At 49.5% G+C, this 56,521-nt stretch carries 59 protein-coding genes, 1 pseudogene, 2 riboswitches and 1 other annotated feature (1 of these 63 cut by a window edge); of the genes and pseudogenes, 40 read left to right on the top strand and 20 right to left on the bottom strand.

What is annotated here, in order from left to right; genetic code table 11:
- Positions 1-5: 5 nt before the first annotated feature.
- The gene (gene ylbJ / locus BJP58_RS15220; protein WP_194544556.1) at positions 6-1,235 is read right to left on the bottom strand and encodes a sporulation integral membrane protein YlbJ; all 1,230 of its coding nucleotides are present in this window, start codon (positions 1,233-1,235) and stop codon (positions 6-8) included.
- A gap of 409 nt (positions 1,236-1,644) precedes the next feature.
- Between ylbJ and BJP58_RS15215 the strand changes: the two genes are divergently transcribed.
- A complete protein-coding gene (locus BJP58_RS15215; protein WP_071222368.1) occupies positions 1,645-2,022 on the top strand; it encodes a globin domain-containing protein in 378 nt (125 codons plus the stop codon).
- 57 nt (positions 2,023-2,079) lie between these two features.
- Positions 2,080-2,775, top strand: a complete 696-nt coding sequence (locus BJP58_RS15210; protein WP_233355083.1) for a DUF2225 domain-containing protein — start codon at positions 2,080-2,082, stop codon at positions 2,773-2,775.
- A 78-nt stretch (positions 2,776-2,853) separates the two neighbouring features.
- Here the strand turns inward: BJP58_RS15210 and BJP58_RS15205 are convergent, their stop codons facing one another.
- Positions 2,854-3,084, bottom strand: a complete 231-nt coding sequence (locus BJP58_RS15205) for a hypothetical protein (protein ID WP_071222370.1) — start codon at positions 3,082-3,084, stop codon at positions 2,854-2,856.
- Complete coding sequence (locus BJP58_RS15200) at positions 3,081-3,266, bottom strand: YycC family protein (protein WP_071222371.1); 186 nt, start codon at positions 3,264-3,266, stop codon at positions 3,081-3,083. Before BJP58_RS15200 ends, BJP58_RS15205 begins: the two co-directional genes overlap by 4 nt.
- 145 nt (positions 3,267-3,411) lie before the next feature.
- On the opposite strand from BJP58_RS15200, the gene BJP58_RS15195 reads away from it, so the two are divergent.
- Positions 3,412-5,205, top strand: coding sequence for a M3 family oligoendopeptidase (locus BJP58_RS15195; protein ID WP_194544555.1), 1,794 nt, complete (start codon positions 3,412-3,414; stop codon positions 5,203-5,205).
- A 287-nt stretch (positions 5,206-5,492) separates the two neighbouring features.
- On the top strand, positions 5,493-5,897 hold the full coding sequence (locus BJP58_RS15190) for an O-methyltransferase (protein WP_194544554.1): 405 nt from the start codon (positions 5,493-5,495) through the stop codon (positions 5,895-5,897).
- A gap of 93 nt (positions 5,898-5,990) precedes the next feature.
- Here the strand turns inward: BJP58_RS15190 and BJP58_RS15185 are convergent, their stop codons facing one another.
- Positions 5,991-6,212, bottom strand: coding sequence for an alpha/beta-type small acid-soluble spore protein (locus tag BJP58_RS15185; RefSeq protein ID WP_007131961.1), 222 nt, complete (start codon positions 6,210-6,212; stop codon positions 5,991-5,993).
- 207 nt (positions 6,213-6,419) lie between these two features.
- Positions 6,420-7,411 (bottom strand): annotated as a pseudogene (locus BJP58_RS15180) (aldose 1-epimerase).
- Between the two features lie 176 nt (positions 7,412-7,587).
- Positions 7,588-7,831, top strand: a binding site (T-box leader).
- A 90-nt stretch (positions 7,832-7,921) separates the two neighbouring features.
- Here BJP58_RS15180 and trpS point away from each other — a divergent pair.
- Positions 7,922-8,908, top strand: a complete 987-nt coding sequence (gene trpS, locus BJP58_RS15175) for a tryptophan--tRNA ligase (protein WP_071222375.1) — start codon at positions 7,922-7,924, stop codon at positions 8,906-8,908.
- 6 nt (positions 8,909-8,914) lie between these two features.
- Here trpS and BJP58_RS15170 read toward each other — a convergent pair whose 3' ends face one another.
- Positions 8,915-9,082, bottom strand: a complete 168-nt coding sequence (locus tag BJP58_RS15170; protein WP_194544553.1) for a hypothetical protein — start codon at positions 9,080-9,082, stop codon at positions 8,915-8,917.
- A 121-nt stretch (positions 9,083-9,203) separates the two neighbouring features.
- Between BJP58_RS15170 and BJP58_RS15165 the strand changes: the two genes are divergently transcribed.
- From BJP58_RS15165 to BJP58_RS15155, 3 genes are all read left to right on the top strand, one after another.
- Complete coding sequence (locus tag BJP58_RS15165; protein ID WP_015737431.1) at positions 9,204-9,422, top strand: alpha/beta-type small acid-soluble spore protein; 219 nt, start codon at positions 9,204-9,206, stop codon at positions 9,420-9,422.
- Positions 9,423-9,707: 285 nt separating this feature from the next.
- Complete coding sequence (gene cyoE / locus BJP58_RS15160; RefSeq protein ID WP_071222376.1) at positions 9,708-10,646, top strand: heme o synthase; 939 nt, start codon at positions 9,708-9,710, stop codon at positions 10,644-10,646.
- Between the two features lie 79 nt (positions 10,647-10,725).
- Entirely contained in the window at positions 10,726-11,343 is a 618-nt protein-coding gene (locus BJP58_RS15155; RefSeq protein WP_194544552.1) for an SCO family protein, read from the top strand.
- Positions 11,344-11,418: 75 nt separating this feature from the next.
- On the opposite strand, the gene BJP58_RS15150 is transcribed toward BJP58_RS15155, so the two are convergent.
- Positions 11,419-11,766 carry a toprim domain-containing protein gene (locus BJP58_RS15150; protein WP_071222378.1) on the bottom strand — a complete coding sequence of 116 codons (348 nt, stop codon included), beginning with the start codon at positions 11,764-11,766 and terminating at the stop codon, positions 11,419-11,421.
- A 433-nt stretch (positions 11,767-12,199) separates the two neighbouring features.
- Positions 12,200-13,372 carry an MFS transporter gene (locus tag BJP58_RS15145; protein WP_194544551.1) on the bottom strand — a complete coding sequence of 391 codons (1,173 nt, stop codon included), beginning with the start codon at positions 13,370-13,372 and terminating at the stop codon, positions 12,200-12,202.
- A 182-nt stretch (positions 13,373-13,554) separates the two neighbouring features.
- On the opposite strand from BJP58_RS15145, the gene BJP58_RS15140 reads away from it, so the two are divergent.
- The 3 genes from BJP58_RS15140 (at position 13,555) to BJP58_RS15130 (ending at position 17,453) form a co-directional block, all read left to right on the top strand.
- Entirely contained in the window at positions 13,555-14,001 is a 447-nt protein-coding gene (locus BJP58_RS15140; protein WP_194544550.1) for a hypothetical protein, read from the top strand.
- A gap of 109 nt (positions 14,002-14,110) precedes the next feature.
- Positions 14,111-15,259: a transglutaminase domain-containing protein gene (locus BJP58_RS15135; RefSeq protein WP_194544549.1), complete on the top strand. Its 1,149-nt coding sequence runs from the start codon at positions 14,111-14,113 to the stop codon at positions 15,257-15,259.
- Between the two features lie 142 nt (positions 15,260-15,401).
- Complete coding sequence (locus tag BJP58_RS15130; RefSeq protein ID WP_194544548.1) at positions 15,402-17,453, top strand: peptidoglycan D,D-transpeptidase FtsI family protein; 2,052 nt, start codon at positions 15,402-15,404, stop codon at positions 17,451-17,453.
- Between the two features lie 63 nt (positions 17,454-17,516).
- Here BJP58_RS15130 and BJP58_RS15125 read toward each other — a convergent pair whose 3' ends face one another.
- The gene (locus tag BJP58_RS15125; RefSeq protein ID WP_194544547.1) at positions 17,517-17,978 is read right to left on the bottom strand and encodes an SRPBCC family protein; all 462 of its coding nucleotides are present in this window, start codon (positions 17,976-17,978) and stop codon (positions 17,517-17,519) included.
- 257 nt (positions 17,979-18,235) lie between these two features.
- Between BJP58_RS15125 and BJP58_RS15120 the strand changes: the two genes are divergently transcribed.
- From BJP58_RS15120 to BJP58_RS15110, 3 genes are read left to right on the top strand one after another with little or no spacing between them, the layout of a single operon-like run.
- A complete protein-coding gene (locus BJP58_RS15120; protein WP_071222384.1) occupies positions 18,236-18,982 on the top strand; it encodes a Cof-type HAD-IIB family hydrolase in 747 nt (248 codons plus the stop codon).
- A 7-nt stretch (positions 18,983-18,989) separates the two neighbouring features.
- On the top strand, positions 18,990-19,469 hold the full coding sequence (locus BJP58_RS15115) for a DUF456 domain-containing protein (RefSeq protein ID WP_071222385.1): 480 nt from the start codon (positions 18,990-18,992) through the stop codon (positions 19,467-19,469).
- Between the two features lie 56 nt (positions 19,470-19,525).
- Positions 19,526-21,151: a putative polysaccharide biosynthesis protein gene (locus BJP58_RS15110; RefSeq protein ID WP_194544546.1), complete on the top strand. Its 1,626-nt coding sequence runs from the start codon at positions 19,526-19,528 to the stop codon at positions 21,149-21,151.
- Between the two features lie 383 nt (positions 21,152-21,534).
- Here BJP58_RS15110 and BJP58_RS15105 read toward each other — a convergent pair whose 3' ends face one another.
- Positions 21,535-22,926, bottom strand: a complete 1,392-nt coding sequence (locus BJP58_RS15105; RefSeq protein WP_194544545.1) for a DUF2515 family protein — start codon at positions 22,924-22,926, stop codon at positions 21,535-21,537.
- Positions 22,927-23,064: 138 nt separating this feature from the next.
- Between BJP58_RS15105 and BJP58_RS15100 the strand changes: the two genes are divergently transcribed.
- The 8 genes from BJP58_RS15100 (at position 23,065) to BJP58_RS15065 (ending at position 29,636) form a co-directional block, all read left to right on the top strand.
- Positions 23,065-23,409, top strand: coding sequence for a thioredoxin family protein (locus BJP58_RS15100; RefSeq protein ID WP_071222388.1), 345 nt, complete (start codon positions 23,065-23,067; stop codon positions 23,407-23,409).
- A gap of 244 nt (positions 23,410-23,653) precedes the next feature.
- Positions 23,654-24,628 carry a COX15/CtaA family protein gene (locus tag BJP58_RS15095; protein WP_194544544.1) on the top strand — a complete coding sequence of 325 codons (975 nt, stop codon included), beginning with the start codon at positions 23,654-23,656 and terminating at the stop codon, positions 24,626-24,628.
- Between the two features lie 98 nt (positions 24,629-24,726).
- The gene (locus tag BJP58_RS15090; RefSeq protein WP_194545161.1) at positions 24,727-24,921 is read left to right on the top strand and encodes a hypothetical protein; all 195 of its coding nucleotides are present in this window, start codon (positions 24,727-24,729) and stop codon (positions 24,919-24,921) included.
- A gap of 46 nt (positions 24,922-24,967) precedes the next feature.
- Positions 24,968-25,687: a Cthe_2314 family HEPN domain-containing protein gene (locus BJP58_RS15085; protein WP_071222391.1), complete on the top strand. Its 720-nt coding sequence runs from the start codon at positions 24,968-24,970 to the stop codon at positions 25,685-25,687.
- Positions 25,688-25,808: 121 nt separating this feature from the next.
- A riboswitch (SAM riboswitch) is annotated at positions 25,809-25,955 on the top strand.
- Positions 25,956-26,062: 107 nt separating this feature from the next.
- Positions 26,063-27,079 (top strand): methionine ABC transporter ATP-binding protein, encoded by a 1,017-nt coding sequence (locus tag BJP58_RS15080; RefSeq protein WP_194544543.1) that lies wholly within the window; start codon positions 26,063-26,065, stop codon positions 27,077-27,079.
- On the top strand, positions 27,079-27,747 hold the full coding sequence (locus tag BJP58_RS15075) for a methionine ABC transporter permease (RefSeq protein ID WP_194544542.1): 669 nt from the start codon (positions 27,079-27,081) through the stop codon (positions 27,745-27,747). The genes BJP58_RS15080 and BJP58_RS15075 overlap by 1 nt, the downstream gene beginning before the upstream one ends.
- A gap of 69 nt (positions 27,748-27,816) precedes the next feature.
- Entirely contained in the window at positions 27,817-28,659 is an 843-nt protein-coding gene (locus tag BJP58_RS15070; protein ID WP_194544541.1) for a MetQ/NlpA family ABC transporter substrate-binding protein, read from the top strand.
- Positions 28,660-28,862: 203 nt separating this feature from the next.
- A complete protein-coding gene (locus BJP58_RS15065; RefSeq protein WP_071222395.1) occupies positions 28,863-29,636 on the top strand; it encodes an SDR family oxidoreductase in 774 nt (257 codons plus the stop codon).
- Positions 29,637-29,833: 197 nt separating this feature from the next.
- Here the strand turns inward: BJP58_RS15065 and BJP58_RS15060 are convergent, their stop codons facing one another.
- Entirely contained in the window at positions 29,834-30,079 is a 246-nt protein-coding gene (locus BJP58_RS15060; RefSeq protein WP_006212609.1) for a NifU family protein, read from the bottom strand.
- A gap of 82 nt (positions 30,080-30,161) precedes the next feature.
- Between BJP58_RS15060 and BJP58_RS15055 the strand changes: the two genes are divergently transcribed.
- A complete protein-coding gene (locus BJP58_RS15055; RefSeq protein WP_194544540.1) occupies positions 30,162-30,410 on the top strand; it encodes a YuzB family protein in 249 nt (82 codons plus the stop codon).
- 58 nt (positions 30,411-30,468) lie between these two features.
- On the opposite strand, the gene BJP58_RS15050 is transcribed toward BJP58_RS15055, so the two are convergent.
- Positions 30,469-31,527, bottom strand: a complete 1,059-nt coding sequence (locus BJP58_RS15050; protein ID WP_194544539.1) for an NAD(P)/FAD-dependent oxidoreductase — start codon at positions 31,525-31,527, stop codon at positions 30,469-30,471.
- 156 nt (positions 31,528-31,683) lie between these two features.
- On the bottom strand, positions 31,684-32,790 hold the full coding sequence (mqnE, locus tag BJP58_RS15045) for an aminofutalosine synthase MqnE (protein ID WP_194544538.1): 1,107 nt from the start codon (positions 32,788-32,790) through the stop codon (positions 31,684-31,686).
- 392 nt (positions 32,791-33,182) lie between these two features.
- Here mqnE and BJP58_RS15040 point away from each other — a divergent pair, with 392 nt between their 5' ends.
- A complete protein-coding gene (locus BJP58_RS15040; protein WP_071222399.1) occupies positions 33,183-33,542 on the top strand; it encodes a HesB/IscA family protein in 360 nt (119 codons plus the stop codon).
- A 175-nt stretch (positions 33,543-33,717) separates the two neighbouring features.
- Here the strand turns inward: BJP58_RS15040 and BJP58_RS15035 are convergent, their stop codons facing one another.
- Entirely contained in the window at positions 33,718-33,927 is a 210-nt protein-coding gene (locus BJP58_RS15035) for a hypothetical protein (protein WP_071222401.1), read from the bottom strand.
- 221 nt (positions 33,928-34,148) lie between these two features.
- Here BJP58_RS15035 and BJP58_RS15030 point away from each other — a divergent pair, with 221 nt between their 5' ends.
- Entirely contained in the window at positions 34,149-34,811 is a 663-nt protein-coding gene (locus BJP58_RS15030; protein ID WP_194544537.1) for a YheC/YheD family protein, read from the top strand.
- Positions 34,812-35,110: 299 nt separating this feature from the next.
- Entirely contained in the window at positions 35,111-35,254 is a 144-nt protein-coding gene (locus tag BJP58_RS15025) for a sporulation histidine kinase inhibitor Sda (RefSeq protein WP_006212600.1), read from the top strand.
- A gap of 199 nt (positions 35,255-35,453) precedes the next feature.
- On the opposite strand, the gene BJP58_RS15020 is transcribed toward BJP58_RS15025, so the two are convergent.
- Positions 35,454-36,455, bottom strand: coding sequence for an NAD(P)/FAD-dependent oxidoreductase (locus tag BJP58_RS15020; RefSeq protein WP_127593487.1), 1,002 nt, complete (start codon positions 36,453-36,455; stop codon positions 35,454-35,456).
- A gap of 478 nt (positions 36,456-36,933) precedes the next feature.
- On the opposite strand from BJP58_RS15020, the gene BJP58_RS15015 reads away from it, so the two are divergent.
- A complete protein-coding gene (locus BJP58_RS15015) occupies positions 36,934-38,127 on the top strand; it encodes an NAD(P)/FAD-dependent oxidoreductase (RefSeq protein ID WP_194544536.1) in 1,194 nt (397 codons plus the stop codon).
- A complete protein-coding gene (locus BJP58_RS15010) occupies positions 38,128-38,391 on the top strand; it encodes a hypothetical protein (RefSeq protein ID WP_071222405.1) in 264 nt (87 codons plus the stop codon).
- A 147-nt stretch (positions 38,392-38,538) separates the two neighbouring features.
- On the opposite strand, the gene hemQ is transcribed toward BJP58_RS15010, so the two are convergent.
- The gene (hemQ, locus tag BJP58_RS15005; protein ID WP_071222406.1) at positions 38,539-39,288 is read right to left on the bottom strand and encodes a hydrogen peroxide-dependent heme synthase; all 750 of its coding nucleotides are present in this window, start codon (positions 39,286-39,288) and stop codon (positions 38,539-38,541) included.
- Between the two features lie 250 nt (positions 39,289-39,538).
- Between hemQ and BJP58_RS15000 the strand changes: the two genes are divergently transcribed.
- The 3 genes from BJP58_RS15000 (at position 39,539) to dnaI (ending at position 42,529) form a co-directional block, all read left to right on the top strand.
- Complete coding sequence (locus BJP58_RS15000; protein ID WP_015737411.1) at positions 39,539-39,838, top strand: YuiB family protein; 300 nt, start codon at positions 39,539-39,541, stop codon at positions 39,836-39,838.
- Between the two features lie 199 nt (positions 39,839-40,037).
- Positions 40,038-41,543 carry a replication initiation and membrane attachment family protein gene (locus BJP58_RS14995; protein ID WP_071222407.1) on the top strand — a complete coding sequence of 502 codons (1,506 nt, stop codon included), beginning with the start codon at positions 40,038-40,040 and terminating at the stop codon, positions 41,541-41,543.
- A 32-nt stretch (positions 41,544-41,575) separates the two neighbouring features.
- The gene (gene dnaI, locus BJP58_RS14990) at positions 41,576-42,529 is read left to right on the top strand and encodes a primosomal protein DnaI (RefSeq protein WP_194544535.1); all 954 of its coding nucleotides are present in this window, start codon (positions 41,576-41,578) and stop codon (positions 42,527-42,529) included.
- 119 nt (positions 42,530-42,648) lie between these two features.
- Here the strand turns inward: dnaI and BJP58_RS14985 are convergent, their stop codons facing one another.
- Positions 42,649-42,804, bottom strand: a complete 156-nt coding sequence (locus tag BJP58_RS14985; protein WP_006212594.1) for a hypothetical protein — start codon at positions 42,802-42,804, stop codon at positions 42,649-42,651.
- Between the two features lie 253 nt (positions 42,805-43,057).
- Between BJP58_RS14985 and trxA the strand changes: the two genes are divergently transcribed.
- Positions 43,058-43,375 (top strand): thioredoxin, encoded by a 318-nt coding sequence (trxA, locus tag BJP58_RS14980; RefSeq protein WP_009592891.1) that lies wholly within the window; start codon positions 43,058-43,060, stop codon positions 43,373-43,375.
- A 135-nt stretch (positions 43,376-43,510) separates the two neighbouring features.
- Complete coding sequence (gene uvrC / locus BJP58_RS14975) at positions 43,511-45,514, top strand: excinuclease ABC subunit UvrC (RefSeq protein WP_194544534.1); 2,004 nt, start codon at positions 43,511-43,513, stop codon at positions 45,512-45,514.
- On the opposite strand, the gene BJP58_RS14970 is transcribed toward uvrC, so the two are convergent.
- Complete coding sequence (locus BJP58_RS14970) at positions 45,486-47,177, bottom strand: CPBP family intramembrane glutamic endopeptidase (protein WP_194544533.1); 1,692 nt, start codon at positions 47,175-47,177, stop codon at positions 45,486-45,488. The two genes, uvrC and BJP58_RS14970, sit on opposite strands and share 29 nt — an antisense overlap.
- A 291-nt stretch (positions 47,178-47,468) precedes the next feature.
- Positions 47,469-47,613, top strand: a riboswitch (cyclic di-AMP (ydaO/yuaA leader).
- Positions 47,614-47,677: 64 nt separating this feature from the next.
- Between BJP58_RS14970 and BJP58_RS14965 the strand changes: the two genes are divergently transcribed.
- Entirely contained in the window at positions 47,678-49,018 is a 1,341-nt protein-coding gene (locus BJP58_RS14965; protein WP_194544532.1) for a TrkH family potassium uptake protein, read from the top strand.
- A 16-nt stretch (positions 49,019-49,034) separates the two neighbouring features.
- Entirely contained in the window at positions 49,035-49,709 is a 675-nt protein-coding gene (locus BJP58_RS14960; protein ID WP_009592874.1) for a potassium channel family protein, read from the top strand.
- A 36-nt stretch (positions 49,710-49,745) separates the two neighbouring features.
- Here BJP58_RS14960 and BJP58_RS14955 read toward each other — a convergent pair whose 3' ends face one another.
- Entirely contained in the window at positions 49,746-50,663 is a 918-nt protein-coding gene (locus tag BJP58_RS14955; RefSeq protein ID WP_194544531.1) for a LysR family transcriptional regulator, read from the bottom strand.
- Positions 50,664-51,016: 353 nt separating this feature from the next.
- On the opposite strand from BJP58_RS14955, the gene BJP58_RS14950 reads away from it, so the two are divergent.
- The 5 genes from BJP58_RS14950 (at position 51,017) to BJP58_RS14930 (ending at position 56,051) form a co-directional block, all read left to right on the top strand.
- The gene (locus tag BJP58_RS14950) at positions 51,017-51,685 is read left to right on the top strand and encodes a succinate dehydrogenase cytochrome b558 subunit (RefSeq protein ID WP_071222413.1); all 669 of its coding nucleotides are present in this window, start codon (positions 51,017-51,019) and stop codon (positions 51,683-51,685) included.
- Positions 51,686-51,701: 16 nt separating this feature from the next.
- Positions 51,702-53,444, top strand: coding sequence for a succinate dehydrogenase flavoprotein subunit (gene sdhA, locus BJP58_RS14945; protein WP_071222414.1), 1,743 nt, complete (start codon positions 51,702-51,704; stop codon positions 53,442-53,444).
- A gap of 19 nt (positions 53,445-53,463) precedes the next feature.
- A complete protein-coding gene (sdhB, locus tag BJP58_RS14940) occupies positions 53,464-54,228 on the top strand; it encodes a succinate dehydrogenase iron-sulfur subunit (protein ID WP_194544530.1) in 765 nt (254 codons plus the stop codon).
- Positions 54,229-54,343: 115 nt separating this feature from the next.
- Positions 54,344-55,144, top strand: a complete 801-nt coding sequence (locus BJP58_RS14935) for an AAC(3) family N-acetyltransferase (protein ID WP_194544529.1) — start codon at positions 54,344-54,346, stop codon at positions 55,142-55,144.
- Between the two features lie 220 nt (positions 55,145-55,364).
- Positions 55,365-56,051 carry a potassium channel family protein gene (locus tag BJP58_RS14930; protein ID WP_194544528.1) on the top strand — a complete coding sequence of 229 codons (687 nt, stop codon included), beginning with the start codon at positions 55,365-55,367 and terminating at the stop codon, positions 56,049-56,051.
- A 70-nt stretch (positions 56,052-56,121) separates the two neighbouring features.
- Here the strand turns inward: BJP58_RS14930 and BJP58_RS14925 are convergent, their stop codons facing one another.
- On the bottom strand, positions 56,122-56,521 hold the final stretch of the coding sequence (locus tag BJP58_RS14925) for an aldehyde dehydrogenase (protein ID WP_194544527.1). The gene runs 980 nt beyond the window's last position; only the last 400 of its 1,380 coding nucleotides appear in the window; the start codon falls outside the window, past its right edge; its stop codon occupies positions 56,122-56,124.

Here is a 56,521-nt window from a genome sequence, read left to right as displayed (position 1 = left end):
AATGTTCACCTTGGGAATTTGCGGATTTTCTGCTGCAGTCCTCGAATGATCTGAATAAACAACGCAACCGCAATCAGGAAACCGAGCAGGATACAGAAAGCCGCCATAATATGGGTATACCCGTTTAGGGCGGAATCCGAAACAGCCGGAAGGGCCATGGTCGGTATCGAAGATCCCATGACACTTCTCCACAACAGCAATACAGCGACCGCGGCAATCACACCATGAATCAGTCTTGCAATGACAAAAGGGAAATACCTGAGGTTGGTAGAGTTCAGGATGCTAATGATCTGGGCATGAACGGACAAACCGCCCCATGACAATATAAAGGCAGCCGCGGCCGCTTTGTATGGCAATGGAATTGCAGCCCCTGCTTCCCCGGCATATCGGGCACCAAGTGTGACCTCAAACAATCCGCCTACGATGGCAGTGGATAAGGATTCAGGCATCCCAACCAGAGATAACAGCAAACTGATGGCTTCAGTTAGCGCAGGCATAACGCCGGCGCGGGTCCAGAGTTCAAGAAACACGGAGAAGAAAACCACAAGTCCGCCGACGACGATAATGAGCTGAAGCGATGATTGTATCGCTTGTCTTAACAGGGTGCCGAGGTCCCGGCCATCCTGCTCACGCGCCGCATGCATGGCATGGAGGGCGGACTTGAGTCTGCTTGTGTTAGCCTGCGACAGGCGGAGTGAATCGGTTGCTGTTTTGGATTCATGCCTGCCATGAAATCTCATAATCAACCCCACAAGGAAACCTCCGCCATAATGGGACAAGGCAAGGATCAAACCGATCTTGGGGTCATGAAAGAAACCGATGGAGACGGCACCAATTAGAAATATAGGGTCAGAAGAGGTGGTGAAAGCGACAAGTCGCTCACCTTCCTCCCGATTTACCATTTTTTGTTCCCATAGCTTGGCGGTTAATTTGGCACCGACCGGGTATCCTGAAACATATCCCATTGCTGCAACGAATCCTCCGGCCCCCGGAATACGAAATAACGGTCTCATCATAGGGTCCAGGAGCGTGCCAATCAGGTGGACTACGCCGAACCCCAGCAGCACCTCGGAAATAACAAAGAACGGGAACAGGGAAGGGAACAGCACGTCCCACCATATCGACAGGCCACGGAGTGCGGATTGAAGCGCCGCTTCGGGAAATAAAGCCATTAGGACAATTACGCTGAGCAGTGCCGTCACGAGCAAGAGCCAGCCCATTTTTTTCATGGTCATAATAAGAAATACGCCCCCTGGCATCGATGTGAATGATGGAAATATAGGTCCGTTGTTAAAAATCTATGCAAGATATAGGACAAACAGTATAAAAAACATGAGAAAGCGGTTACAATTGTGCTTTATTTTCGGGGATCTTGTGCTATAATAAAAAACATCAAAGCACATCTTTCGTATTATGTTTGGATGGAGTGATGATCATGAGCATAGTCGCAGGTATCCTAGTATGCGCCTTCGTTTATGTTATACGTGCTTCTCTCGTCCAGAGTGAAGAGGACTGGCGCAGTTATTAATAAGTTCTAAAAGGTGCTAACCATTGCTTAGCGCCTTTTTTTGTCGTTTTTTTGGTATAATGGATAGGTACATCCAATCGAAAGCGTAACATAAAACAGATGGGAGATTAGCGGATATGAATCCGAACTTAAGCATCTATGATAACCTCGGGGGTGCCGAGGGTGTACGTTCGCTCGTCGAAGCTTTTTATCCGAGAGTGCAGCAAAATGAGCTGCTTTCGCCATTGTTTCCGGAAGATATTATGCCGGTGATGGAGAAGCAATATATGTTCTTGAGCCAGTTTTTTGGAGGGCCAGCCTTGTTCTCGGAAGCATTCGGACATCCGATGATGCGGGCCAGGCACATGAAATTCCCGATTACGGATCGCCATGCCGAAGAATGGCTTGGCTGCATGGCAGGAGCCCTAATCGAAATTGGCGTGGAGGATGAATTACGTGATTTTGTGCTGCAGCGTCTGTCCGGCCCCGCCCACCATTTCGTGAACACTCCTTAGTTCCAAAGACCTATTTCGAAACAGGAATTAGACACGAATGAAGGGATGGCGAATGGCGTGAAATTGGAACCCTTGTATTCCATCAAGGTGGTTTGCGCGCACTGTGAGCATGAATATGAAACATCCAGGGTAAGACCCAGCTTTAAAAAGGCATACCGTACAGATACGGATTTTTGCGCTTATTATAAATCGGAGAATCCCGATTTTTACGTGGTGCGGATCTGTCCTGAATGCGGTTTTGCCTCCACGGAAAACTCGACCCTGAAATTGAACGAACGGCAGAAGGCGCTCTTTCACGAGCAAGTCGGATGCCGCTGGGAGAAGAGGGATATGGGCGGCTCGCGCAATCTGGAGGATGCTCTGGAGTCGTACAAGCTGGCTCTCCTCTGCGCCCAAGTCATCGGGGAGCGGGATCGCATTGTGGCCAGCCTGCTGCATCATATCGCTTGGCTGTACCGGTATCAGGGCAACGAGGATCAAGAGAAGCGGTTCTTGAGTTATAGCCTGGAATCCTATGTTCGAGTGTTCGAGCTGGAAGGGGTAGGGGCGAATGATGCTAGGCTGCTGTATCTGATCGGAGAGATCCACCGCAGGCTGGGACAGTTTCAGGAGGCGGTTCAATGGTTCTCCAGAGTGGTCCAGGATGACAAGATTATGGACGCCGCGATGATACGCGCATCCAGAGAGCAATGGAAGCTGATATCCGAGCAGATACGGGAGCAGAAGAACGAGGCACTTAAGGCAGAGTCATAATGCAAATAGCCCGCTGAAGGGTGGGTCAGCAGGCTGTTGGACTAACACGAATAGCTAAACTCATGCTCTGCGGCAAAATCAGCGTAATCGCTGATCCGTGAGCAAGTAGTCGATATCGCTGTCCAGCACGGTTACTTTGTTGTGGCAGCAGGGGAAGATCAGCAGCTTCTTTTTCCCTTCCCTTACGCTTATCAGCTCTTTGGGTTTCATCGGCAGCAATACATTGTCGGTTCCGCAGAATGGGCAGCTGTGTACATATACGTCGTTTCCAACGACATCATAGGGCCAAGTATTGGAAAAAGGAATCATGAGTTCTCCGATGATGGTGACTCATCGTCTTTTTTCGTTGCTTTCGCTTCTTCATTCTTGGCAAGCTCGGCAATTTTCTGCATTAATATATGCTGAGGCATGTGCATCAGCTGTTCCAGCGGAACGCCCAGCTGCTTGGACAGTGTAACCGCCGTCTCCGGTGATATTTGCAAAGGTCTCATGGCTTCTAGCTCCTCCAGCAGTAAATTGGTTGTAACAGTGATAAACTTAAATTGAGTTATATATAGTTATACACTTTTCCCTAAGTCCACACAAATGGTATTCCGCTTGAAATCATATTTTATTTCGAAAGGTGATGAATGTTCAATGGCACTTCAACAAACTTGGGATTTGGAATCGATATTTCCCGGAGGCTCTTCCTCACCGCAGCTCATGAGCTTTCTTGAGGCACTTGAGCAGGATGTACATAATCTTCAGCAAGCCGTTAAAGCATTGACCGTTCCGGAAACCATGGAGGGCGCATCCAGCCTTGAGCGCTTCCTTGAGCAGTTTCAGAATGCCTATGCCCGCATCCGTGAAGTCTCCGCATTCGTGGGCTGCCTGACCGCGCAGAATGTGAATGACAAGAAGGCGGTTCAATTATCCGGACGGGTAACGTCGTTGTCCGCGACCCTGCAATCGGTTAAGAACCAATTCGATAACGTTCTCCGTGGTATGGATGACGAACTCTGGACGGCTTGGACCGGTACGGATAAGGTGTCCGAGCTTGATTTCGTATTGAACGAAAGCCGTAATCTCGCCAAAGACAAGATGAGTCCCGAGTTAGAGAGCCTGGCTCTATCGCTTGGCGTAGACGGTTATCATGGATGGGGAGAGTTCTACGATACCATCGTTAAGAAAATCCAAATCCCCTATGAGGAAGACGGTAAGACGGTCATGTTGTCCGCAGGACAGGCATTCAATAAAATGCATGATCCTCGCCGGGAAGTACGTCAATCCATGTTTGAAAAGTGGGAGCAGGCATGGGGAGACTCCGCTGATTACTGTGCGGATACCCTTAACCATTTATCCGGCTACCGCCTGAAGCTGTACGAGAACCGCGGCTGGGAGGATGTATTGAAGGAGCCGCTCGCGATTGGCCGGATGAGCCGTCAGACCCTGGATACCATGTGGGCGGTCATCCAAGACACGAAGTCGGTGCTTGTGGAATACCTGAACCGCAAAGCCAAGCTGCTTGGTCTGGAAGGTTTGTCTTGGACTGATGTAGATGCCCCGCTGCGCACTTCCGCAACCAAAATCTCATATGACGATGCAGCTGTTAACATTGTGGAGCAATTCCGCAAGTTCAGCCCGAGATTGGCGGATTTCTCGCAAATGGCGTTCGACAAGAGCTGGATTGAGGTGGAGGATCGTCCCGGCAAGCGCCCTGGCGGTTTCTGTACCTCCTTCCCGGCAAGCGGCCAGACCCGAATCTTCATGACGTTTGGCGGAACGGCCTCGAACGTTTCGACCCTAGCTCATGAGCTCGGCCATGCCTACCATCAGCATCTGATGGGCGGAATTCCGGTGCTTAACCAAAAATATGCAATGAATGTTGCCGAGACGGCATCTACATTTGCCGAAATGATTGTTTTTGATGCGATGGTGAAGGGAGCCGGCAGCGAAGAAGAAAAGCTGGCCCTGCTGGAAGAGAAAATTCAGAACAGCGTAGCCTTCTTTATGAATATTCATGCACGCTTCTTGTTCGAAACCCGCTTCTATGACAAGCGGAAAAGCGGTCTGCTCAGCAGCGAGGAAATATCGGAATTGATGGTGGAAGCGCAGAAGGAAGCCTATTGTGATGCTCTGACATCATACCATCCGCATTTCTGGGCATCCAAGCTTCATTTCTATATTACCGGGACGCCGTTCTATAATTTCCCGTACACCTTCGGTTATATGTTCAGCACGGGCCTCTATGTTCGGGCATTGGAAGAAGGTCCGAGCTTTGCGGACAAATATGATGCACTTCTTCGCGACACCGGCGTGATGTCCGTGGAGGATCTGGCGAAGAAACACCTGAATGTGGATCTGAACCAGCGCGATTTCTGGCAAAGTGCAGCAGATTCCTGCGTATCCGACATTAAACAATTCCTGCAAATGACGGAGCATATGGCGTGATTTGTTGATTATCATCGGAATAACAGATAAGAATTTCCTTGGAGGACGTTTTCCTCTCAATACATGCAATTTCCAACCTATGGAGGAGCCCGATTCGGGCTTCTTTTTTTGTCGTAAAAGAATGAAAGTTGACGCAAAAAAGGAGCCGAAACCTAAATTATTTGTGCAATTTTAGTAATAAATACCCAAATGTGTTGAATATTGTTGATACATTGATTCCTTTACCCTATAATGAGTCATAAGCCCTAATAATAGGGAGGATTTACTAATAAAGGAGGGGAGAAGAGATGGTAAAACTAGATCAATTATCACTGGCTAGACAATTGGACATCGTTTTTAAAGAGCTGGAAGAAGAGTTGGGAGGTCTTAGTTCAGGGACAGTATTTGTACAAATACGAAATAATGTAATTGGTAAATTTGGCATACGGCACAATCCATTGGCTGGGCGTAACGGAGTCATAGCTCCACTTGAGGAGGGGCTAAGTGAAGCTCAACAATTCTCTTTTCGTACGATGGCACTTGAAAGTCTGAAACATAAACGTCACTGGACACACGGCGAAATCAGTTATGAATTTATGGTACGACAAGGCATTGTAATTGTAGATGCTGTCCTTGAATCCAACTATAACATGGCAAACTTGATGATTCGGTACCCTCGGAATACATATGCCGAAGCTGCTTCGGAATCCTGAAATCATTTATCATATAGAACATATAACGAAAGAGGCGATCTTTGGGGAGAAGATCGCCTCTTTCTAATTACGGCTGGAGGGAAGAGATGCGAATTACAGGTTCGAACGACCCGATAATTGCTGCTCAGCCAATTGAACCAGACGTTTGGTGATGTAACCTCCCAAAGAACCTGTTTCACGGGAAGTATAGTTACCCATGTAACCGTCTTGTGGAAGCGTCACACCCAGTTCTTGAGCAGCTTCTACTTTCAATTGTTGAAGAGCTGCAGTTGCTTGAGGTACGACAAGATTGTTAGAAGAACGACCTTGAGCCATGTCATGTCACCTCCTTTGATGTTGTATGTGGATATTATGACTGAATCCTAGGAATCTCATTCGTGCTGGAGGCAGATCATTGGCTGGTAAAATTATCCGAATGAAATTGTCGTGTATCTAGACAAACAAGAGCAGCCCTTTGAAACAAAGGGCTGCTCTTGTTGAAACATTAAGTATATGAAGATCTAATGGTTCACCGGGGATTTGCTATTCCCCTTGCTCCGCCTCCGGTGTTGTTTTTTGGATGCTGATCTGGGTATTCAGGTTCACGGTCTGCCCCGGTTCCAGATGAATCAGACCGGTTTCTTCATTCGGCAGATTTAAATTGGGCGCGTTCGGAAGCCAGGTATACGGCTCGATGCAAAGGAAGTCCTCTGCGACGCCTTTCGTATAGAGCACCCAGTGCTTGAAAAAGGCGCGGTCAGCCGAATAATGAATTTGATAACCATCATCCCGTTGAAGCATGGCTTCAGCCGGTTTGCCCTCTGGAATTTTTAATATCGTATCCAGGTCGGCTTCCTTCAGGTTTAGTCCAGAATTCAGTTGTTCCAGATGGCCAAGCGGTGAAAAATCTCCGGTTGGGATCAGTTCATTATTCAAGGTATAAATACCCTCTACAGGCAGATCCAGCGTCCAGCGATGCGGCTCGCCATCAAGCAGGAACCACGTATGGTAACCCATGCCGAACGGGACAGGGCTGGAACCCAGATTCGTTACACGAAGACTCTGCGATAAGCGGGCCCCTGAAGACGGAAGGTCATTTCCAGCTTCAGCGGTACTGGGAATTGGGCGATCCATTTCGGATCATCCGATGATATGAACTCTGTCGAAACGGCGCACCCATCATCATCTTCCTCTATGTCGCTGACACACCAAGCCTGTGATCGGTGGAGACCGTGGATATGATTGTCGTTCGCGGTATTTTGATCAAATTGATACGATGTTCCGCCGTACTCAAACTGGCCTTTGGAAATCCGGCCTGGCGGAATGAGCATCGGGATGCCGAAGTGATAGGGCTTCTGAAGATAGAAGGCAAGCTCACTTTCATCTGGTTTTCGAAGGATTTCGCGTGAATTTTCAAGGTCTTTAATTCCAATGACATTGTTACCTAGACGAGGAAGGAGAGTCACTTCAAGACGGCCGCTGTTTAAAATATAGGTGTCGTAACCATTCCACTGGCCTTTGGTCACTTGATTCATATCGATGCTCCTTTACTAACAGAAATCATGGTCTGGACGATTAACCACATCATAACAGATTTTTACGGAAAGGGTAAAAGAAATGCTTCAAAACATCGGACGACTTGATTCCAAAATGGAATTGACAAGGGAGAGCAAGAGTTTTATCATTGCATGTAATAGTGATCCAAAATGATTGAAACACGATGACAAGGACAAGTAAGCAGGTGCGGCCCATCCTTCAGAAAGCCGGTGGTTGATGTGAACCGGTGGATCCGCTTTGCTGAATGGACCTTTGAGTGCCAGGCTGAACAGGGATTATACTGATATTCCTTAATATGCCGGCCGGGTATTCTCCGTTACAAGAATGGAAGGCTGCAGCTTAAGTATTAGAGTTTAATGCAGCGAATTAGGGTGGCACCACGGTCTCACGTCCCTTGCGGATGTGAGGCCTTTTTGCGTTCATATATAATTCCTTGAGCGGGGCAGACTTTGGATTAAAGAATATTGTAAATAAATGGAGGGCTAGTCATGAAAACTGTATTATCGGGAATTCAGCCGAGTGGCAATTTGACACTGGGCAACTACATCGGAGCCATTAAAAATTTCGTTAAGCTCCAAGATGAGCATGATTGTTACTTTATGGTCGTCGATCTGCATGCCATTACGGTACCGCAGGAGCCAAGTTCGCTTAGAGATCGCTCCGAATCGGTTGCGGCACTGTACGTTGCAGCCGGAATCGACCCGAATCGTGCTAATATTTTTCTTCAATCCCATGTTCCTCAGCATGCCGAGCTGGGATGGATCATGACAACGATGGTCAATATGGGCGAATTGGAACGAATGACACAATTTAAGGACAAATCGGAGGGTAAAGATTCCGTAGGAGCCGGTTTGTTTGTCTATCCAGCGCTCATGGCTGCAGACATATTGCTGTATAATGCCAATCTGGTACCGGTAGGGGATGACCAGAAGCAGCATTTGGAAATCACGCGCGATTTAGCTGCACGGTTCAACCATCGGTTTGGTTCCTACTTCAATATGCCGGAACCGTTCATTCCAGAGGTAGGCGCACGAATTATGTCGCTGGACGATGCTTCTAAAAAGATGAGCAAAAGTAATCCGGTTGAGGGCAGTTATATTGCGATGCTGGACACGCCGGATCAAATACGCAAGAAAATCAGCCGGGCTACAACCGACTCCGGGGCCGAAGTGGTCTATGATCCGTCCGCTAAACCAGAGGTTAGCAATCTGATGAGCATTTATTCCGAGTGCGCTGGAGTATCCCTGCAGGAAGTACAGGCGCGTTTTGAAGGAAAGATGTACGGGGCATTCAAGAAGGAGCTTGGCGAAGTTGTAGTAGCCGCTCTGGAACCACTTCAAAACAGATACTACGAAATTCGCCAAACCGGTGAGATCCATGACATTCTGGCCAAGGGAGCAGAGCAGGCACAGAAGACTGCGGCTCAAATACTGGATGGCGTCAAGGACAAGATGGGCTTTCTGGCTCGTAAATAAGCTTCCTTAAGAAGGCTTGCGTTTGGATTTGATGATGAATCCCCAGCCTATATTGAGAATGGAGAGTAGAGCGAGACCGCCGGCCAGAAATCCGTTGTAGCTGATGGAGATGGCAGAAGCGGTCAGCAGGACGATCGAAGAGACCGCAAACCACAGGGATAAGCCTTTACTCATATGAAAAAAACCTCCAAAGATAAAAATTCAAAAAATACGTATAACGTTGCAAGAAGGAGCCATAATAAGTTTGCAAGCTTGCACTGGAATAACAGACATTCAGTGAAGGGAGATATTTAATATGGCACGCCGCAGCAACAATTTGGTTGTACCTCAAGCTACTGCAGCATTACAACGTTTGAAACTCGAGGCTGCTCAAGAACTAGGCGTAACGATTCCTCAGGACGGTTACTATGGTAACTATACTTCCCGTGAAACAGGATCCCTGGGTGGATACATTACAAAACGTTTGGTACAGCAAGCTGAACAGGCTCTTTCGGGGTCTGGCCGCACGCTGTAATCTCTTTCTCATAACGTGAGTATGGAAGCCCGGAGCGCTATCATTGCGCTCCGGGCTTTGTATTCATATTACGGGATCGACACTCACCTTTGCTACATAGACAAATTGTGCCTTAAACAACGGCATAACGTCAAGAATAGATCGCTTCCAAATGTCACTGAATTGTCATATAGATGGAACGAATTCCGAAGGATTGCTAAACACTTTTTACTAATGATATGATAAACTTTATAGCGGAGGCAGTACTTCCTCCATAACGACAGATACAAGGAGGAACGTTTACACGTGGATAATCACTTGAGATACCAGGCTCCTTCAGAATCCGCAGCACTTGCCTCGGCAGCGCCTGCACCTCCCGATAAGGCGGGGACTTGGAAAGATTTTATCACGGTGACGAAGCCCGGAATCATCCGGTCAAATTTGATAGCGGCTTTTGCCGGATTTTGGCTAGCGTCGCGTTGGGATATCCAATTTGGATTGATGATTATGACACTTCTCGGAACCGTGCTTGTTATGGCTTCGTCCTGTGTTTTCAATAACTATTTCGACAGAGAGCTCGACATGAAGATGGAGCGCACACGGAATCGCTCACTTCCAACCGGACGGCTGACACCTAAGGTTGTTCTTTGGTATGCCATCATACTTGGGGTCGTTGGACTAGCTATGTTATTCCTGTTCTCAGGGGTATTGGCCGGGATATTCGGAGCGATCGGAATGTTCGTATACGTTGTGGTATACACATTATGGCTAAAGCGTTCATCAACATGGAGCACATCGGTAGGCGCTATTTCCGGAGCGATGCCTCCGGTGATCGGCTATGTGGCCGTGACAGGAAGCGTAGATATGGCTGCGGTGCTGCTGTTCGCACTTCTGTTTCTGTGGCAGCCGCCACATTTCTGGGCGCTGGGCATTCGCCGCGTTGAAGAGTATCGCGCAGCGGGCTTCCCGTTATTGCCGGTTGTTAAAGGAATTAAACGCACGAAGTATCAGATGATTCCTTACCTGGTGTTACTTATTCCGATCCCTATTCTGATGTACACGTATGGGTACGCCGGTATTTTTTTTCTGGTTATCGGACTCTTCCTGGCTGTTTGGTGGCTCTACGCCGCACTCCAAGGTTTCCGTGCCAAGGACGATGAAGCTTGGTCCAAAAAAGTATTTATTATCTCCATCAACTACTTGACCTTGAGCCTGATCGTTCTCATACTCAATACCACCTTTTAATCGGTGGAAGGGCTTAAACGCTACACTAAACCTGATAAGAACAGGGATTGCCTGAGACGAAGGGAGAACGGGGAAGGTCATGAATGCATTCAAACGTTACAAATGGACTTGGGTACTACTCGCTGTCTGTGTAATAGCAGCAATTTACCTGGTATACAATTCGCTGGGATTCGGAAAAGAAAAGTTTCCTATCGTTCGTGAGGTTGCCGCTTATTCCATGGAGAATGTGGATGGAAAGACGATCACATCGGATGATACCAAAGGCAAGGTGAAGCTCATGTACTTCTATTTCACCAGCTGCCCAGATGTGTGCCCGATTACGACACTGGTACTTTCGCAAATACAGGAAGACTTGAAGAAAGAGGGCCTCTTCGGTAAAGAGGTTAACTTCGTGTCCATCTCCTTTGATCCGGAAACCGATACAAAAAAGAAGATTAAGGAATTCGGGGACCGTTTCTATGCTGATTATAGCGGCTGGTACTTCCTTCGTGGAGATCAGGAGGAAACACGGAAGCTGATGCAGGACTCTTTCAAAATCCCGCTGCTCGGCAATAACTCGACGAATTTCACGCATGGCAATTCCATTGCATTGGTTGACCGGGACAACAATATTCGGAAGACTTATAATGCAGCAGACCCGGCCGAAGTGAAGACCGAGGATATTGTGAAGGACATTAAGTCTTTAATTAAGGAATAACCTATAGGTAAAACCAAAAGGTGCGCTCTATCGTTTAGGATGGAGACGCCTTTTTATTATTTTAAAACAAGGTCATCAGAATTCAGCAGGAGGCGGGTAAATGATGAACTCTTCCAGCCCGGCCTTCTCTAACTGGGCAATTAGGTACTCGTCAGGCGTTCCTTCAACTCCGGCGTAACCCCGGCGCGTATAAATCTGTTCGGCATCAGGAAAGATGTCGCGCAGGGCACCGCGAATTTTTTTGCCGGAGCTGTCGTTATCCATAAAAAGATAGACCTCTTGATCCTTCACCTGTTTATGAAGGCTTTCAAGCTTGGCGGTGTTTAACGTTCCGAACGTGCACAAGATGGTTATATCTGATGTCAGCAATCGGCGTAGTCGACTCCTGTCGTTCTTACCCTCTACGATGATGAATATCGGCATCTTTTTTCACCTCTGTCATGATACGGAGATCCTTGGCGGCATTCCCCGGGAAATGATAATCCGCCGTCGAATGATGGATATGTCGAATGGTGTATGTATAGTGTAACTTGTTTCTTGCCGATCATGCAAAGCAGGCAAAATAAACGGCCATCCAGTGGATGGCCGCAACAAGGTTAACCCATGTATTCTAGTAGAAACAGCTCAAGATGATGACGAGCAGAATATACAATACAAGAACCATCCCTACAGAATTTCCATGGCCTCCTGTATGACAATGTTTATGATGATGAACATGACTCATGATTACTTCACCCCTTGGTTAGATGTACGTGGTCATTTGCCACACTGTATCTTATGTGGATTTACCCATATGGACTGTGTGTTGGCCCATCTGCATCTTTTTGGGCGCTGACTCAAGCCAGGTACAGCTTCCTTAGACGGTTGAGATTGGGGCTTCCGGTGAGATGGCCGTTAAAGGGGCTTCACGATTGCGTTTGGGGAGCAGCAGCAGAACGGTCATCAGCATCAGAAACGCGATGAAATAAGGTGACACCACCGTTCGGAGCTGTCCAGCCGCAATAGGGCCGACAAAGGAACCAAGCGACATGGCGATGGATTGAAATGAGAACACTTTCCCGAGTCTGCCTCCGCCGCTTAGCTCGATGAACAATGAGGATAATGCCGGAAACAGGAATCCTTTAGCTAGCCCGAGTGCAAACAGGATGATCATAATCGGTACATGGTCAGCTGCGGCCAGAGCGTAGAAGCAAATCGCCAGCCCCAATACGCCGATGGCTACTCTGATATGGGGCGCATAACGATTAAGAAACAGCATGCTTAATGTGACCAAAGCTCCAAGACTAATGACGGAGAATAGAAGTCCGGTGGACATAATGCTTGCCAGCCCGCTTTCTCGCAGCGGTATTTCAAAAAACAGGATTCCTTGAGAGCATGCGATAGCAAACGGAATCAAATATAAACGCAAGCTAAAAGGAAGCCGCGCCGGTGCCCCATTGTTGATCGGAACAGCAGCCTGACCTTTATCCTTAGCAGTGGCTGACAGAGGCTTCGGGAGACTGAGAAACGCCATCAAACCGGTGAAAATCAAAAGCCAGCCCAGACTCTGGAATGTACCGGAAAATCCTGCTTTGGCTACAATGAAAGCGCCGGCGGCCGGGGACAAGACGGAGGCAAGAGTGTGTATTACGCCATGACCGGACATATATTTGCCTTGCGTAACAGGATCCCGGGAGAGTGACGCAAGCAGTGCCAGACAGGCCGGTGACAAAAAGGCCAGAACGAATCCGCTGATCGAGCGGAGCACGAGCAGCTGCCAGGGCAATTGGACATGAGCCTGGAGCAACAGGATCACACCAGCGGCGGTTAAGCTGAAAATAATGTAGCGTCTGCTGCCGTGCCGGTCGATCAGATTGCCTGCAAGCAGATTGCCAGGCAGATGGGTCAGAGCATAAATGCCCATCATCCAGCCGATAAACGTAGGGGCTGCGCCAAGAGAGATGGCAAAAGGCGTCAGTACAGGATACTGAGCATGCAAATCAAAAAACGCCAGAAACAAAAACATATAGAGCCATAAAGCGGTTTTCAATATGGCACCCTCCTATCCGGCAAAAGTTGATATTGTTACTACTACTTGTACGTTCGAAAGGGCAAGCTTATACCTTTTTGTGAAAAGACCCGGTTGGCTGACAGCTTTGCGGGGTATCATGTATAATTAATAAGACGGCCATGAACCGCCGTTTTTGAAACGATGAACGGGAGTGAATTGTATTGGATACTCAGGTCTGGATTGAATTTCTCAAACAAAACTGGCTGGTCATTGCCATCGCCTTAATTATCTTGTTTATTGTGCTGAATGTGGTGAGAACCGTCATTAAGTGGGCGCTGGCCGTACTTATCATCGTGGGATTGTTAGTGTACAGCGGAATTTCCTTAGATAAAATCGGCGAGGTTGTAACCACGGTGAAGGAAGAAACGGTAGACACGATAAAAAAAGAAGCGCTGAACATGATGATGAAAGAAGCGAAGGAAGCGAAATATACCTCGAATGAGGACGGTACCTACTCCATTAAAGCTCCCAATCTGGAGCTGAAAGGAAGCGCCGGTTCCGAAGAGGTTGAAGTGACTTTCCGCGGAGTTTCGGTAGGGAAGTGGGATATCAACGATACGATTCAGAGCTTTATCGACGATGCCAAGAGCAATACGGCCTCTAAATAAAAAAGATAGAGCGCAATCGGAAGCGAATGTACGAGAGCGGCAGCGTTGTTCGTGCTGCAGCTTGATTACATCGGTTGACAAGACATCATGGGGAGAGGAGGGGATACCGTTGATGTCGGCATGGAAGGAGAGTGTGCTGGGTGGAAACGGAATCACCATCTTGCTGCTGCTGATTGTGGCTTTTTCACTAATACAGGGATGGAGTCGCGGAGCCTCCCGGTCAGCCGGGAAGCTTGTTTTTTTTCTGGGGGATGCGGTGCTGCGCCTGGTCGGGCTTGCGATCTCCGTTCCTTTTACATTATGGTTATCACCTAAAGCAGGCGATTGGCTGGGTACGGTCTCCACTTTACCGAATCGAGAGCTGCGCTTCTGGGAACAGATTTATTATACAGCCGTAAAATCGCTGGCGGATTTCCCGCTGCTGCGGTTTGCGGTGCTGTTTATGTTAAGTTACGCCCTTATCGTATTTATGCTGCGTCTGCTCGTGTCCCTGATTATGGGAGGCAGGCTGGGACTCTTCGAAACGAGAAAAGATACATCGGCATCGCTGCTGAGCCGGCTAACAGGTGCGGGAATTGGCGTCATCATGGGCGCAGCGCGGAGCATTATTGTTATTGCGATCTTATTCATCTACGTCAGTTTGAATCCCGATCACGGCTTTAGCCGGTACGTTGAGGCTTCACCCGTTTATCAACAGGGGGCGAAGGCAGTAATAGAGCCTTTATCGGGCTCTCTCGTCCGCGAGAAGCTGCCGGTCTTTACCCAATCGGTTCAGGAAGAATTGAACGGGATCATTCAGCGGAAGTATGAGGTCATCGACCACAAGATTCCCGAGGGCATTGAGCAGACGGCAGCCCATGTTGTAAAGGGTTCGTCAACCGATGAAGAGAAAGCGCGAAAGCTCTATGATTGGGTTGGCAGCCGGATAACATATGATCACGACAAAGTGACCTTGTACGAAGAGCAGCGGATATGGAAAGAGCAGACACCGCAGGATACGTATGACACCAGGTTAGGCGTGTGCATTGATTATGCCCGGCTGTATGCCATGATGGCCCGGTCTCAGGATCTGAAAGTCCGGGTCGTAACCGGCAGGGGATATAATGGCCAAGGCGGTTATGGTCCGCATGCCTGGAATGAGGTCTACTTGAGTGAAGAGAAGCGGTGGATACCGCTGGACCCGACCTGGGCACAGAGCGGAAACTGGTTTAACCCGCCTCGCTTTAATGAAACGCATATTAAGGAGCAGGTGTTTTGATCGTGTGTTGATATGGAGAAGGGCGGACTTTGGAGCAAGGGAAGTCCGCCCTTTCTCATCAGGAGGGCCCTTCCAGATGAAGTGGGGGGGCGTTTATGTTAATATGGGTTTATGTGATTGTGGATAAAGGGGAGAAGCATACGTGAAAGGGTTTAGGCCGGATAAGCGCAAACAAGAAGAACAAGATGCCGGCAGTCAGTTTAACTTGCGGGTTAATCTATTTTTTTTCAGCACTTTTATCATATTCTGTGTCATTATTATACGCCTTGCTATACTGCAGTTTGTTGAAGGACCTGAGCTAAAAGAGCTCGAAACCGGCGGACAGGTTAAAAATTTCCCGCTTCAGCCGATCCGGGGCAGCATCATTGATGCTTCCGGAACACCGATTGCCTACTCGACACCTTCCCAAGCACTGTATTTAACGCTGTTAAAAGATTACAGTTCATCCGAACGGGGGAAGAAGAACCGTCCGGAGATCCAAAAGCTGGCCGAGGAAATGGTCAAGGTCTTCGAACAGTATGGTGATCCAAAAGCCGAAAAGCTAACGGTGGATGATGTGATCAAAGCGATGGACCTGGAGTTCAACAAGCAGCCGGGTTATGAGCCGAGACGCATAAAGGCAAATCTCTCGACTAAAGAAGTGGCCTACTTTATGGAGCATAAAAATGAATATCCTGGAGTCGAGGTTGTCGAAGAGAGTCAGCGTCAATACAACCCGGACAAAATCGCCGTTCAAACGATTGGTTATTTGAAAGAATTCCGCGGAAATAAGACACTGGATAAATATAAACAGATCGATGAGCAGAACAAGAAACAAAAAGATCCGGGACTTATCTACACGGAGCAGGAGAAGGTCGGTGTAGATGGACTCGAAATGATGTTCCAGGATGAGCTGCGCGGCAAGAACGGATATATCGGCATTCCGATTAATCCGCAGAACATGGCGGACGGGGTGCCAACCATGATCGCCCCGGAGAAGGGCTACAATATTCATACGACGATCCACAAGGATATTCAGAAGGTGACGCAGCAGGCGATCATTGATCAGCTGAAATGGCTTCATACCAATACGGTTTCCGGTAAAACGCATCCGAATGCGCAGACGGGTTATGCCGTAGCGATGGAAGTGGACACCGGCAACATTGTTGCCATGGCCAGCATGCCGGACTATGACCCGAATGTGTGGGAGAATGGAACTGATGATTGGGAATCCGTCATGAAGTATTACGGCAACGGAACGATTTCTCCATACAGTTCCGGTCGATCCGGCAACAATCTGGAATCGGTTGTGCTGTTGGGTTCAACAGTAAAGCCACTAAGTGTACTCATTGGACTTAATGAAAAATTGTTCGGGCCAAACGATTATTATTATGATGGCGGGGCTGCATTTTTTGGTAAAGATAATTCAAGGGTTCAGAACTCCGGTGGTAGAGCTTACGGATCTTTGAACCCAAGAAGTGCAATTGAACACTCATCTAACGCCTTTATGGTTGACTGGGTTGGGGAACGACTGTATAACAAATATGGTTCCGAATCCGTTGGAAAATGGGATGAATATATGAAGGAATTCGGGCTTGGGGTTTCTACCGAATCCGGTTTGCCAAAGGAGCATAAAGGAATCATCGAGTATACCAATATCGAGCAGGCGGGAAGTTATCTGGCTTCCATGGCATACGCTTCATTCGGACAGTCCGGTAAATATACGACGCTCCAATTGGCCCAGTACGCCAGCACGCTTGCCAATCGGGGAGAACGCATTCGGCCGCAGCTTGCGAGCAAGATTGTGGATCAGGACGGCAATGTGATCAAGGAATTCAAACGCGAGGTATTAAATAAAGCGGAATTCCCAGAGCAGTACTGGAATGAAGTCATTGCAGGGATGAATACGCAAGGACTTCGAGCATTTGAAGATTTTAAATATGATTTTGCACGGAAGACAGGAACATCCGAGCAGGATATTTATAAAAACGGTACTCGGATCCGGGTGGAGAACGGGGTGTTCATCGCCTTTGCTCCACGGCAAAATCCGAAGCTGGCCGTCGCCGTGGTCATTCCGGAAGCAGGCTTCGGTTCCCAGAGTGCCGCGCCGGTTGCCCGTAAAATTTTTGACGCGTATGACGAGATTTACGGACTCGACGGTACGCCTCACCCTAAAAAAACCGAGGGTGAGAATGGGGATGGCAGTAACGAATAAGAGGATATTTGCAAAAACGGCAGCCAAGTGCCCTCAATGGGTTGGCTGCCGTTTTTTTATCCGTTACACATGGGCGTCTGGAGCTTTGTCCGCCACCAGATTAAGGACGACGTTAAACTCCAGCAGCGCTTTGAGGCCGCAGAGTACCATGGTGTATCCTCCCATGGAATCAATAGCTCCCTGTACCATTTCATCCGCATTGCCTGTAAATCCGGAGTGGGTAATGGCAACGAAGGTCTCATGATCGCCCCGTGGCGTGAATGTCCACTCGGTTTTGGTCTGGTCCGAAGACTCGATCGCGATGCGGCGATTGACTTCGATATGTTGAACGTACACGTCATCATGGACCCCGTACATCTCCCAATCCCAGCGAATATGGCTGCCTTCCTCCAGCTTGCCGCTGCTTTTGGTAAACCAGAACTTGGTTGTAATCTCAGGATCGATGAAAGCCTCGAATACTTCTGAAACGGGTCTTCGAATCAACATCTCTGCCGTCACGACAGGGGTCTCATTGAGTTTGGTCATATGATTGTATGACTCCTTTCGGGGTTGTCTTCAGTAATATCGTAGCATATAGGAATTCATATTCTTTCTTTTACATTGCTCATTTATTTCAAGGGTCGTGTGCTTGTTCGAGAGCTTGGGAAATACTACTTGAGACTAGCGTTACCTCAGTTTTGGCATGTCCGGGGGCGGCTATTCATAGGGGAATGTTTTGACGCCATGCCTTTTGTGGTAAAATGTCGTTATGTTTGCTTGTGATTCGTAAGGGGGTTAATACCATGAAACATAAATATCGATTGTTGGCACTGGATATGGACGGTACGCTGCTGCGGGACGATCATGAAGTGTCTGAGGAAACGGTGAAGTGGATCAAGGAAGCGGTACGGCACGGCATTCATGTCTGTCTCTCGACAGGCCGGCCGTTTCAGGACGCGTATCCGTATGCCAAACAGCTTGAACTGACGACACCGATGGTAACGGTGAACGGAGGCGAGGTATGGCGTGCGCCATATGAATTACACCGCCGCGCATTGCTCGACAGCAAGCTCGTGGAGCAAATGCACGCACTGGCCATTGAAACCGGATCATGGTTCTGGGCGTATTCAGTAGAAAGATTGTATAACTCTGAGAACTGGACCGACGATATCGCGAATCAGGAATGGCTGAAATTCGGTTACACCACGAATGATCATGAGGTGCGTCACAACATTTTGATGCGCCTGCAGGATATGGGCGGACTGGAGATCACGAACTCCTCGCCGGATAACCTGGAAATCAATCCGCAGGGCGTTAACAAAGCGACCGGAATCGGACAGGTGTGTGAGCTGCTCGGCATTAGCATGTCCGAAGTCGTAGCCGTAGGCGACAGCTTGAACGACCTGGCTGTGATTCAGCAGGCCGGCCTCGGCGTGGCGATGGGCAATGCCCAGCAGACGGTTAAGGATGAAGCGGACCTTGTGGTTTCCAGCAACAATGAGGACGGCATCGTTGAGGTCATCAGGGATCATATTTTGATCGAAAGGTGAGATGTTGATGGACATATTGGGCTGGATTATCGTTATCGCTCTGTTTATCATTGGGATGGCCGGAGCGATTTACCCTATTCTGCCGGGGGTTGTCGCCATTTACCTGGCGCTGTTCGTTTACGGCTGGTTCTTTACATTCGAGCATTACAATTCATGGTTCTGGATTATTCAGACCATCATTCTGGTGGTGCTCTTCATTGCCGATTATGCAGTTAACGCCTGGGGGGTTAAGAAGCTCGGCGGTTCCAAAGCCTCGATATGGGGCAGCACCATCGGTTTAATTATCGGGCCGTTCGTTATTCCCGCTTTTGGATTGATTATCGGACCGTTCCTGGGAGCATTTTTGGGTGAAATGCTGGCAGGTTCGGGACCGAGCAAATCCATGAAGGTTGGATTCGGATCGGTCATTGGATTGTTCAGCAGCATTGTGGTGAAGGTTATTTTACAGCTCGCGATGATTGTTATTTTCTTCATTTGGATTTTCTAATAGACGCTTAGGAATCGCTGTAAGAGGCGCTTTGGAGGAGAAAGAAGGGTACGGTTTTGTCAAAGAAAGAGTCATTTATTAAAGGCACGATCATCTTGGCCGCTGCTGCGCTGGTCGCCCGCGTGCTGGGTCTTGTCCAGCGGGTGCCGCTGGAGCATATGCTGAATGATATAGGGGATGCCTCATTTACGATCGCCAATAACGTATATTTAATGCTGTTAACGGTAGCAACGGCCGGCATTCCCAGCACGCTCAGCAAAATGGTATCCGAGCGCCATGCTTTGAACAAGCCAGCGGAGGCTCGTCGTGTCTATCATGCTGCGCTTATTTTTGCCGGAGCAGCAGGCGTTGTCATGACGCTGCTGCTTTATTTCGGAGCCCCTTATTATGCTACCCATATTGCGAAGCAGCCGGAGGCCGCCGCGGCCATTCAGGCATTGGCCCCAGCGCTGCTGCTGTTTCCGGCCATCGCCATGATGCGGGGATACTTCCAGGGACGCAATAATATGACGGCTGGCGGCATATCGCAGATTATCGAGCAGATTGCACGGGTTCTGACAGCGATCGGCCTGGCTTACGTGCTGCTGCGGATGGGATACGACGATACCTGGATTGCTGCCGGCGCCTCCTTCGGGGGAGTACTCGGCAGTATTGGAGCATTTGCGGTCATGCTGTACTTTACGGTAAAGCTTCGCCGAAATGATCGCGAGCTCAAGATGCCGGCAGCGGACCGCTCCATTCCGCTTGGCGGGATATACCGGGATATATTCACGTTGTCTATACCGATTGTGCTGTCTTCCCTGGCGGTTCCGGCTGTTAACTTCATTGACAGCTCCATTGTTAAGCCACTGTTGATCGGGCAGGTTGGCCTAGGGCAAGCAACCGCAGCTCTCGCGGTGTTAGGAAACCGGGCGCAGAGCGTGGCGGGGATTCCGCCGATTCTAGCCATTGCCCTGAGCACCTCGCTCATTCCGATCATCTCTGCAGCGTTTGCGAAGAAAGATCAGGAGCATCTGGAACAGCAAGTATCGCTGGCTATGCGTATTGCCATTTTAACAGGCATGCCGATGGTGATTGCGCTATGCGTAGCATCCTATTCCATTAATGGTTTGCTGTTCAGTTCCTTGGGCGGCAGCGGGATTATTGGATTTCTGACGTTCGGTACGATTTTCCAAATCACGATGATGACCACAAATTCCATTCTACTCGGAATCGGCAAGGCCAAGCTCTCGATGATTCACGTGATGGTTGGGGTTGTGGTCAAGCTTGCAGCCAGCTTTCTGCTTGCTCCGTTCTTTGGAATCTACGGGATCATAGGGAGCACGGCGCTCTGTTTCCTTGTCATTACGATATTGAATATAAGATCGATTAAAAGGATTGTATCCTTCTCCATCCTGGGCAAACGCTGGACGGGCTTCGTGCTGACGGTGATTGCTGCCGGGGGAATCGGATATGGCCTGAATCTGGCCGGTATTCAAATGGTCGATGTCATGCCGGCACGGTTGGCATTCCTGCTGACTTGCCTGGTTGTAGGCGTGGCCGTAGTCATTATATATCTTGTCCTGCTGGTGGTGTTTGGCGTATTGCGGCAATCGGAGCTGAGCAGTTACCCGCGCCTACTGCAGAAGGTGTTCCGTCCGCTTATGAGACTGCAGCCTGCACGTATGCGGGAGCGGGGATAAAGACATAGACTAAGTTTCACTTATAGAGGTTGTTCAAAAAGTCCGCTTTTGATAAGAAAACCTCTATCGAGGCCACTTCAAGGATGAGCGACCGCGATGCATAGGTAGGTTTTCTTGCGATATAGAATTTCATCAGTTCCACTGATAATTCATAAATTCTATATCTAACACGAAGGGAATCAGGAAGCAGCTCTGCATCGAATCTTGAATTCAGCCGGGCCTAAGTAAAAGCTTCCGAAGCATGTTTCCTGCGGAAACATATCAGGTGCTCACGTACCCAAACGTTCGGTGCTGAAAATCGACCTTTTTGAACACGCACTTATCGTGGTAAATAGAACCGAAAAGAGACCTTCCTTGCAGTATCGGGACGGTCTCTTTTCATTTTAATGCGGATGGAACTGATCAGACACATCATGCACGATGGAGGTTTTCTCTAGAGCGGCCCGATGGGCGTGTGTAATATCCGGCAGCAGCGGCCGTAACGGTTTGCGGATATGCCTAAACATCGCACGGCCCTGAAACCAGTCGTACCGGGGAATCGGCTCGGGGGGTTCATCCTCCCAGATCTCCTCAAGATAAGGGCTGTACAGACGTTGGCCACCCGGGAGCCATTCGGAAGTGATGAGGTCAGATCCCGCGTGGCCATGATTCATGGCTTGCTCAAGGGTCGGCGTAAATAAGCCCGGCCAGTATTCAGCGCGCGATCCTTGGTGCTTGGTGGATCGCGCGAAGGCCAGCACAGCGCGGTAAATCTCCTCATACCCAAACAATAAAGCATACAGCGAACGGCCAGCCTTGATCCGAATGGACAGGTCGTCAAACTTGGGGATGGTAAGTCCGGCCAGCGGCCTGGTTGGGGATAGGAGCTTTGGCCCAGTACTTTCCCCCGACTCTGTTCGTTGGACTTGACCCAGCGGAAACACGATTTGATTCAACCGGGTCAGCTCATGCAGCCGAAAGAAGGGATTCTCCAGAATATGTTGTTGGTAAAAAGGATGTCTCGCCACACGCCCCTCAATATAGTTCTGTTCATTAATGATGAGTGCCACCGTAAGCAGCGAACTGCTCTGATCCTGCCAGAACTGTTCCCAGAACGGTGTCATGAACGATGAAACATGAAAGTGGGGGAGTAAATGAAATAGGGGCTTGCCTTTATTTCGACTGTGTATATAGAGAAGCAGCTGGGGGTAGGCGTCCTGGAAGATCAGCGCATTGCAGCGCTCCAGGAAACGGTACAGATTGCTCTTGAATGTCGGATCCGTGAGATCCGACATCAATCCGCCTTTCAGATCGCTCATATTCCACCCGGCATTACGCGATACCATATGGGCCAGCAAAGCCCAATGCAGCTCAGGATGCGATATATAACAGTCCAAATAGGCTTGCGTACGCGTTACGTTGCTCCGGTTGGCTGCGGCTGCGGCCTCCTGAATATGATGAATCAACTGCTGCTCTTCTTGGGATAGCTGAACATCTGCACCTGGTTCATGAATCCGAATATCGCTATACCCTTGCATGGAAGGGAACGGAAACGGGGTAACGCTCTGCTGCAGATAGGGATGGGAGTATAGGATTTCCTTGAGCTTTACGCGAATTCCCCTTACCGCTGCAGGGTCCCATTGCAATTCGTGTCTGCTTGTCCGGAGCTTTAAGGAGAATCGCCATGATGCAATCATCCCCGACCATGATTCTGTCAGGGCCTGCGGAATGGCTGACGCCCATGACCATACATCCTTGCCCTGGTTTTTTTTATTTTTGACTCCGTTCGAGTGCATTCGGGGGTCACCTGCACTTTCTGATGGTTAATCCCTGCCTGTGAACATCATAATGTCAGTATGCTCTAAAATTTGACTTCCACTCAACATTTTGATTCACTAAGGGTGAAGGAACTCGACGTAAAGGGGAGATAATCAATGGAAAAAATCACTTCGGAAGCAGAATTTCAGGTTGCAATCCAGTCTCCGCGACTGACTGTTGCCGTATTTAAAGCAGACTGGTGCGGCGATTGCAAGTTTATCGATCCATTCATGCCGGAGGTTGAGACGAAGTTCTCAAACCAATTGACTCTGGTAGAGGTTGACGTCGATGCTGTCGGTGACGTGAGTCAGCAGCAAAATATTTTGGGTATCCCCAGCTTTGTTGCATACTCCGATGGACGCGAGCTGGTTCGCTATGTTAACAAACTCCGCAAATCGCGCGAGGAAATTGAAGATTTCCTGCAGCGTGCCGTGGACGTATACAGTACGATTCATAAGTAAGGGTGACCATAGCACCGCCGCCTTGATCTATAATTGGCGGCGGTGTTGTTTTATATATCGAATAGAGATATGGCGATGAAGTCAAGTACCTGGATCATGAAGGTTTTTCTCATTTTTGAACATTTTGTCACAATCGCTCAAGTGACCGTGGCGGCAGAATCAGGTATAATGAAATGTGGACTGTGTACGATGCGATCCTGTAAAGGTTTAAATAGTGAATGATTAGGAGCAGCAGGTGAGATAAGTGAATGATAAACAACTAAAATGGCTGAGTTACATAACATGCTTAGTTATGTTCTGCGCGACGTTCGGTGGCATGGTTGTGACAAAGACGGGCTCGGGACTCGGTTGCGGTCAGGAGTGGCCGCTGTGCAACGGTAAATTTGTTCCCGCTTACACGGTATCCTCCATGATTGAGTATTCACACCGGGCCGTTAGTGGAATGGCGGGTTTGGCGGCGCTCGCTTCGCTGATTGCGTTCTGGAAGTACAAGCGGGATCGCCGGGATTTGATGGCTTATGTTATCGGGACCTCGGTATTCGTTATTGTACAGGCGATCATGGGTGCGCTTGCGGTGGTTAAGCCTCAATCGGCTGCGATTATGGCGCTGCATTTTGGCTTCTCGCTGATTGCCTTTGCTAGCTCTGTCATGCTGGCTTTGGGTATGCGGCGGGTAGAACAGGCGAAGGGGCCCGTAGACTTGGAGCGTCTGCCTCGGGTAAGCAAGGGCTTCCGTAATTTAGTATGGGGCACAACCTTGTACAGTTACATCGTGGTTTATATCGGTGCATTCGTGAGCCATACCGATTCCCGGGAAGGGTGCTCCGGCTGGCCGCTGTGTAACGGGGAAGTGATACCGGAGCTGAGCGGAGGGGTAGGCATCGCCTTTATGCACCGCGTGGCGGCGCTTCTGCTGCTGATCGTTGTGGCGGTGATGGGGCATTTTGCATATTGGCGGAACCGCGACAACCGGGAGATCCAGATGCTGGGCATCTCGGCAACCGTGCTCTGCCTGCTGCAGGTGTTCAGCGGCGCCCTCATTATGGCAACGATGCATAACGAGGAGGTTTACGTATTCTCCGCACTGGGGCATACCTTGTTGATCTCCGCCTTATTCGGCGTATTGTGTTATTTAAGTGTCAGGGTTTGGCAGCTCAGCAGGCCGGTTAAAGCCGAAATGCGGCCGGATCATAGCATGCCAAGCGAAAAGATCGTATAAGAAAAAAAGCAAAAAAAAGATCGAATTTCAGGCAACATCTTTTATGCAAAGTCCCCGAGCTTGCCTCGAGGGCTTTGTTGTATAGTAAGGGGGAGCCGATGATAACCAAGCCATCCGCAAGACGTGTCCGATATCAAGGAGATGGGGGTTGTCTGGTCGTTTCGGGGGCATCCTATAAGAACAATCCCCTGATGGATGAACGAATGAAACCGGGATACCCGGATGAGTTATTCCCGCGTGAGGATATCGTGAAAACGGTTGAAACGCGGTGGAATCCCTATTTTGGCAAATAGCGATCCAAGAACCAAGGTTAATCTGATGACGCGAGGGGGTACCGCCATGCTTCGAATGCTACTTGGGGAACAGCCCCGGCAGAATAACGGCCTGCTTGAGGAAGCCATTGAATCGATGGTCCAAACAACCCGGCTGCTGCAGAAGGAAATGGAGAAAAATCAGGATCCGACGCATGATTTTCGCAAGCTTGAGATTTGGACCCGGGGGTTGATCGTTTCCCTGGATGAGCTGGAACAGAGCTGGAATGCGGCCCGGCATTTCAGCCAATCGATCCAATCGGGTTACATCGATGACATGTCGATTCAGGAGCAAGGGGAATATCAGCGGTATGTGTATTTTTACAAAAACGGCTTCATCCGCGTATTCTCGATCCTTGACAAGCTGGGGACGGTGTTGAACGATTTGTATGATCTTCATACCTCCAAGGTGAAGGCACATTTCTCTTATTTTACGGTCCTGCGGCAGTTTAAATTCCTGAAGGCCCACGGAGAGCTGGCCAAAGAGCTGGAGGAGATCAAGGATCGTTACAAAACACCGCTGAACACCCTCCGGAAACGGCGCAACGCCGAAATCCATTACATGAATTCCGAGATGCAGGATGATTTGTGGCAGCGTCATCAAGGACTGTCGGACAAGATCGAGCTGGAGGATATCGGCCAGCACCTGGACGATCTCAAACAGGGCGTTGATATGGTATGCCGGAGTCTGGCGGCCTCTTATAAATATACGAACAAGCTTTGGGCGAAAAATGGAGTCAGGACTTAGGCACAAAATCGCCATGAAATTCCTTTTGACAAAAACCTGAAAAGAATCTATACTAACTATTGCATTCATTAAATGTTATCAAATCAGATCAAATTAATCGGAAAAATTTCATATCGATGTTTTCTTATCGAGAGAGGCGGAGGGACAGGCCCGATGAAGCCCGGCAACCGACTCCAGCGTGTAATTGCTTAACGCGATGACACATGGAGTGACATGGTGCTAATTCCTTCAAAGCTACAGGATATCCTTTGGCTTTGACAGATGAGAAAAGGCGTTGACTTTTACGTAAAGAGGGCCCTTTTTGATTCTACAAAAAGAGGCTCTTTTCTTTTGGGTAAATAGATATGAAGCTATGGAAAAAGGAGGATTATCGGATTGATTGAGCTCAAGCAATTGACGAAGCAGTACGGAAAAGCCGGAACTTTAACAACTGCGTTGTCCGAATTGGATTTGTCGATTGAAAAAGGAGAAATTTTCGGAGTGATCGGACACTCCGGTGCAGGTAAAAGCACATTGATCCGTTGTATCAATTTGTTGGAGCGTCCCACCTCGGGCGAGGTGTGGGTGAACGGTAAGAACTTAACGTCGCTTGGCAAGAAGCAGCTTCAGGCGGAACGCCGCAAAATCGGCATGATTTTTCAGCACTTTAACCTGTTGTCATCGGCGACGGTGTACGATAACATTGCGTTTCCGCTGCGTCTGATCAAGACGCCAAACGCCGAACTGGAACGTAAAGTATCCGAGTTGTTGGCCTTGGTCGGGCTCGAGGCGCATCGGGACAAGTACCCGTCTCAGCTATCTGGGGGCCAGAAGCAGCGGGTGGGCATCGCCAGAGCGCTCGCGAGTGATCCGGAAGTACTGCTGTGCGACGAAGCCACTTCGGCTCTTGACCCGCAGACGACGGATTCGATCCTGCGCCTGCTGCTGGACATTAACAAAAAGTTTCATCTGACGATCGTGCTGATTACCCATGAAATGCATGTGATTCAGAGCATATGCGACCGGGTCGCCGTCATTCATCAAGGCGGCATCGTGGAGCAAGGGCCGGTAACGGAAGTGTTCCTGAAGCCGAAGCATGAGGTAACCCAGGAATTTATCCGTCAGGAGATGGACAGCGGCGAAGCGCTCCGGCTGGCCATCCAGGGACAGACAAACGGACCTTCAAGGGCGGTGCAGATTACGTTCCTTGGATCGAAAACGTACGAATCAATTCTGTCCCATACCGTCCATGAGACGGGCGTAAATTTTGCAATTCTGCAGGGTACCATTTCCACGATCAAAGAAACGCCGTACGGCCAACTCATTGTCCGTTTTGAAGGGGAAGAGGGCGCTATTGAAGATACGATTCGGAAGCTCCTTGAGCAAGGATTAGACGTGGAGGTGATTCATTAATGTTCGAACTCGATTTTACCCAGATCGACTGGAAAGAAATATGGACGGCAACCTTGGATACCCTTCGGATGCTGGGGGCATCGGCATTGTTCAGCTTCATTATCGGACTGCCGATTGGCGTGCTGCTCTACATGGCCGCTAGATCCACATCCGGCCTGGTACGCTTCGGATACTCGATCCTGTCGTTCATTGTGAACATCCTGCGTTCGATTCCGTTCATTATCCTGATCGTTGCGATGATTCCGATTACGAAATCGCTTGTGGGTGTTTCTTATGGCGTGCTGGGAACCATTCCACCGCTCGTGATAGGCGCGGCGCCATTCTTCGCCAGACTCGTGGAAACCGCCTTGAATGAGGTGGACAAAGGGGTCATTGAAGCGGCTCATGCCATGGGCTCCTCGACAAGCCAAATCATATGGAGGGTTCTCCTTCCGGAGGCTCGCCCGGGTTTGCTGGCTGGGATGACCATCACGATTGTAACCCTGGTCTCGTATACCGCGATGTCCGGTCAAGTCGGCGGCGGCGGGTTGGGCGATTTGGCCATCAAGTATGGATATTACCGTTATGAGACCGAGATTATGATTCTGGCCGTCGTATTAATGATTGTGCTGGTACAACTGCTGCAAATGGCAGGAGATCGCTTGGTCCGACATTTTACAAGAAAATAACGGAATGGATGAGGCATCAAGGAAGACAATATAAAAAAATAATATATTTTCGGAGGGAGAGTTTTTAAAATGAAAAAATGGACATTGGCATTGATCAGCTTGACATTGGTTACGGTGCTGGCTGCGTGCGGCAGCAAGCCTGCGGATAACGCGGCTGAGCCAGGGGGAACAACAGGAGGCGGCGCTCAAGAGACCGTAACCTTGAAAGTAGGTGCTTCGCCTTCACCACACGCCAAAATTTTGGAGCATATCAAACCGGCGCTTGAAAAGGAAGGCGTGAACCTGGAAATCGTGGAATTTACGGATTATCTGCTGCCTAATACGCAAGTGGATTCCAAGGAAATCGACGCGAATTTCTTCCAGCACAAGCCTTACCTGGATAATGAAATCAAAGAGCGCAAACTGGACCTGGAGTCCGTGATCGCCGTGCATGTGGAGCCGCTGGGTGCATACTCCAGAACGATTAAATCGGCCGATGAGCTGAAGGATGGAGCCGTTGTGGCGATCCCAAGTGACCCATCGAATGCGGGCCGTGCATTGACCCTGCTGTCCAAGAATGGCGTCATTAAGCTGCAGGATGAAACCAAGCTTGAAGCTACCGCTAAGGATATCGTGGAAAATCCGAAGAACCTGGAGTTCAAAGAAGTTGAAGCCGCGATGCTGCCGCGTATGCTCGATGAGCTGGATCTGGCTGTCATCAACACGAACTACGCGCTTGAAGCGGGACTGGATCCAACAAAGGATGCGCTCTTTATCGAAGACAAAGAGAACCCTTATGCCAATCTGCTGGTAGCTCGTCCGGACAACAAAGACTCCGATGCCATTCAAAAATTGGCGAAGGCGCTGACTTCCGAGGACGTGAAGACCTTTATTGAAGAAGAGTACAAAGGTGCTGTCATTCCGGCATTTTAATTCGAGCACCAAGGCTCGATGATGCTGAACATAAGTTTCATCGTATCCGAGAAGAGAGGGCGTTATCCAAAAGACCGTGGGTCTTTATGGATAATGCCTTTCTTTTTTTGTATAATGGGCCCTCTCTGCCGGGTTTGCAAGTTGTTAGGCCTTATCAAATCTTTTATACTGAAGGAAGGATATCCATCTGAGGAGGGAAAGCCTTGAAGGGAAAAGTGGCGCTGATTACAGGCAGTGCGACAGGATTGGGGAAAATGACGGCGCTGTCGTTAGCCCGGCAGGGATGTCATTTGGCTATAAATTATGTAAACAGCAAGGATGAAGCGGAAGCGCTCTCCCGCGAAATCGAGGGGTTTGGCGTGAAGTCCATTGCGATTAAAGCCGATATCGCCAGCGAGCGTGAGCTGTATTCGTTGGTGGATCAGACGGAGGAGCAGCTGGGAAGCATCGATATCCTGGTGAACAACGCAGGGCCGTTCATTCGGGAACGTCGTCTATTCTCGGAGTACAGCCGCGACGAAATCGTACATATGGTGAATGGCAATTTAACCGGCGTCATGCTGCTGGACCACCGTGTTCTGCCTGCCATGCGGGAGAAAAAGTGGGGACGCATCATCCACTTTGGATTCGGACATGCGGGAGAAGCCCGCGCGTGGCCTCAGCGTTCAGCCTACGCTGCCGCTAAAGTGGGCCTGGTATCCTTTACGAAGACCCTTGCGGTGGAAGAAGCCCCGTATGGAATCACCGTGAACATGATCTGTCCGGGGGATATTCGCGGAGCCAACAAGGAGAAGACTATCGATGAGGTATCGGGCATCCAAGACGGGCTGACCCCGCGCGGACGATCGGGAAGCGGGGAGGACGTCGCCAGGGTGATCGAATATTTATGCCTGGATAAGTCGGATTTCATTACCGGCAATATCATGGATATATCCGGCGGGCTGGATCCGATCCGTCCGTTGATTAAACCGGAATAACCTAAAATGACCCCACAAAGTGGAGTCCATGCTGCTATGCTAATTCCAAATTCTTTTTACTTTGCGGGGCTCCCTAAACATATCATTGCAGTTAAAGAATTGCTTATGCTCCGCTGAAAACTTATATATTCTTTAATTTCAAAAAAAGAGTCTTGGTTCCACGATGGAAACCAAGACTCTTTATAGTTAAAGAAGATTTAGAATACTTGAACTACTTCTTGAATGCCTTCTACTTCTTCAACCAGGGCGCGTTCGATCCCTGCTTTCAGAGTAATGGTGGAGCTAGGGCAGCTACCGCATGCACCCATCAATTTCAGCTTAACGATGCCGTCTTCAACGTCAACCAGTTCCACGTCACCGCCGTCGCGCTGAAGGAACGGACGAAGTTTATCAAGCACTTCAGCCACTTCATCATATACAGTGGTTTGCGTGTTTTCACTCATCTTGTTCAACTCCTTTCCTCCCTATATTATAGTACATAAACCGGCAAAATAAAATGCCAATCTTAAGGCAGGTCTAATAACAATGTCCATTATCATTGAGTTTTGCACAAGCAATTCCTATTTCGGAACGGATAAAGTTCTGCAGACGCTTGAAGCCAAGTACGATTGTCAAGTCATCGAATACGGCTGCCTGACCAGCTGCGGCCAGTGCTACCTGATGCCCTTCGCTTATGTGGATGGCGAATGGGTCGAGGCCCCCACGGCTGAAGAGCTGCTTGACGTTGTCATAGCCAGACTGGAAAGCTTTCAGGACAGCGAAGAGGAAAACTGACGCCGGATAACTTGGCATTTCCGTAAGGAAGAACATAGCGTCTGCAGCCTGTTCGTTGCTAGTAATGACGCTTGGATTTCCAGAGAACGCCGCTCTTCAATATCCTTGGTACCCTGCCCAGCACCGACGTGCTACCCATGAGACCAAAGCCCGCATGTTTGCCGAGGGAGCCGAGGGTTCCCTTGAGCTTCAGCGGAGATACCTTTGGCGTATCATCACGCCATAAGGCTTTCATGACATGTCCCACTTGCTCGGCTTGAGCCCCGGCTGCCTGCGCGCTTGGGACGAACGGAAGGCTGGCGCAGTCGCCGATCACGTACACTTCCGGATGGGACGGAACCTGATACCACTCGTTGAGCATAATGCGTCCGCTGCGGTCTTTTGGCAGATCGAGATCCTGTACGACCTTTACGGGCTGGATGCCTGCCGTCCATACGGCTAGGTCGGTTGCGATAGGCACATCCAGATTGTACACGGCATCCTTCTCAACTCGGGATACGGAAACCCCGCTGTGGATATCCACATGGTGTTCCTCAAACCAGCGATGAATATAAGCAGACAAACGGTTAGGAAAAGAAGAAAGTACCCGTTGTCCCCGGTCCAAAATGGCGATATTAAGGTCAGGCCGGCTTTCACGAAGATCGGCAGCGAGTTCGATGCCGCTTAAGCCTCCGCCAATGATATGAACATGACCATAAGGTCTGAGGTTGTTGAGGTGCAAATAGGTTTCCCGGGATGCAGAAAAAGATTGCAGGCTAAACGTGAATTCTTCTGCGCCCGGTACGCCATGATAACGGTCCGTACATCCCAGAGCAATGGCGAGTTGGTCGTATTCCACGGGATCGTTGTTCGTCAGGTTAACAAGCCTCTTCTCTAGATCGATGGATGTGACTTCACCATATACAATTTGGAGGCGGTCATACACCGGGAATTTAACACGAACGGCGGTATCGGCCACGGTGCCTGCTGCCAGCGCGTAGTATTCGGTTTTGAGTCCTTGGTATGGCATGCGGTCGATGAGCACGACCTCCACGTCCGGAGGAAGATAGCTGCTGAATAATTCTTGAATTAGGGCAAGACCACCATAGCCTCCGCCGAGAATGACGAGCTTTTTCATAAATTTCTTCCTTTCTCAAGAGATAAGAAGGTGAGCGCCGATTCGCAAGAAAAACGCCGCTGGAAGCGGCTTAGGTTACCCACGCTATATTATCTCTTTAACCTGTTTTCCGTTTTTTGGAACGTCTCTCGTTTGCTTAAATCCTGCTGGTAAGACTTATTCGTAAACCTTGATCTCGTTGTAGAAGGTATCGCGTTCAACCGGAATCCGGCCAGCGCCTTGGATGAGCCAGACGAGCTCTTTGCGTGTCAGCCCTTCCGGGGTCAAGGCTCCTGCAGCATGGCTGATGCGTTCTTTCAGGATCGTACCATGGACATCGGAAGCGCCGAAGCTGAGAGCAACTTGAGTCAATTGCGGTCCGATATTAATGAAGTACGCTTTGATGTGGTCGATATTATCGAGCATCAGACGGCTGATGGCAATGGTCTTCAAATCCTCGTAGGCCGAATTGCGGCGCATGATGCCTGCATTCTTATTCTTCGGCTGCATGGACAGCGGAATGAATACCATGAATCCACCGGTTTCATCTTGAAGATCCCGAATTTCCAGCATATGGCGGATCCGGTCCTCATGGCTCTCGATCGATCCGTACAGCATGGTCGTGTGCGTCTTCATGCCAAGCTTATGTGCGGTACGGTGAACGTCGAGGTATTGATCTACGTTGGCTTTATCCACCTTCATCTTCTGACGGTATTGGTCAGACAGAATTTCGGCGCCGCCGCCCGTTAAAGACTGAAGACCAGCTTTCTGCAGTTCTTGGAGTACTTCCTTCGTGCTGAGTCCGCTGATGCGAGTGAAGAATTCAATCTCCGCCGCGGTATAGGCTTTCAGGGTTACTTCCGGGAAACGCTCGCTCAATGCCTTCAGGGAATCTACATAGTACTGGAACGGCACATGGTTATTATGTCCGCCAACGATGTGAAATTCACGAATCCCGGGATGAATATGCTGCTCGACATACTCGATCATCTCAGCGCCGGAGAGGGTGTAGGAGCCTTCCTCGCCTTGATCTTTCCGGAAATTGCAAAAAGCGCAGTGGGATTCGCATACATTCGTGAAATAGAGACTCATATTCTCAATGAAGTAAACTTTTTTCCCGTTCTTGCGCAAATTTGCTTCATTAGCCAGCTGCCCGAGGGTCAGCAGGTCATCGGTTTGGTACAAATACACACCGTCTTCAAGATTCAGGCGTTCGCCGTTTTGGACTTTCGCAACGATCTCCGCCATTCTCTGATCGGTAAATGGTGTCACAATTGTGGACATGTTCAATCCTCCTGTTCACACTTGACCTGCATAGAAGATCCAGCAGAAAAAGCGATCATAAAGTGAATCACTCCCCTAAGGGAACGGTCCGTTTATAGTGGTATAACAACAAACATCAATAATGGGCTGAATAAATAAGTAAGTTTGTGAAAAAATATACAACTGTGGACCAGCCATAACCTTTGCCGCTTTTTAGCCGGGGGATGTGACAAATATCCAACAGTTGCCGCCCATGTTCCTTCCCTATTATAAACCTGACCCCTCGGGGTAGCAACACAAATAGAGGAAATGAAAATAGGTTATTCATTACATATCAAACGCCATCATAACAACCTTGAGCGAATTCGCGAAGAGGAGTATACTGAAAGAGTGAACGAAAAGGAGGGTGACCTATGATTACAATCAGCGACTCAGCTGCAGAACGTTTGAAAGAAATGCTTGCTGAACAGGAAACGCCCAATATGTTCCTTCGACTGGGTGTCACTGCCGGCGGCTGCAGTGGTTTTTCATATGCAATGGGCTTTGACGATCAAGAAACGGAAGCTGACGTATACATGGACCTGCAGGACATGAAAGTCGTTGTCGAGAAGGACGATCTGAAGTACCTGAACGGTCTGGAAATCGACTTCGAGGAATCCGGCATGACCGGCGGCTTCACCATCCACAACCCGAACGCTACTGTCACTTGCGGCTGTGGTTCGTCATTCCGTACGGCAACGGATGCGGGCAAACCGAACGAGGAGCCTTGCTAATAAGGACTCTCTAGAGGGCTAAAGCCTAAGTCCCAACAGTTAAAGACCTCTCCCGACAATCTTGTCGGAGAGGTCTTTATTGCGTTATCGGGAACATCCGCGTAGCCATATGAACCCCAAAAAAGCAGCCAACTCCGCGATAAGGAGAGGCTGCTTTTTTGGGGGTTCTTCCTATTCAGACCGGGAAGAAGAAGGTATCGTTCAGCATCAGCACGATCATGCCGGCAGCCACAAGCGAAAATACGATGCAGCCCGCTCCGAGCCCTCTGCGCTTATCCTTGATGAACTTGAAGCCCATGACAAAGATAAGAACGGTGATGGCTGCTAGGGCAACCGACATGCCGACAATGGCAATCCAGTACAATATTTCAAATAACGCTGCCAAGGTGACAAAGCCTCCTTTATAGGTATCCAAGGTGATGGATTTAATACGGACAAAGTTCTGTTCTTACTATACGATAGATCACAGCATTTGCAAAGGGAGGCTCCCGTGGGGCAGCAAGAACCTCGATTATTAGGCATACCATCACGGACAATCATCCAAGACAAAGCGCGGATAGGGGAATAGGATAACGTATGTCATGAATAAAAGGAGGCGAAAGCAGCATGGCGGGAAGACAACTGGCCAGCAAGTGGTTGAAGACGGAAGCGCTGCTGACCGATCCGCAGGTTGCTCCCTACATTCCGGCTACCCAGTCGTATGGAGGGGATACCCTGGTCTCAATGCTGGCCGAACACGAAATGGTCGTGATTAAGCCGATTATAGGAACCGGTGGTAACGGAGTCATCCGAATACAGAAAGACGGAACGGGATACTTGGTAACCCATAAGAGGCGTACTGTTCATGTAGATACATTGAATTCCCTGTTATACGTACTGAGCAGGATGAGGCTGAGACGGCGCTACATGATACAGCAGGGCATTCATTTGGCCAGAATTCAGGGACGTCCGCTGGATTACCGTGTAAAGGTAGTCAAGGATCGAGGGAGATGGGAATTCCGGGCCATGCTTGGGCGGCTCGCGAGCCCAGGGCTTTTTGTGACGAATATATGTAAAGGGGGGACGCTGCTTCGTTGTGGTCCTGCACTCCGGCTGTCACTGCCCCACATTAATGCGAGGGAAAAGCGCAATGAAATGCGCCAATTAACCAGACAGTGCATAACGATACTGGAATCCCGCTTTCCAGGAATCGGGGAGCTGGGGTTTGATTACGGACTAGACAACGAGGGTAAGATTTGGATTTTGGAGGTTAATACAAGACCAAGCTGAATTTTTTGTTTAATATTCCCAAATGGAGACGTTTATATGATTTTTTAATAGGGTAATAAAAAAATAACCACAATCTACCGATATTATAATTGATCAATTTTTTTTATAGTAGAATTCCCCTATATCCTGTGTATAACATTTATCCCCATAATCCACTTTGATATGACCCTGTTTTTTACACTTACCAACAAATTATACACAGGATTTCCACAAGAGGTTGTGGATAAGCGAACAGTTGTTCCGTTTTAGCATGTCTGATATGATAGATTCAGGAAATTTGAGGAAGGGGTGTGAGAGGGATGGCTATGTTGACGGATGAGATGCTTCTCGATTCCTATCATATGGCTGTTGAGTTGAAGTTGGAACGAGAGTTCATCACTCTACTGCTAGCCGAAATTCATAAACGGAACTTGGACACCGATTCCGGCAGCATCCTGCATTAATCAGATTTTTCGTATATAGAATAGATAACTTACGACATGATACGTATATAATGTGGGAGCTTTCAACCAAGTTCTACATATGGTTTGAAGAATAGAAAAGGTATCTTCGGTTCCGGGGCGGGTGTAACCCCTTTCGGAACGAAGATACCTTTTTTTCTATGAATATGGATGTAGATGGAGTTAAAAATTCTAGCTGCCCTTACAATTTCATGTTACTGCTGTGGCCGGGTGCCAATCTGGCCTCAGGATCGAAGTAAACCTTAGCATTGTTCACGGCGGTAGGTGCTTCACCAAATCCAACAGCGATCAGTTTGACCTTGCCCGGATAGGTGGTAATATCGCCGGCTGCAAAAATGCCCGGGATACTTGTTTCCATACGGGAATCCACCACAATGGAGTTGCTTTCAATGGCGATGCCCCATTCGGAGATCGGACCGAGAGAGGACACAAATCCGAAATTGACAATGACATCGTCCACTTCAATCTCTTGCGTCTCTTTGGTCTTAATATGTGAAAGCGTAACCTTCGTAATCGTATCTTCACCATGCAATTCGGTGATCTCGGTTGGTGTAACGATGTTCACCTTCGATGCCATGAGCTGCTCCACACTATGCTCATGGGCACGGAATTTGTCACGGCGGTGAACCAGTGTAACCTGCTCGGCGATGGGCTCGATCATGAGCGCCCAGTCTACCGCGGAGTCGCCGCCGCCGCTGATGAGAACCTTCTTGCCTTTGAAGCGGCTGAGGTCGTTGACGAAATAATGAAGGTTGGTCTTTTCGTATGCTTCTGCCCCTTCAATCTCCAGTCGACGGGGTTGGAACGCTCCTACACCGGCTGTAATGATAACAGCTTTGGCGTGGTGTTCACCCAAATTCGTTTTTACGACAAAATGACGTTCTTCGAGTTTTTCCACAGCTTGTACTTTCTCTTCAAGACGAATGTCCGTTTTAAAGAGCTCCATTTGGGCGGACAGATTGTTCACAAGCTCTTGAGCGGTTACTTTCGGGAAGCCTGCTACGTCATAAATATATTTCTCAGGATACAGCGCAGCCAATTGGCCTCCAAGCTGAGGCATGCTCTCGATAAGTTTAACCGAAGCTTGGCGCATTCCGCCGTAAAAAGCAGCAAACATACCTGCAGGTCCGCCACCGATAATCAAAAGATCCGTCATATTGCTGTCTTGTGGCATCGTTGTCATGCGGTAAGCACCTCCATAAAATGAGTTTATATTCGAATCAGACAGACGTTCTTGTCCGGATAAAGCTGATTCACGAATTCCTTACCTATTATAATCGTCCCGAAGCGGCATGAAAAGACGAGAAATGAGTTAAAATACCTAACATTGGAATGGATACGCTTACTTAGTAAGTAAGGGGATAAATGGCGGAATGATTTGCACATTATATGGCAAAAAATTTCTTGATATTTGCATAGTTTATGCATATGATTAACGTGATAACTTGCGTTCATTACAGGGTAGTCCTATATATTGTCAACTGTAGCGAAGTAAGGAAACCTTAATGTTACAGCTGTTTTTGAACCTTAATGAACCATCAGGTCAAATGTTGAAACGGGCTCTGATTAGGGCTCTTCTCTTTTTTTGGATGCAATTTCACAGAATGTTAACATGTGCACCATACTGTATATATAAAGAGTAAGCTGGAAGGAGCAATAGAATGAGCAGCATACCGAAGATCGTAATCCTTGGCGCGGGTTACGGAGGCATATTGACAGCGCAGCGGCTGCAAAAAGAGCTGAATTATAATGAGGCCGATGTTACATTGGTGAATCGCCATGATTATCATTATATTACAACGCATTTGCATATGCCGGCAGCAGGAACAGACAGCATTGAGAATACCCGGGTATCCATTTCCAAGTTGATCGACGAATTCAAAATCGACCTGGTCAAATCCTCGGTTCAGGAAATCCGCCTTCACGATAAGAAGGTTATTCTTGAAGATGGAACATTATCCTATGACTATCTTGTCATTGGACTCGGCGGAGAGCCGGAAACCTTCGGGATTCCAGGACTCGCAGAGCATGCGATGACGATCCGAAGCATTAACTCGGTACGATTGATACGTGAGCATATTGAGTATCAGTTTGCTTTATATAAAAATGAGCGCAGACCGCAAGAGCGCATTAACTTTGTGGTTGGCGGAGCCGGATTCAGCGGCATCGAGTTTGTAGCAGAGCTGGCGGACCGCATTCCGAGACTGTGCAAGGAATATGACGTCGATCCGACGCTGGTGAACATTTATAATGTCGAAGCCGCGCCTGCCGCGTTACCGGGGTTTGCACCGGAACTGGTGGAGTACGCCATGAACGTTCTAGAGAAGAAAGGCGTTACCTTCAAGATGGGCATTGCGATTAAGGAATGCCTGCCAGGCGGTGTCGTTCTGAACAATGGCGAAGAGATCCGGGCGGCAACGGTGGTATGGACCGGCGGCATTCGCGGGAACCGTCTGGTGGAAGCAGCCGGTTTCGAAACGATGCGAGGCCGCGTCAAGGTTGATGAATATTTGCGTGCTCCCGGATACGAGAACATTTATATTATCGGCGATAACTCCCTGATTTTTAATGAGGAAGGCAGACCTTATCCGCCAACCGCCCAAATGGCGATGCAGCAAGGCGTGTGCTGTGCCCAAAATATCGTTGCGGCAATTCGGGACAAGTCGATGCGCAAATTCGAGTTCCATAACAAAGGGACGGTAGCTTCTCTTGGACGGGGCGAGGGCATTGCGGTTGTCGGGGATAAGAAATATCAGGGATGGAAAGCGGCCCAGCTGAAAAAGTTGGTGGATCTGCGCTACCTCTTCATTATTGGAGGGATTCCGCTCGTCCTGAAAAAAGGCAGGTTTCGATAAATGAGACACTGCAGCGTTCAAGTACGGGGGCTGCTCACCAGAGATGAGCTTGATCGTTATAACGCCCTGATGGAGGTCGGCTCCTATCTGGAGTCGCAGGAGCGGTACGATCTGGCTTACACCATTCAGCAGGAGGTCGACATTCTCATACTTCCTGCTATTGAGCGGCTCAAGGATAAGGGACGTGCCCGGGATCGGGCGACGGCTGAATATCTTGAAACCTTGCGCAAGCAAGAGCAAGATGAGGACGATGGTGAGGAATAGAAGAAGGGATGCTCTCGTGTTGAGAGCATCCCTTTTTTGACATTATAAGTTTTTTGGGATCCCCGCAAAGTATTTGGAATAAACATCGTAGCATAGGCTCCACTTTGTGGGGATATTTTGTACATGCTGGTTTATGTGCAGAAGGAATTATACCTTCATTAAATCTGTAAATGAAGCCTGATCGAGCAGGTTGCCGACATAAAACGGACCAAACTCGCCGAAACGCGCACTTACTTCGTCAAATCTCATTTCGTACACGAGCTTCTTGAACTGAAGCGCGTCGTCGCTGAACAGGGTTACGCCCCATTCCCAATCGTCGAATCCAACGGAACCGGTGATGATCTGTTTGACCTTGCCGGCATAACCGCGGCCAATCATCCCGTGGCTCTTCATCATGGATTTGCGCTCGTCCATGCTGAGCATGTACCAGTTGTCCGACAAATCCCGCTTTTTGTTCATCGGATAGAAGCAGATATGCTTCGATTTTGGCAGGGCCGGCTTCAGACGGGCAATGACATGCGGATTCTGCATCGGATCCTCATCGGAGGAGCCGGCCAGGTAGTTGCTCAGCTCGACAATGCTTACATAAGAATAAGCCTTGGTGGTAAACTGGGCGAACGTTGTTTTGTTAAAGGCGTTCTCGATCGCGTTCAGCTCTTCCAGCGTCTCGCGCAAAAGCATGAATACAAAATCGGCTTTCTGACCGACGATGGTATATACAGCGGTACTGCCTTTTTGGGCAGCTTCGACGGCATCCCATTCCTCGCGGAACGCGTTCAGCTCGTCCAGCGCAAAAGCACGTACTTCTTCATCTGCAGCTTTCCAGGCCGGCCAATTGATGGTGCGGAAATCGTGCAGCGCATACCAGCCCTCAAGCGTCATTGCAGCTTCGTTCATGTGATCACTCCTAAACGTTATGTTCGTTATAATTGAAGCGGATGGCCGCTTGCATTAACTTCCTATATTGTACTGTAAGCGCAGTCGGAAGGGCAAACGCCGACACAATGTATTCACGATTGTTCGTTGATCTGTGACATTATTTTTAGTAAACTAGCTATTAGCTAAAGCTTGGTGTGCTGTTTCTTGCTGCAATAGAGTAGAATAGCTGCTACGCGTAGGTGATAAAGAAGAGGTGAAAACAGCGATCATGCTTCAATTTATTCCTGTGCTCGTGCTGATGATTTTGTTTTTTGTCATGATGTTCGGTATCGGTTTTATCCTAAATATGTTGATGAAGACGACCTGGTTTCCTTGCTTTCTGTTCGTGATTGTCATTTTGCCGGTCGTTGTATACAGCTTGTGGGATCGGGGCCAAATGTCGTTCTGGACTCACGTGGGATCCTTCCAACTGGTGGATTACTTAACGGGAGTTGCAGGTCTGATTGGTGCCTACATGAGCGGATGGACCATTAAGACATTGCGTATTAAAGGCTTTAGGATGTTTTAACGCGCTTGGCGCAAATTGAATGTAGTGTTGATGGCGGCTCTGCAATACCTGGGGGCCGTCATTTATTATTTTGTGGAAGCATGCAAATGGCGGGTGCAAGAATTCCAGAATTTTTGATGCGAAAGAACCGACTTCGAGACGACGGATTTATGATAGAATAGAGGAAGTCTATTTTTGGGCGACAGGGGGAGCATAAACGATGCGCATGACTAATTTTTTACATTTTACCGAGAACCACCGTTACTGCGTATACCGTGACTTCTGCTTAAGCGGCCTGGATGACAAAATGCTTGGTTCGATTTATCAACCGATGGTTGGCGCGTTTGCTGTCAGTCTGTACCGTCTTCTCGTATCGCATGTGCCGGTGGAGAAGGTGGGTTACTCGGCTATTGAACAGCAGCGAAGATTATTCTTGACATTAGGGCTTGAGCCTAGTGAAAAAGGACGCCGATTTCTCATTGAGCAAACCTCGAAGCTGGAAGCGGTAGGTTTACTGCAGACAAGCCGGATGTTTGTCCCGGAAACGGATGACCATATCTATGAATATGAGCTGCAAGCACCGCTCAGTCCAGCGGAGTTCTTTAACACTCAGCATCTGACACTGCTGCTTCGCGACAAGGTGGGGAAATTCGCCGTGCTGTCGTTAAGAGAAGAGCTTTGGAGCAAGGAACCCCTTGAATGGTCCGGTATTTCCTTCAACAAGGAGAACATTTCGGTTCCCTTTTATGATATTTTTGAGCTGAACACGCATGTCATTGATTATGAACTGGAGCAAGCGCTGGAAGAGGTCGCGGTGTCACGGAAGTCCACGGCGCCGCCAAATCCGCAAGGAGAAGGTCTGAACTATGCGGACATTATTCTCCGTTTCCCGCGTGAGTCCCGTAATCGGGTCTTTGTGGAGCGTCTTCGCTACGACCACGAGCAGATGGGCATCGTGAATTACGTGGTGCGGAAATACGATCTCAGCACGCAGGATTTGTGCCGCCTGTTGGACGAGGACGGCATATTTACCGAGCATGGCGAGGTCGTGCTGGATGATCTTCAGCACAAGGCCAGTCTTCACTTTAGGCAGGGAATGAAGATGCAGGAGAAGCGGCAGATTACGGCAGGCAAGGTCGTTGCCTTGCGGCAGGAGATGACGGCCGATCCGGAAGAGCCGGCACAGGAGCATGCGGTAGAGATGGAATACTATGTAGAGGTTCCAACTCAGTTCCAATCGAAGTGCGATATCCACCAATATAATATGATGCTTCGCAACGAGCCTTATACCCGGCTCCTGCAGACCTTCTTCCCGGGCTCGGTTCCAGCGCAGTTCCTGGACATTTTCGAAAAGATTGATCTGAGTTACAAGCTGCCGGGTGAAGTCATCAACGTACTCATTCATTATTTAATGTCACTCATGGCCGCAGGCGGCGAGCAGCGCATCAACCGCAATTTCGTGGAGGCTATTGCTTCCAATATGCTGCTGAAGCAGGTGAACAGCTATGAGAAAGCTGTTCAGTATATACGCGATCAAGCCAAGATGAAGGGCAAGCAGAAGGCGACCACACAACGTACGCGTACATACGCTAAAGGCGGAAAGGTGAAGCCGGAAATTCCAGTGGCTCTGGAATCCGATCAGGCGGAAGCCGTATCGGATGAGGAATTCGAAGAAATGATGCGATTTGCGGCAGAAATGCAGGCTGGCAGCAAGAAGGGCGGATAAAGAATCCTGCTTAAGAGAGGAGGGAACTAGAGATGGAGTCCCTTGGTGAACTGCTGGAAAGCATGAAAAGTCCTGCGCTCCGGCGCAGAACCGAGCAGATTATGGAAGATTTGCTCAGGAATCCTCTGATTCAAGCATTGCGGAGCGAATACCCGGAGATCGATGACCGGGTCATTCGTTTGAATTTAAGCAAACTGTACCAATATGCGGGAGATCAGGCCCACTGCAAGGCATGTCCGGGTCTCGACCGGTGTCCGAATGATTTCCAGGGACATTTCAGCAAGCTGGATATCCAGCGGATGAACGGAACCGTGGAGATCTATGAGCGGAAGGCGCCGTGTTCCCTGCAGATTGCGAAGACCAATGAGGATCAGATCAAAAAACGGATCCGCAGCTTTTATGTCGATGAACATGCCTTGAACGAAGGTTATGACAATATGGAGATTATGGCGAAGGACCGCCTGCGGGCACCTGCGGTGCACCAGGTGTTTAAGTACATCCGGGATACGAAGGAGAATGGGTTGTCTCCGCGCGGCTTGTATCTCACCGGTTCGTTTGGTACGGGCAAGACCTACCTGATGGGCTACCTAATGCATGAGCTCGCGAAAGCAGGCCATTCGGGCGTTATCGTGTATATGCCTGATTTCGTGGAAGATCTGAAGACCATGATGCAGGACGGACAGAAGCTGAAGGACATGGTGGAGACGATGAAGCATTGCGATCTGCTGATCTTTGACGATATCGGAGCGGAGAATTTGAATCCGTGGGTTCGGGATCATGTCCTCGGCTCCATCCTGAATTTCCGGATGAATCGGCTGCCGACCTTCTATACGTCGAACTATCCGCTCGACGGGCTTGAACAGCATCTGAGCTTCACGAGCAAGGATGGCGAGGAGCTTCACAAAGGTCAGCGCTTGATGAACCGGATTGCGCCTTTTGTGGATGTCGTTCATTTATTCGGGGAGAACCAGAGAGGTAAATTCTAGTATTGCAAGCAAGCTTCCTATGGACAACCCCCCATGAATTGTAAAAAGTCTGATCCCGTTAGCGTATGGAACGCGGCAGGGATCAGACTTTTTATTTACGCACAAGGAGTCATCAAGTATTAGCCGACCAAGAACTTGATAATGACGAATCCGAAAAAGATGATGGTCATGAAACCAAACATCCCCACGAAGCCCATCATCAAATCGCCAAAGTCATTGCGTGGTTCTTCATTGATGTGCTCCCGTGGATCGTTAACGCGTACGTTTACATCCATGGTGCTTGCCTCCTCAAAAGGTGAACATGCCGTGCCAACTCGAAAAACTTGACAGTCACCCGACTTGTTACTAGTAGTATACCCAATGCGCAAATCATTTGTAAAGATTGCATAAAAAACCCGTGAAATCCTCTTTCTTTAGGTGAGTATATTTCACTTTTTAAGGCCGATTGTGGTATACTAAATTCGTCGACCCATTCGACAATTATGATTCGCACTATACCTGATCTTATCCTGTGAGGAGGAGAATACAATGGCTATCGTCAATGTTACCGACCAAACCTTCGTGAATGAAGTTGAAGGTCAAGGAACGGTTGTAGTTGATTTCTGGGCGCCATGGTGCGGCCCTTGTAAAATGCTTGCTCCGATTCTGGACGAATTGTCTTCAGAACTCGGCGATGATGTAAAAATTGCTAAGGTGAACGTGGATGAGAATCCGGAATCCGCAGCACGTTTCGGCGTGATGAGCATTCCGACCATGATTTTCTTTAAAGACGGCCAACCTGTCGATAAAGTGGTAGGTCTGAACTCCAAAGAAGCCTTGAAAGGCATCATTGCAAAACATCAATAAGCAGGATTGGTCCTAGACCGCCATCTGCTTTCATACAGCGCCTTCGGTGAAACCCGGAGGCGCTTTGTGTGGTTATTCATAGTGTTTTATATTTATGGTTAATACTATATAATCTCCTTGGAGAGGAGGGACAGCATGGACGATTTTGCCAAACAGCTTCAGGAGCAGGAGAAGGCGCTGGAAAATATTCGCCACAAGCTGGCATTGCTGCCGGACCAGCCCGGCTGTTACTTGATGAAGAATCATGAAGGCACGATTATTTATGTGGGCAAGGCCAAAGTGCTGAAGAACCGGGTACGCTCTTATTTTACCGGAAGCCATAACGGGAAGACCCAGATGCTGGTTTCGGAAATCCGCGATTTCGAATACATTGTAACCGGCAGCAACATGGAAGCATTGATTCTAGAGTGCAACCTGATCAAAACCCATCAGCCGAGATTCAACGTGCTGCTGAAGGATGATAAAACCTATCCATATCTTAAAATAACGAATGAAGAGCATCCCCGTCTGGAAGTAACCAGAAGGGTGCTTAAAGATAAAGCCAAATATTTTGGTCCCTACCCGAATGCTTACGCGGCACAGCAGACCAAGAAGCTGCTGGACCGGATGTATCCTTTGCGCAAATGCGGCGTCATGCCGAAAGAAGTGTGCTTGTACTATCATATGGGGCAATGCTTGGCTCCATGTGTGAAGGAGATTCCGAAGTCTGCATATGAGCAGATCACCGGGGAGATTACATCATTTCTTAGCGGTGGGCATGAGGAGATCAAGAAGGAACTGCAGCGCAAGATGCAGGAGGCCGCGGAGGATTTGTATTTCGAGCGAGCCAAAGAGCTGCGGGATCAGATCATCCATATTGATACGCTGATGGAGAAGCAGAAGATTACGACGACGGATACGCGGGACCGCGACGTATTCGGTTATGCTGTGGATAAAGGCTGGATGTGCGTGCAGATCCTGTACATGCGCCAAGGGAAAATGGTGCAGCGCAACAAGTCCGTTTTTCCGTTCTACGGCGATGCGCACAGCGACTTTATGTCTTTTATTGCCCAGTATTACAGCGATAATCCTGCATTGCCGCAGGAAATTCTGCTGCCTGAGCCTCTGTTGATAGACGAGGCTGGTTCGGAGTCGGTTACGGGAACGACTGCGGATACAGGTGTGCAAAGCGCAGAGGAAGCCGCGGATTCGGCGAATCCGCTTTCCGCAGGGACATTGGATGCGCAGCAGGCTGCCCTTGCCCAGGCACAGGAGAAGCAGGCGGAAGCTGCGGGCATCGTGGATGCAGCCGGAGGGGCTGCCGCCCTGCAGGAATGGCTCGGCGTGAAGGTGCATGTGCCGCAGCGCGGCTTGAAGAAGCAGATGGTGGGCATGGCATCGGATAATGCGAAGGTGTCCTTGGACGAGAAATTCCGCTTGATTGAACGCGATGAAGAACGCACCTCGGTTGCCGCGGCGAATCTGGGGGAAGTGATCGGCCTCCAGTCGCTGAACCGGATTGAGGCATTTGATAACTCGAACATTCAGGGGACCAATCCGGTATCGGCCATGGTTGTATTTACCAATGGGAAACCGGACAAGAAGGAATACCGGAAGTACAAGATCCGTACCGTGCTGGGACCGGACGATTATGATACGATGCGTGAAGTCATCCGGCGGCGGTACGAGCGCGTCTTGAAGGAGAACTTGCCGCTTCCCGATCTGATTGTGGTGGATGGAGGGAAGGGACAGATTTCCGCCGCCATCGATGTACTTGAGAATGAGCTGGGGCTGTTTATCCCGGTCTGCGGGCTTGTGAAGGATGCCAAGCATAAAACAGCGCAGCTCATGGTCGGAGACCCGCCGGAGCCGGTTACGCTTCCCCGGGACAGCCAGGAGTTCTATTTGCTGCAGCGCATTCAGGATGAGGTTCACCGTTTTGCGATTTCCTTCCACCGCGAACAGCGCGGCAAATCGATGGTATCCTCCAAGCTGGATTCCATTCCGGGCATTGGAGAGAAGCGCCGCAAGCTGCTGTTAAAGCATTTTGGCTCAGTCAAAAAAATAAAAGAGGCTTCAGTCGAAGACTTCAAGCCCCTTTCAATCGGTGAGAAATTAGCAACGGAAATTCTTAAGGCACTTCGTGAGGAGGAGTCGTGACATACGGCTTCTCTTTTTTTGTTGGATTGAAACGGTAAATCGCATAGGCGACCATCGCCGGAAGCACCATGTAGAACGCACCCATCAGCAAGTTGCTGGTATCCTTGAGCAGGATCAGGCTAATGCCCATCAAGATGCTATTAAAGATGACGTGGGAGAACATAGCCGCCAAATACCCGTATTTCAAAAAGATGTAGCTGAACAGCAAGCCGATGATCACCAGTTCAATGGGCCGGGAAATTACAGGGTATATCGGATAGAGTGTATGCCCGAGCGCCCAAATGATCGAAGTGATCAAACTGGCTACGAACGTATTGCGGACGATCTTTTTCAGCATTTTGATCCCGAACAGTCGATAGACGGCCTCCTCGGATATCCCGGCCAGCCAGGCCATCAGCGGGAAGAGCCAAGGATAGAGCATGTTGTAAGGCGATTGTGTGGCATCCGTGGTGGACCATGTATTCAAGGTCAGGCCCAGAACGACAAAGATAATGGATTGGACCCCAAGCAGGATGAAAGCCCACATATACCCCAGCTTCATGCTATCCATCACATAATGACCGTATCCAGGTTCTTTGGCGCGCGGCCATGGATTAAGCCCGTCTTCTTTGAGCCATAGCCCGCTGCCCCCGACAAGGGAGAAATAGAGCAGTGCGGAGAAGATAAGCGAATAGACCGCATAGAAGATCATCATCCCGAGTATGCCGGTTTGCGACATCCCCTCGGATTTGAAAACGGGAATCAGATTGTACGTATTCAGCATCTGAATGACAAACAGCAGCGCCGATAGGAACAGGCCGCGCTTAAACGACGTGTAGGCTCTGGTCTTCACGCTGTACACAATCGCAAGAATGCCAAGGATGAGGGTGAACAGGCCATACCCTGCAAGGGTCAGCAGCGTGGCATCTTGGGTCTGCTTGTTGACATAGGCGGAATGGGCGGCCGGAACCGAAAAAGATGGCTCATAAGAGCGTAATTTCCCCTGCTCGAATGTGAAACGGTGCTCCAATCTGGAGTCGCCGATCTTGGAATCCGGGTCCACATACCGGAGCTGGGGTTCCCCTTCCCGCGTGACCAGCTCCAGGTGCGACAGGTCATAACCCGCTCGCTGGAGCCAAGGCTCCGCAAGAGCTTGCTTCTCGGCTAATGACATGCCGTCCTCGACCACAAGCAGCATCTGTCTTTGTACATCGCCTTTGTTCAGCTCAATCCGGTCATAGCTGGAGCGGGCGTAATCGTACGAGAAGCCGACGATGCCTGAATTTTGCATGTGCACGTCCACATTGAGGGCATCGCCACCACCCGGCTTGCTGAAGCGAACGCGGTATACGTCATAGGGATATTTGGCTTCATAGGTTTTGTTGTATTCCGAAAGTCTCTTTTCCTTCGCCAGATATCCGTAAAGTTCCGATTTGGATTGATATGTAACCAGCGTGTCATCCGTTTTTGCAGCCGTAAACTGCAAAAACTCTTGAGCAAAGCTTGAAGCCGCTTGCCGAGCCTGCTCCTTGGATATGATATTCGGAGATGCCATCTCGGTAGAATCCGAATTCGTCGACGGAAACACCTGAAATAATAGGAACAGAATCAGGCCGACTGCGGCAGGCGCGATGAGCTGTTTCAGATTGGGCTTCAGCTTCAAGGGCTCTCTTGCACGATTCATGAAATTCCTCCTCTAAGAAAGTTGATACTCCCACGGGTATTCGATATGCCTGATTAAGAACGCATAGAGTCAATATAACATAGTTATGAAAGTCATAAGCAGCTTATCCCAATATCCGGAATAATGAAACAAATCGATGAAAATGAATGAAAGGTTTCGAAAACGTTAGAGAACCCTATGCTTGTATTCTTGAATATGCCCAATTCGCGCTCTTTTAAAGATTTTTTGGGTGAAAAACGGCATTGGGTTACGTACCGGATTGCGTTATAATCACATCATGCTTCAAGGAACCGAATATTCCAGCCGAATTTCGTACTGAAAATGGGGGAACCATGTAATTGGGGTGAATTTCATTATTCCCAGAATAATGAATAGGGCGACCTGTGAAAATGCCCGAATCCGTCAGCTAACCTCGTAGGCTGCAGCACAGGAACCAGACCGTAAAGGGCACTGCGTTTTCCAGTGTCTTTTTTTCTTGATTTTTTTAAGAAGGTGACCGATTGAACTCTAAATTGAACTGGCTCAGGTTGTCTCCGCCGCAGATTCTCGTGCTTGGTTTCGCGGCTATTATTTTCATCGGGACGGCGCTGTTAATGCTGCCGATATCCACAAGTACAGGTGAACCGCTGGAATTTATCGATGCCTTGTTCACTTCGACATCGGCAACTTGCGTAACGGGGCTGGTTGTGGTGGATACAGGAACGACATTCAGCTCCTTCGGACAGATCGTGATCATGCTGCTGATTCAGATCGGCGGGCTCGGTTTCATGACGATGGCCACTTTGTTTGCCTTGGCTCTCAAAAGGCGCATATCGCTCAAGGATCGCCTCATTCTGCAGGAAGCGATGAATCAGTCCTCGATGGAAGGAATCGTAAGGCTGATTCGCAGAGTACTCCTGTACTCCCTGATCATCGAGGCCTGCGGTGCCTTGATTCTATCGATCCGCTGGGCGTTTGACATGCCGATCGGCCGAGCGATTTATTATGGCGTTTTTCATGCGGTCACGATGTTTAACAACGCCGGTTTCGATTTGTTTGGCGATTTTCGGAGTTTGACCGGGTATGTCTATGATCCTGTAGTCAACGTTGTCGTGATGTTTTTGATCGTCTCGGGCGGCATCGGTTTTATCGTATTATCCGATCTGATTGATTTCCGGAAACAGCGGAGACTTTCCTTGCACTCCAAAGTAGTGCTCACCATGACGGCTACCTTGCTGCTGGTTGGATTTATCGTCATTCTTATTTTTGAATTCACCAATCCGAGGACGCTCGGCTCCCTGAATTGGGGCGGAAAATTCTTCGGCGCATTATTCCAATCCGTAACGCCGCGTACAGCTGGCGCGAATACTATAGATATTACGGGGCTTAGACAGGCCACGCAATTTTTTATCGTTATTCTGATGTTTATCGGAGCATCCCCAGGGTCAACCGGGGGTGGTATCAAAACAACAACCTTCACCATTATGGTGGGGGCGGTCATCGCCATGATGCGCGGGCGTGAAGACATCGTCATGTTCCGTTATCGCCTGGCCCAGGAGCGGGTGCTGAAGGCACTGACCATTGCATTACTGGCACTGCTGCTCGTTCTAACCGTATCGATGATTCTGTCGACGACAGAGGAAGGGGATTTCCTGGAGATTTTATTCGAAACGACATCCGCCTTCGGTACGGTGGGTCTCTCCATGGGCCTAACGCCCGATCTGACGGTGTTCGGCAAGGTTTTGATCAGCATTACGATGTTTGCAGGACGATTGGGGCCGTTGACGCTTGCTTATGCACTGGGGCCGAAAAAGGGTAAAGAATTATATCGTCATCCGGAAGGCAAAATGATTATTGGATAAGGAGTACTGGAGAGACATGAAACCAAAGCAATTTGCAATCATCGGTTTGGGACGATTTGGCGCCAGCCTGGCGCTTGAACTGATGGAACAAGGATATGAGGTGCTCGGCATCGACCGAAATGAAGAGGTTGTCGAGGATATGAGCGAGCTGCTGACACACACGGTGGTAGCGGATGCTACCGATGAAGAGGTGCTTAAATCGCTCGGTATTCGTAACTTCGACTGCGGCATTGTTGCGATCGGAAACGATATTCAGATGAGCATCTTATCCGCCATCTTGTTGAAAGAGCTTGGTGTCGCCATGGTCGTTGCCAAGGCGATTTCGGTGCTGCACGGCCGGGCGCTGGAGAAGCTGGGCGTCGACCGGGTGATCTTTCCGGAACGGGATATGGGAATCCGGGTAGCTCACCAGCTTGTCACGCCCAATCTGCTTGACTATATCGAATTATCCAAGGACTATCTGATTGTGGAGATGACGGTCACGGACTGCATGGACGGAAAAACGCTTAGCGAGCTCAATACGAGGGTTCGTTACGGTGTCAGCGTGGTGGCCCTGAATAAACAATCCGGCATCATCGTAGCGCCGACAGCCATGGATGTGGTGAACTCCGGCGACATTATGGTCGTTATCGGCTCCAATGATAATGTGGATCGCTTTGAGTCTGAGGTCGTGAATATGCTCGAAAAATAAATACAGAAGAAAAAAACCTGACGGTCATGCATATCGTCAGGTTTTCTTCATTTTGTCCTCCTCCAGCTTACGGAATAGAATTTCCGTTTCGTCAATCCAGCGGCTGGCCGCCTTGCTTAAATCCGAAGCTTGGCCGTAGATCAGCGAAGTCGTTCGCCGGGTTTCAATGAGGGCCGGAATATGAATGTCGACAAGCCCGTTGTCGGATAACAGCTGCGGCCTGAGATAGGATTTGGGCAGAAGTGCGGCCGCCTTGCAGGTCGGGATGAGCCTGACGATCGCTTCGAAGGAGTCGATCTCCATCCGGATATCCGGCATAATGCCCCAGCGGTGGAACAGGTCATCCGTCAGCTTGCGGTACCAGGTTCCAGTCGAGAAAATGATCATCGGCAAGCCTTGAAGCTGCTCGATTCCAACATCTTCGAGCTCCGCCAGCGGATGTGAAGAAGGGATGACAAGCTCCAGATGGTCATCAAACAACGGGATGCAGTTTAATCCGGGCTGGTTGATGGAGGAGGCGACAATGCCGACATCGACGCGTTTATCTCTTACATAAGAAACGATCTCATGGGTCTTGCCGGTAATCAGTTTGATTTCGGCCGCGGGATGACGCTCCATGAATGCGTTAACGAGCGGGGGCAAGGTGGTCTGAAGGGTGGTCAGGCTGGCCCCCAGGTTGATCGAGATCTGATCCCCCTCCCGGTAATGGGCCAACGTCTGCATGAATTTGATCTGCTGCTGCCGCTGCTCCAGGGCAAAGGTGTACACAATCTGTCCGATGGAGGTAAGCTCCAGCCGTTTGCCCCGGCGGTTGAACAGCTGCAGCCCGAGCTGGTCCTCCAGCTTGGCTATTTTCCGGGACAGGGCTGGCTGGGACAAGTTAAGCAGCTTGGAGGCCTGGTTTATGCTGGATTGCTCTACAACGACGGCGAACATGTCCAGTTCTTCGAACATGGAATTCCTCCTATATAAAATAGACATGCTTGCAAAACATTGCTTATGCGTATAGATTATAACGATTAATAATTATATTGCAATTCCATTATAAGAAAAAAAGGAGTAACATGAAACATGACACAAGTTGTTCACACGATTGCCGAAATCGGCAGCTTTTTGTCGTTGCAACGGTTTAATGCTAGTTCATAAAGGCCGGTTTAGATGCCGAGTGGCTTCCTGATTCACTTCGTGATCCAAAGCGGGCTTTTTGAACAACCTCCTTTAGGACGGACAGGGTAAGTGTAATTGTTCTGAAAATAGGAAAGATTGAAAATGAAAACGCTGCACATTGGAAAGGGGAACGTCAACTGATGAAAGGGTATTATTCCAGAAAGCTGCATTCTTTACTCGGTGTCATACCGCTTGGAGCATTTTTGCTCAGCCATATGATTTCCAACTTTAAGGCTTTCGAGGGTGGAAAGGAAGGCTTCGCAAGCGCGGTCCATTTTTTGAACAGCATGCCGCTGGTATTTTTCCTCGAGCTGTTCCTGATCTGGCTGCCACTGCTATATCACGGCGTCTACGGGTTATACATTGCTTACCAGGCGAATAACAACGTGGGCAATTACAACTATGAACGGAACATCCGCTTTACCATCCAACGGATCACCGGTGTTATTACGTTCGTTTTTGTTATCTGGCATATGTACGATACGCGTTTCCAAATCATGATCGGCAAAATCACGCATGACGATTTGGGCGCCACGATGCACGGCATCATGAACAATCCGGTTCTGTTTGCTCTGTACGTCATCGGCGTTGTTTCCGCAACCTTCCACTTCGCTAACGGCCTGTGGGCGTTCCTCGTCAGCTGGGGCATTACCGTCGGTCCGCGCGCGCAGAAGGTATCCACTTACATCTGCATGGGCTTGTTCGTATTGATGAGCGTGCTGTTTGTTCTTGCTATGACAGCATTCCGCGGCTCCGAATTCCAGGCGGCGACGGCAGCGATCGATGTAGTTAAGACAGTCTTAAGTTAAGGGGAGTGAACGAAAAATGGCATCTAATATTATTGTAGTGGGCGGCGGCCTCGCCGGGCTGATGGCAACCATCAAAGCGGCAGAAGCAGGAGCTCACGTTCATCTATTCTCACTTGTACCTGTTAAACGCTCTCACTCCGTGTGTGCGCAAGGCGGCATCAATGGAGCCGTGAATACGAAAGGTGAGGGCGACTCTCCTTGGGAGCATTTTGACGATACGGTGTACGGCGGCGACTTCCTTGCGAATCAGCCTCCGGTCAAAGCGATGTGCGAAGCGGCACCGGGCATTATCCACTTGATGGACCGCATGGGCGTTATGTTTAACCGTACGCCGGAAGGACTGCTCGATTTCCGCCGCTTTGGCGGAACGAAGCGTCACCGGACTGCGTTTGCCGGCGCAACGACCGGACAACAGCTGCTCTATGCGCTTGATGAGCAGGTTCGCCGCTGGGAAACCGCGGGTCTTGTGACCAAGTATGAGAACTGGGAGTTCCTGAATGCGATCATCGACGACGAAGGCGTGTGCCGCGGTATCGCTGCTCAGGATCTGCGCTCGATGGAGATCAAGTCGTTCAAAGCTGAAGCTGTCATTCTCGCAAGCGGTGGACCTGGTATTATTTTCGGAAAAACGACCAACTCGGTGATCAACACGGGAACAGCGGCCAGTGCCGTTTATCAGCAAGGCGTTCATTATGCCAACGGCGAGTTCATCCAGATTCACCCGACAGCCATTCCAGGCGATGACAAGCTCCGCTTGATGTCGGAATCGGCACGCGGTGAAGGCGGACGGATCTGGACCTATAAAGACGGCAAGCCATGGTACTTCCTCGAAGAGAAATACCCAGCTTACGGAAACTTGGTGCCGCGCGACATCGCTACGCGTGAAATCTTCTCCGTCTGCGTCGATATGGGACTTGGCATCAATGGCGAGAACATGGTCTACCTCGACCTCTCCCATAAAGATCCGAAAGAGCTGGACGTTAAGCTTGGCGGCATCATTGAAATCTATGAGAAATTCATGGGCGATGATCCGCGTAAAATCCCGATGAAGATCTTCCCGGCAGTCCATTATTCCATGGGCGGCATGTGGGTCGATTACAACCAAATGACGAACATTCCGGGGCTGTTCGCAGCCGGAGAATGCGAGTATCAATACCACGGTGCGAACCGTCTGGGAGCGAACTCCCTGGTTTCCGCCATTTACGGCGGTATGGTGGCCGGACCGAAGGCGATTGAATATGTCAAAGGCCTGAAGAAGTCCGCTGAGGATGTTTCCTCCACAGTATTTGATCGCGCTGCGAAAGAGCAAACGACCAAATACGAAGGCCTGCTCAAGATGGAAGGAACCGAGAATGCTTATGTAATCCATAAAGAGCTCGGCGAATGGATGACCAACAACATGACGGTGGTTCGCTACAATGACAAGCTTGAAGCTACCATCGGCAAAATCAAGGAATTGAAGCAGCGTTACCGCAATATCAATATGACGGATACCTCCCGCTGGAATAACCAGGGCGTGGCGTTCACGCGCCAGCTGTGGAACATGCTGGAGCTGTCCGAAGCCATGACGCTGGGTGCGCTTCTCCGGAACGAAAGCCGTGGGGCTCACTATAAGCCGGAATTCCCTGATCGTAACGATGAAGAATTCCTCAAGACAACCAAAGCGACCTGGACGCCTGATGGACCGCAGATTTCATACGAAGAAGTGGATGTTTCCTTAATCCCGCCGCGTATTCGCGACTATTCGAAAGACAAGTAAGAAGGAAGGGGGATTTACGATGTCTCAAACGACAGCCGCCTCAAAGAGCGTTAAGTTTATCATTACACGTCAGGACAATCCGGAGACGAAATCCTATACTGAGGAATTCGAAATTCCGTACCGTCCCGGCATGAACGTTATAAGTGCGCTGATGGAAATTCAGCGCAATCCCCAAAATGCGCAGGGCCAAACGACCGCACCTGTATGCTGGGACTCCAACTGCCTTGAAGAAGTGTGTGGAGCTTGCTCCATGGTCATTAACGGCAAGCCGCGCCAAGCGTGTGCGGCTCTGATCGATAAGCTGGAACAGCCGATCCGAATTCAGCCGATGAAGACTTTCCCGGTTGTCAGAGACTTGGTAATCGACCGCAGTCGCATGTTCACGGCGCTTAAGCGCGTGAAGGCGTGGATTCCGATCGATGGCACCTACGACCTTGGCCCTGGACCTAAAATGGCGGAGAAGAAGCGCCAGTGGGCTTACGAGCTGTCCAAATGCATGACATGCGGTGTATGTCTTGAGGCTTGCCCGAACGTCAACGAAAAAACGGACTTTATCGGTCCTGCCGCCATTTCCCAAGTTCGCTTGTTCAATGCTCACCCGACAGGCGAGATGAACAAGGAAGAGCGTCTGGAAGCGCTGATGCAGGACGGAGGCATCGAGGGCTGCGGTAACTCGCAGAACTGCGTGCGTTCTTGTCCGAAGGGCATTCCGCTGACCACGTCGATTGCGGAAATGAACAAGGATACCACCAAACACCTGTTTAAGCGCTGGCTTAGCGTTTAATCGGTTAAGTTCAACACCAGGGCGTCTGACCGGGGCATCGCTTCGGTACAGGCGCTTTTTTGTTGTGTGCTATCATTTATGTGTTTTTTAGGATATTGAGATAGAGGTGAGTCACTTGATCATTGAAAGACCGATTACGATAAAGGATATAAGCGATGACCTGATTGCTCTGGGCGTAAGGAAGGGAATGACCCTGCTGGTTCATTCCTCGCTCAAGAGCCTGGGCGGATGGATCGTCGGCGGTCCGGAGGCGGTTATACTGGCCCTGGAGGATATTCTGGGCGATGAAGGGACACTGGTGATGCCGACGCAGTCTGCGAACTTAACCGATCCGAAGACATGGGGGAATCCTCCGGCCGACCCGAAATGGTGGGATCTGATCCGCGAAGGCATGCCTCCCTATGATCCGGCTCTGACCGTCACATCAGGGATGGGGATCATACCGGAAGTGTTCCGCAAGCAAGAAGGGGTCATCCGAAGCTTACACCCGCATGTTTCGTTTGCTGCACGCGGCAGGGAAGCGGAGGCGCTTATGCAACCCCATTCGCTGGATTACGGTTTGGGAGAAGCCTCTCCGCTGGCGCGTTTATATAAAGCTGGGGCCTATGTGCTTATGCTCGGCAGCGGCTATGGCAATAATACTTCCTTCCACTTAAGCGAATATCGTGCGGATTGGGCAGGCAAGAAGGCGGTTACCGCCCACGCGCCAGTACGCAGGGTACAGGGAATAACAGAGTGGGAGGCATTTCAGGATATCAACTATCACTCCGACGATTTTGAAGCGATTGGAGCCTCGTTTGAAGCGGAATGCACCGGTGCATATAAGCACGGCCGTGTAGGAAAGGCAGACTGCGTATTGGCCGAACAACGGGCCATGGTGGATCATGCCGTACAGTGGTTGGTGAAGAACCGTTAGATGCTAAAGACAAGGCAGTTGGACGGCTTTCGTTCGTCTCGCATGCGTGTTTTGGCGCTATTTTTTAATACGGGCTCGGCCGGACATGAACGTTGTATAAAGTGAGCAGAGGCGAAACTACCAGCGACCTCCAGGTGCATAAATACCGTTACAAGGGTAATAAAGGTGTAATGGTACGGTCTGCAGCTTCAGACCTCAAGCCAAAGGAGGGACTTGTAAAATGTCATGGTGGATGTGGCTGCTCAATTTGACGGGCTTCCTGCTGTTGATTTATTTGTTCTACAGCATGGACAAGAAGTGGTCCAGCAGGCCTTTGCTGCTTGCCCCACTGCTCATTTATGTCCTGGTATCGGTTGAAGATTTGCTTGGGTGGATCGATCTGATGAACGTGGTGCCCGGAGATGGCGGCATGCGCGCTCTAATCCTGTTGTTTTCATTATGCTCCGTTATTTTCTATGTGCTGTATATATTCGACAAGATTGCAGACTCCGTCCATCAGCATGTTGATATGAAAACAACCTTGGTCCGGATCAGCATGGCGGCGGGGATGTGCATTTTGTTTTTCACGATGGTGTATATGTCGATCTATAAGCTGTTCGGAGGCACTTCCTTCGAAGGCGAGAACCTTGGCCAGGATTTGCTGAGCCAGTTCATTACCTTCCTGTATTTCAGCATGGCGACGTTTGTCACGGTCGGGTATGGCGATGTAGCCCCAATCGATAATACGTCCCGGCTTGTCGTAGTGCTGGAGATTGCCTTCAGTTTCATTACCGTTGCGTATGCGCTGTCCATGCTGGGAACGCTGCGCCGGATTTTCACACCGGGCGATGACGGCTTGGATGTGGCTGGCAGTGAAGAGAAGGCGAAGGCCAATAAGCCGCATCGAAGAAAGCATTCATCCATGTAAAAAAGCGCATCTTTGACGATGCGCCTTTTTTATTTGTGCTAGTGGCAATTGAGCAAGGTCTTAGTTAAAGCTACGGCTTCATCAGCTTTTTCAGAATGCCGAGCCCGTTCTTGGAAGGATAGCGGAATTTGAAATCGAACCGGTTGGTCTGCTTGAGCACGCTTTTCTTATGGGAGAAGGTATGGAAGCTGTGTTCCCCGTGGTAGGCGCCCATCCCGCTCTCGCCGACACCCCCGAATGGAAGGAAGGGAGTGGCCAGATGCATCAGCGTATCGTTGACACATCCCCCGCCAAAAGAAACCGAGGAGAGCACGTAATCCTGAACGTCTTCATTCTCCGTGAACAAGTAAAGGGCGAGCGGCTTGGGACGGTGATGAATCGCCTGGACAGCTTCGTGTACATCTTCATATGTCAGGATCGGACACAGGGGGCCGAAAATCTCTTCTTCCATAACCGGCATATCCCAAGTG

This window comes from Paenibacillus sp. JZ16 (assembly GCF_015326965.1).
Lineage (GTDB): Bacteria > Bacillota > Bacilli > Paenibacillales > Paenibacillaceae > Paenibacillus_AQ.
This window is presented reverse-complemented; position numbering and strand designations above follow the sequence as displayed.

What these genes read in the sequence shown, in the direction of transcription:
- BJP58_RS15070 (WP_194544541.1), top strand. Translation starts at nt 27,817, where the DNA reads ATGAAAAAATGGACATTGGCATTGATCAGCTTGACATTGGTTACGGTG.
- BJP58_RS15195 (WP_194544555.1), top strand. Translation starts at nt 3,412, where the DNA reads ATGGCACTTCAACAAACTTGGGATTTGGAATCGATATTTCCCGGAGGC.
- BJP58_RS14950 (WP_071222413.1), top strand. Translation starts at nt 51,017, where the DNA reads ATGAAAGGGTATTATTCCAGAAAGCTGCATTCTTTACTCGGTGTCATA.
- BJP58_RS15105 (WP_194544545.1), bottom strand. Translation starts at nt 22,926, where the DNA reads ATGCACTCGAACGGAGTCAAAAATAAAAAAAACCAGGGCAAGGATGTA.
- BJP58_RS15055 (WP_194544540.1), top strand. Translation starts at nt 30,162, where the DNA reads ATGTCCATTATCATTGAGTTTTGCACAAGCAATTCCTATTTCGGAACG.
- BJP58_RS15165 (WP_015737431.1), top strand. Translation starts at nt 9,204, where the DNA reads ATGGCACGCCGCAGCAACAATTTGGTTGTACCTCAAGCTACTGCAGCA.
- BJP58_RS14930 (WP_194544528.1), top strand. Translation starts at nt 55,365, where the DNA reads ATGTCATGGTGGATGTGGCTGCTCAATTTGACGGGCTTCCTGCTGTTG.
- uvrC (WP_194544534.1), top strand. Translation starts at nt 43,511, where the DNA reads ATGGACGATTTTGCCAAACAGCTTCAGGAGCAGGAGAAGGCGCTGGAA.
- BJP58_RS15115 (WP_071222385.1), top strand. Translation starts at nt 18,990, where the DNA reads ATGGACATATTGGGCTGGATTATCGTTATCGCTCTGTTTATCATTGGG.
- mqnE (WP_194544538.1), bottom strand. Translation starts at nt 32,790, where the DNA reads ATGTCCACAATTGTGACACCATTTACCGATCAGAGAATGGCGGAGATC.
- BJP58_RS15150 (WP_071222378.1), bottom strand. Translation starts at nt 11,766, where the DNA reads ATGCCGATATTCATCATCGTAGAGGGTAAGAACGACAGGAGTCGACTA.
- trxA (WP_009592891.1), top strand. Translation starts at nt 43,058, where the DNA reads ATGGCTATCGTCAATGTTACCGACCAAACCTTCGTGAATGAAGTTGAA.
- BJP58_RS14955 (WP_194544531.1), bottom strand. Translation starts at nt 50,663, where the DNA reads ATGTTCGAAGAACTGGACATGTTCGCCGTCGTTGTAGAGCAATCCAGC.
- BJP58_RS15170 (WP_194544553.1), bottom strand. Translation starts at nt 9,082, where the DNA reads ATGAGTAAAGGCTTATCCCTGTGGTTTGCGGTCTCTTCGATCGTCCTG.
- sdhA (WP_071222414.1), top strand. Translation starts at nt 51,702, where the DNA reads ATGGCATCTAATATTATTGTAGTGGGCGGCGGCCTCGCCGGGCTGATG.
- BJP58_RS15090 (WP_194545161.1), top strand. Translation starts at nt 24,727, where the DNA reads ATGATAACCAAGCCATCCGCAAGACGTGTCCGATATCAAGGAGATGGG.
- trpS (WP_071222375.1), top strand. Translation starts at nt 7,922, where the DNA reads ATGAAAACTGTATTATCGGGAATTCAGCCGAGTGGCAATTTGACACTG.
- BJP58_RS15030 (WP_194544537.1), top strand. Translation starts at nt 34,149, where the DNA reads ATGGCGGGAAGACAACTGGCCAGCAAGTGGTTGAAGACGGAAGCGCTG.
- BJP58_RS14995 (WP_071222407.1), top strand. Translation starts at nt 40,038, where the DNA reads ATGCGCATGACTAATTTTTTACATTTTACCGAGAACCACCGTTACTGC.
- BJP58_RS15020 (WP_127593487.1), bottom strand. Translation starts at nt 36,455, where the DNA reads ATGACAACGATGCCACAAGACAGCAATATGACGGATCTTTTGATTATC.
- BJP58_RS14960 (WP_009592874.1), top strand. Translation starts at nt 49,035, where the DNA reads ATGAAACCAAAGCAATTTGCAATCATCGGTTTGGGACGATTTGGCGCC.
- sdhB (WP_194544530.1), top strand. Translation starts at nt 53,464, where the DNA reads ATGTCTCAAACGACAGCCGCCTCAAAGAGCGTTAAGTTTATCATTACA.
- BJP58_RS15075 (WP_194544542.1), top strand. Translation starts at nt 27,079, where the DNA reads ATGTTCGAACTCGATTTTACCCAGATCGACTGGAAAGAAATATGGACG.
- ylbJ (WP_194544556.1), bottom strand. Translation starts at nt 1,235, where the DNA reads ATGACCATGAAAAAAATGGGCTGGCTCTTGCTCGTGACGGCACTGCTC.
- BJP58_RS15015 (WP_194544536.1), top strand. Translation starts at nt 36,934, where the DNA reads ATGAGCAGCATACCGAAGATCGTAATCCTTGGCGCGGGTTACGGAGGC.
- BJP58_RS14985 (WP_006212594.1), bottom strand. Translation starts at nt 42,804, where the DNA reads ATGGATGTAAACGTACGCGTTAACGATCCACGGGAGCACATCAATGAA.
- BJP58_RS15205 (WP_071222370.1), bottom strand. Translation starts at nt 3,084, where the DNA reads ATGATTCCTTTTTCCAATACTTGGCCCTATGATGTCGTTGGAAACGAC.
- BJP58_RS15185 (WP_007131961.1), bottom strand. Translation starts at nt 6,212, where the DNA reads ATGGCTCAAGGTCGTTCTTCTAACAATCTTGTCGTACCTCAAGCAACT.
- BJP58_RS15215 (WP_071222368.1), top strand. Translation starts at nt 1,645, where the DNA reads ATGAATCCGAACTTAAGCATCTATGATAACCTCGGGGGTGCCGAGGGT.
- BJP58_RS14970 (WP_194544533.1), bottom strand. Translation starts at nt 47,177, where the DNA reads ATGAATCGTGCAAGAGAGCCCTTGAAGCTGAAGCCCAATCTGAAACAG.
- BJP58_RS15040 (WP_071222399.1), top strand. Translation starts at nt 33,183, where the DNA reads ATGATTACAATCAGCGACTCAGCTGCAGAACGTTTGAAAGAAATGCTT.
- BJP58_RS15125 (WP_194544547.1), bottom strand. Translation starts at nt 17,978, where the DNA reads ATGACCAAACTCAATGAGACCCCTGTCGTGACGGCAGAGATGTTGATT.
- BJP58_RS15200 (WP_071222371.1), bottom strand. Translation starts at nt 3,266, where the DNA reads ATGAGACCTTTGCAAATATCACCGGAGACGGCGGTTACACTGTCCAAG.
- dnaI (WP_194544535.1), top strand. Translation starts at nt 41,576, where the DNA reads ATGGAGTCCCTTGGTGAACTGCTGGAAAGCATGAAAAGTCCTGCGCTC.
- hemQ (WP_071222406.1), bottom strand. Translation starts at nt 39,288, where the DNA reads ATGAACGAAGCTGCAATGACGCTTGAGGGCTGGTATGCGCTGCACGAT.
- BJP58_RS15050 (WP_194544539.1), bottom strand. Translation starts at nt 31,527, where the DNA reads ATGAAAAAGCTCGTCATTCTCGGCGGAGGCTATGGTGGTCTTGCCCTA.
- BJP58_RS15155 (WP_194544552.1), top strand. Translation starts at nt 10,726, where the DNA reads ATGAATGCATTCAAACGTTACAAATGGACTTGGGTACTACTCGCTGTC.
- BJP58_RS15190 (WP_194544554.1), top strand. Translation starts at nt 5,493, where the DNA reads ATGGTAAAACTAGATCAATTATCACTGGCTAGACAATTGGACATCGTT.
- BJP58_RS15025 (WP_006212600.1), top strand. Translation starts at nt 35,111, where the DNA reads ATGGCTATGTTGACGGATGAGATGCTTCTCGATTCCTATCATATGGCT.
- BJP58_RS15100 (WP_071222388.1), top strand. Translation starts at nt 23,065, where the DNA reads ATGGAAAAAATCACTTCGGAAGCAGAATTTCAGGTTGCAATCCAGTCT.
- BJP58_RS15120 (WP_071222384.1), top strand. Translation starts at nt 18,236, where the DNA reads ATGAAACATAAATATCGATTGTTGGCACTGGATATGGACGGTACGCTG.
- BJP58_RS15085 (WP_071222391.1), top strand. Translation starts at nt 24,968, where the DNA reads ATGCTTCGAATGCTACTTGGGGAACAGCCCCGGCAGAATAACGGCCTG.
- BJP58_RS15000 (WP_015737411.1), top strand. Translation starts at nt 39,539, where the DNA reads ATGCTTCAATTTATTCCTGTGCTCGTGCTGATGATTTTGTTTTTTGTC.
- BJP58_RS15060 (WP_006212609.1), bottom strand. Translation starts at nt 30,079, where the DNA reads ATGAGTGAAAACACGCAAACCACTGTATATGATGAAGTGGCTGAAGTG.
- BJP58_RS15010 (WP_071222405.1), top strand. Translation starts at nt 38,128, where the DNA reads ATGAGACACTGCAGCGTTCAAGTACGGGGGCTGCTCACCAGAGATGAG.